Origin of the sequence: Streptomyces rectiviolaceus (genome assembly GCF_039533825.1) — a bacterium.
GTDB classification, from domain to species: domain Bacteria; phylum Actinomycetota; class Actinomycetes; order Streptomycetales; family Streptomycetaceae; genus Streptomyces; species Streptomyces rectiviolaceus.
The window spans coordinates 403,746-451,694 of record NZ_BAAAUG010000022.1 but is presented as its reverse complement, the minus strand read 5'-3'; the positions used below and the strand labels follow the sequence as shown (position 1 = coordinate 451,694).

General features: G+C 69.4%; 55 protein-coding genes (1 of these 55 cut by a window edge). 29 read left to right on the top strand and 26 right to left on the bottom strand.

Annotated elements, in window-relative coordinates; genetic code table 11:
• From ABD378_RS07910 to glgB, 3 genes are all read left to right on the top strand, one after another.
• On the top strand, window positions 1-876 hold an 876-nt coding region (locus ABD378_RS07910), incomplete at its 5' end, for an alpha-glucosidase C-terminal domain-containing protein (RefSeq protein WP_344519741.1).
• 14 nt (window positions 877-890) lie between these two features.
• Window positions 891-2,237, top strand: a complete 1,347-nt coding sequence (locus ABD378_RS07905) for a maltokinase N-terminal cap-like domain-containing protein (RefSeq protein WP_344519740.1) — start codon at window positions 891-893, stop codon at window positions 2,235-2,237.
• 29 nt (window positions 2,238-2,266) lie between these two features.
• Entirely contained in the window at window positions 2,267-4,516 is a 2,250-nt protein-coding gene (gene glgB, locus ABD378_RS07900) for a 1,4-alpha-glucan branching protein GlgB (protein WP_344519739.1), read from the top strand.
• 35 nt (window positions 4,517-4,551) lie between these two features.
• Here the strand turns inward: glgB and ABD378_RS07895 are convergent, their stop codons facing one another.
• The 4 genes from ABD378_RS07895 to ABD378_RS07880 form a co-directional block, all read right to left on the bottom strand.
• On the bottom strand, window positions 4,552-5,154 hold the full coding sequence (locus tag ABD378_RS07895; protein ID WP_344519738.1) for a hypothetical protein: 603 nt from the start codon (window positions 5,152-5,154) through the stop codon (window positions 4,552-4,554).
• Window positions 5,155-5,279: 125 nt separating this feature from the next.
• A complete protein-coding gene (locus tag ABD378_RS07890) occupies window positions 5,280-5,687 on the bottom strand; it encodes a RidA family protein (protein ID WP_344519737.1) in 408 nt (135 codons plus the stop codon).
• A gap of 198 nt (window positions 5,688-5,885) precedes the next feature.
• The gene (locus ABD378_RS07885) at window positions 5,886-6,977 is read right to left on the bottom strand and encodes a winged helix DNA-binding domain-containing protein (RefSeq protein ID WP_344519736.1); all 1,092 of its coding nucleotides are present in this window, start codon (window positions 6,975-6,977) and stop codon (window positions 5,886-5,888) included.
• Window positions 6,978-7,112: 135 nt separating this feature from the next.
• The gene (locus ABD378_RS07880; RefSeq protein ID WP_344519735.1) at window positions 7,113-7,691 is read right to left on the bottom strand and encodes a DinB family protein; all 579 of its coding nucleotides are present in this window, start codon (window positions 7,689-7,691) and stop codon (window positions 7,113-7,115) included.
• A gap of 100 nt (window positions 7,692-7,791) precedes the next feature.
• Here ABD378_RS07880 and ABD378_RS07875 point away from each other — a divergent pair, with 100 nt between their 5' ends.
• A complete protein-coding gene (locus tag ABD378_RS07875; RefSeq protein ID WP_344519734.1) occupies window positions 7,792-8,880 on the top strand; it encodes a helix-turn-helix transcriptional regulator in 1,089 nt (362 codons plus the stop codon).
• Between the two features lie 514 nt (window positions 8,881-9,394).
• Here ABD378_RS07875 and ABD378_RS07870 read toward each other — a convergent pair.
• Window positions 9,395-10,546, bottom strand: coding sequence for a hypothetical protein (locus ABD378_RS07870; protein WP_344519733.1), 1,152 nt, complete (start codon window positions 10,544-10,546; stop codon window positions 9,395-9,397).
• A gap of 283 nt (window positions 10,547-10,829) precedes the next feature.
• Between ABD378_RS07870 and ABD378_RS07865 the strand changes: the two genes are divergently transcribed.
• Entirely contained in the window at window positions 10,830-11,441 is a 612-nt protein-coding gene (locus ABD378_RS07865; protein ID WP_344519732.1) for a dihydrofolate reductase family protein, read from the top strand.
• A 13-nt stretch (window positions 11,442-11,454) separates the two neighbouring features.
• Here ABD378_RS07865 and ABD378_RS07860 read toward each other — a convergent pair whose 3' ends face one another.
• Window positions 11,455-12,648, bottom strand: coding sequence for a hypothetical protein (locus tag ABD378_RS07860; protein WP_344519731.1), 1,194 nt, complete (start codon window positions 12,646-12,648; stop codon window positions 11,455-11,457).
• Between the two features lie 307 nt (window positions 12,649-12,955).
• Here ABD378_RS07860 and ABD378_RS07855 point away from each other — a divergent pair, with 307 nt between their 5' ends.
• From ABD378_RS07855 to ABD378_RS07835, 5 genes are all read left to right on the top strand, one after another.
• Entirely contained in the window at window positions 12,956-13,717 is a 762-nt protein-coding gene (locus ABD378_RS07855) for an NAD(P)-binding domain-containing protein (RefSeq protein ID WP_344519729.1), read from the top strand.
• Between the two features lie 67 nt (window positions 13,718-13,784).
• The gene (locus tag ABD378_RS07850) at window positions 13,785-14,240 is read left to right on the top strand and encodes a VOC family protein (RefSeq protein ID WP_344519727.1); all 456 of its coding nucleotides are present in this window, start codon (window positions 13,785-13,787) and stop codon (window positions 14,238-14,240) included.
• 46 nt (window positions 14,241-14,286) lie between these two features.
• Window positions 14,287-14,679 (top strand): TOBE domain-containing protein, encoded by a 393-nt coding sequence (locus tag ABD378_RS07845; protein WP_344519726.1) that lies wholly within the window; start codon window positions 14,287-14,289, stop codon window positions 14,677-14,679.
• A gap of 144 nt (window positions 14,680-14,823) precedes the next feature.
• Window positions 14,824-14,988, top strand: a complete 165-nt coding sequence (locus ABD378_RS07840) for a DUF5993 family protein (protein ID WP_344519725.1) — start codon at window positions 14,824-14,826, stop codon at window positions 14,986-14,988.
• On the top strand, window positions 14,988-15,626 hold the full coding sequence (locus tag ABD378_RS07835; protein WP_344519724.1) for a disulfide bond formation protein B: 639 nt from the start codon (window positions 14,988-14,990) through the stop codon (window positions 15,624-15,626). The genes ABD378_RS07840 and ABD378_RS07835 overlap by 1 nt, the downstream gene beginning before the upstream one ends.
• Before the next feature lie 11 nt (window positions 15,627-15,637).
• On the opposite strand, the gene ABD378_RS07830 is transcribed toward ABD378_RS07835, so the two are convergent.
• The 4 genes from ABD378_RS07830 to ABD378_RS07815 form a co-directional block, all read right to left on the bottom strand.
• A complete protein-coding gene (locus ABD378_RS07830; RefSeq protein ID WP_344519723.1) occupies window positions 15,638-16,054 on the bottom strand; it encodes a nuclear transport factor 2 family protein in 417 nt (138 codons plus the stop codon).
• A 123-nt stretch (window positions 16,055-16,177) separates the two neighbouring features.
• On the bottom strand, window positions 16,178-17,524 hold the full coding sequence (locus tag ABD378_RS07825; RefSeq protein WP_344519722.1) for a TolB family protein: 1,347 nt from the start codon (window positions 17,522-17,524) through the stop codon (window positions 16,178-16,180).
• Between the two features lie 376 nt (window positions 17,525-17,900).
• Window positions 17,901-18,065, bottom strand: a complete 165-nt coding sequence (locus ABD378_RS07820; protein WP_344519721.1) for a hypothetical protein — start codon at window positions 18,063-18,065, stop codon at window positions 17,901-17,903.
• Between the two features lie 89 nt (window positions 18,066-18,154).
• Window positions 18,155-19,171, bottom strand: coding sequence for a GlxA family transcriptional regulator (locus ABD378_RS07815; RefSeq protein WP_386542858.1), 1,017 nt, complete (start codon window positions 19,169-19,171; stop codon window positions 18,155-18,157).
• Window positions 19,172-19,240: 69 nt separating this feature from the next.
• Between ABD378_RS07815 and ABD378_RS07810 the strand changes: the two genes are divergently transcribed.
• Window positions 19,241-20,233: an NADP-dependent oxidoreductase gene (locus tag ABD378_RS07810; RefSeq protein ID WP_344519720.1), complete on the top strand. Its 993-nt coding sequence runs from the start codon at window positions 19,241-19,243 to the stop codon at window positions 20,231-20,233.
• A gap of 62 nt (window positions 20,234-20,295) precedes the next feature.
• Here ABD378_RS07810 and ABD378_RS07805 read toward each other — a convergent pair whose 3' ends face one another.
• Complete coding sequence (locus ABD378_RS07805; RefSeq protein ID WP_344519719.1) at window positions 20,296-21,315, bottom strand: Gfo/Idh/MocA family protein; 1,020 nt, start codon at window positions 21,313-21,315, stop codon at window positions 20,296-20,298.
• Between the two features lie 131 nt (window positions 21,316-21,446).
• Here ABD378_RS07805 and ABD378_RS07800 point away from each other — a divergent pair, with 131 nt between their 5' ends.
• The 4 genes from ABD378_RS07800 to ABD378_RS07785 all read left to right on the top strand — a co-directional run bounded on the left by ABD378_RS07800 (window position 21,447) and on the right by ABD378_RS07785 (window position 25,190).
• Window positions 21,447-22,793, top strand: coding sequence for a (2,3-dihydroxybenzoyl)adenylate synthase (locus ABD378_RS07800; RefSeq protein WP_344519718.1), 1,347 nt, complete (start codon window positions 21,447-21,449; stop codon window positions 22,791-22,793).
• A gap of 50 nt (window positions 22,794-22,843) precedes the next feature.
• Window positions 22,844-23,572 carry an alpha/beta fold hydrolase gene (locus ABD378_RS07795; RefSeq protein ID WP_344519717.1) on the top strand — a complete coding sequence of 243 codons (729 nt, stop codon included), beginning with the start codon at window positions 22,844-22,846 and terminating at the stop codon, window positions 23,570-23,572.
• Between the two features lie 140 nt (window positions 23,573-23,712).
• On the top strand, window positions 23,713-24,336 hold the full coding sequence (locus ABD378_RS07790; RefSeq protein WP_344519716.1) for a TetR/AcrR family transcriptional regulator: 624 nt from the start codon (window positions 23,713-23,715) through the stop codon (window positions 24,334-24,336).
• Window positions 24,333-25,190, top strand: a complete 858-nt coding sequence (locus ABD378_RS07785) for an alpha/beta fold hydrolase (RefSeq protein ID WP_344519714.1) — start codon at window positions 24,333-24,335, stop codon at window positions 25,188-25,190. Before ABD378_RS07790 ends, ABD378_RS07785 begins: the two co-directional genes overlap by 4 nt.
• A gap of 42 nt (window positions 25,191-25,232) precedes the next feature.
• Here the strand turns inward: ABD378_RS07785 and ABD378_RS07780 are convergent, their stop codons facing one another.
• Both ABD378_RS07780 and ABD378_RS07775 read right to left on the bottom strand, forming a co-directional pair.
• Window positions 25,233-25,679, bottom strand: a complete 447-nt coding sequence (locus ABD378_RS07780) for a MarR family transcriptional regulator (protein WP_344519713.1) — start codon at window positions 25,677-25,679, stop codon at window positions 25,233-25,235.
• Window positions 25,676-26,158 carry a MarR family winged helix-turn-helix transcriptional regulator gene (locus ABD378_RS07775; RefSeq protein ID WP_344519712.1) on the bottom strand — a complete coding sequence of 161 codons (483 nt, stop codon included), beginning with the start codon at window positions 26,156-26,158 and terminating at the stop codon, window positions 25,676-25,678. The genes ABD378_RS07780 and ABD378_RS07775 overlap by 4 nt, the downstream gene beginning before the upstream one ends.
• Before the next feature lie 328 nt (window positions 26,159-26,486).
• On the opposite strand from ABD378_RS07775, the gene ABD378_RS07770 reads away from it, so the two are divergent.
• The 5 genes from ABD378_RS07770 to ABD378_RS07750 all read left to right on the top strand — a co-directional run bounded on the left by ABD378_RS07770 (window position 26,487) and on the right by ABD378_RS07750 (window position 29,812).
• Window positions 26,487-26,867: a VOC family protein gene (locus ABD378_RS07770; RefSeq protein ID WP_344519711.1), complete on the top strand. Its 381-nt coding sequence runs from the start codon at window positions 26,487-26,489 to the stop codon at window positions 26,865-26,867.
• A 121-nt stretch (window positions 26,868-26,988) separates the two neighbouring features.
• Entirely contained in the window at window positions 26,989-27,885 is an 897-nt protein-coding gene (locus ABD378_RS07765; protein WP_344519709.1) for a GAF and ANTAR domain-containing protein, read from the top strand.
• 55 nt (window positions 27,886-27,940) lie between these two features.
• A complete protein-coding gene (locus ABD378_RS07760; RefSeq protein ID WP_344519708.1) occupies window positions 27,941-28,726 on the top strand; it encodes a DeoR/GlpR family DNA-binding transcription regulator in 786 nt (261 codons plus the stop codon).
• Window positions 28,727-28,754: 28 nt separating this feature from the next.
• Window positions 28,755-29,132 (top strand): DUF4406 domain-containing protein, encoded by a 378-nt coding sequence (locus ABD378_RS07755; protein WP_344519707.1) that lies wholly within the window; start codon window positions 28,755-28,757, stop codon window positions 29,130-29,132.
• Window positions 29,129-29,812 (top strand): NUDIX domain-containing protein, encoded by a 684-nt coding sequence (locus ABD378_RS07750; RefSeq protein ID WP_344519705.1) that lies wholly within the window; start codon window positions 29,129-29,131, stop codon window positions 29,810-29,812. Before ABD378_RS07755 ends, ABD378_RS07750 begins: the two co-directional genes overlap by 4 nt.
• A gap of 22 nt (window positions 29,813-29,834) precedes the next feature.
• Here the strand turns inward: ABD378_RS07750 and ABD378_RS07745 are convergent, their stop codons facing one another.
• On the bottom strand, window positions 29,835-30,584 hold the full coding sequence (locus ABD378_RS07745) for a dienelactone hydrolase family protein (RefSeq protein WP_344519704.1): 750 nt from the start codon (window positions 30,582-30,584) through the stop codon (window positions 29,835-29,837).
• Window positions 30,585-30,785: 201 nt separating this feature from the next.
• Window positions 30,786-31,670, bottom strand: a complete 885-nt coding sequence (locus ABD378_RS07740; RefSeq protein ID WP_344519775.1) for an NAD(P)-dependent oxidoreductase — start codon at window positions 31,668-31,670, stop codon at window positions 30,786-30,788.
• A gap of 48 nt (window positions 31,671-31,718) precedes the next feature.
• Here ABD378_RS07740 and ABD378_RS07735 point away from each other — a divergent pair, with 48 nt between their 5' ends.
• On the top strand, window positions 31,719-32,126 hold the full coding sequence (locus ABD378_RS07735) for a MerR family transcriptional regulator (RefSeq protein WP_344519703.1): 408 nt from the start codon (window positions 31,719-31,721) through the stop codon (window positions 32,124-32,126).
• A gap of 84 nt (window positions 32,127-32,210) precedes the next feature.
• Here the strand turns inward: ABD378_RS07735 and ABD378_RS07730 are convergent, their stop codons facing one another.
• Window positions 32,211-33,428, bottom strand: a complete 1,218-nt coding sequence (locus ABD378_RS07730; protein ID WP_344519702.1) for a glycosyltransferase — start codon at window positions 33,426-33,428, stop codon at window positions 32,211-32,213.
• A gap of 205 nt (window positions 33,429-33,633) precedes the next feature.
• Window positions 33,634-34,578 carry an alpha/beta hydrolase family protein gene (locus ABD378_RS07725; protein WP_344519774.1) on the bottom strand — a complete coding sequence of 315 codons (945 nt, stop codon included), beginning with the start codon at window positions 34,576-34,578 and terminating at the stop codon, window positions 33,634-33,636.
• 217 nt (window positions 34,579-34,795) lie between these two features.
• Between ABD378_RS07725 and ABD378_RS07720 the strand changes: the two genes are divergently transcribed.
• Complete coding sequence (locus ABD378_RS07720) at window positions 34,796-35,401, top strand: TetR/AcrR family transcriptional regulator (RefSeq protein ID WP_344519701.1); 606 nt, start codon at window positions 34,796-34,798, stop codon at window positions 35,399-35,401.
• A gap of 74 nt (window positions 35,402-35,475) precedes the next feature.
• Here ABD378_RS07720 and ABD378_RS07715 read toward each other — a convergent pair whose 3' ends face one another.
• A complete protein-coding gene (locus tag ABD378_RS07715; RefSeq protein ID WP_344519700.1) occupies window positions 35,476-35,868 on the bottom strand; it encodes a VOC family protein in 393 nt (130 codons plus the stop codon).
• Window positions 35,869-36,135: 267 nt separating this feature from the next.
• Here ABD378_RS07715 and ABD378_RS07710 point away from each other — a divergent pair, with 267 nt between their 5' ends.
• A complete protein-coding gene (locus ABD378_RS07710) occupies window positions 36,136-37,305 on the top strand; it encodes an acyltransferase family protein (RefSeq protein WP_344519698.1) in 1,170 nt (389 codons plus the stop codon).
• A gap of 24 nt (window positions 37,306-37,329) precedes the next feature.
• A complete protein-coding gene (locus tag ABD378_RS07705; protein WP_344519697.1) occupies window positions 37,330-37,752 on the top strand; it encodes a VOC family protein in 423 nt (140 codons plus the stop codon).
• A 62-nt stretch (window positions 37,753-37,814) separates the two neighbouring features.
• Here the strand turns inward: ABD378_RS07705 and ABD378_RS07700 are convergent, their stop codons facing one another.
• Entirely contained in the window at window positions 37,815-37,982 is a 168-nt protein-coding gene (locus ABD378_RS07700) for a hypothetical protein (RefSeq protein WP_344519696.1), read from the bottom strand.
• 539 nt (window positions 37,983-38,521) lie between these two features.
• Between ABD378_RS07700 and ABD378_RS07695 the strand changes: the two genes are divergently transcribed.
• The gene (locus ABD378_RS07695; protein WP_344519695.1) at window positions 38,522-38,890 is read left to right on the top strand and encodes an STAS domain-containing protein; all 369 of its coding nucleotides are present in this window, start codon (window positions 38,522-38,524) and stop codon (window positions 38,888-38,890) included.
• Between the two features lie 30 nt (window positions 38,891-38,920).
• Here the strand turns inward: ABD378_RS07695 and ABD378_RS07690 are convergent, their stop codons facing one another.
• Complete coding sequence (locus tag ABD378_RS07690) at window positions 38,921-39,808, bottom strand: GNAT family N-acetyltransferase (protein ID WP_344519694.1); 888 nt, start codon at window positions 39,806-39,808, stop codon at window positions 38,921-38,923.
• 134 nt (window positions 39,809-39,942) lie between these two features.
• Here ABD378_RS07690 and ABD378_RS07685 point away from each other — a divergent pair, with 134 nt between their 5' ends.
• Complete coding sequence (locus tag ABD378_RS07685; RefSeq protein ID WP_344519693.1) at window positions 39,943-40,134, top strand: hypothetical protein; 192 nt, start codon at window positions 39,943-39,945, stop codon at window positions 40,132-40,134.
• A gap of 51 nt (window positions 40,135-40,185) precedes the next feature.
• On the opposite strand, the gene ABD378_RS07680 is transcribed toward ABD378_RS07685, so the two are convergent.
• The 4 genes from ABD378_RS07680 to ABD378_RS07665 all read right to left on the bottom strand — a co-directional run bounded on the left by ABD378_RS07680 (window position 40,186) and on the right by ABD378_RS07665 (window position 43,515).
• Window positions 40,186-41,136 carry a phosphotransferase gene (locus ABD378_RS07680; RefSeq protein ID WP_344519692.1) on the bottom strand — a complete coding sequence of 317 codons (951 nt, stop codon included), beginning with the start codon at window positions 41,134-41,136 and terminating at the stop codon, window positions 40,186-40,188.
• Window positions 41,081-41,494 carry a tetratricopeptide repeat protein gene (locus ABD378_RS07675; protein WP_344519691.1) on the bottom strand — a complete coding sequence of 138 codons (414 nt, stop codon included), beginning with the start codon at window positions 41,492-41,494 and terminating at the stop codon, window positions 41,081-41,083. Before ABD378_RS07675 ends, ABD378_RS07680 begins: the two co-directional genes overlap by 56 nt.
• 1 nt (window position 41,495) lies before the next feature.
• Window positions 41,496-42,155, bottom strand: a complete 660-nt coding sequence (locus ABD378_RS07670) for a DNA alkylation repair protein (protein ID WP_344519773.1) — start codon at window positions 42,153-42,155, stop codon at window positions 41,496-41,498.
• 103 nt (window positions 42,156-42,258) lie between these two features.
• Window positions 42,259-43,515 (bottom strand): MFS transporter, encoded by a 1,257-nt coding sequence (locus ABD378_RS07665; RefSeq protein ID WP_344519690.1) that lies wholly within the window; start codon window positions 43,513-43,515, stop codon window positions 42,259-42,261.
• Window positions 43,516-43,624: 109 nt separating this feature from the next.
• Here ABD378_RS07665 and ABD378_RS07660 point away from each other — a divergent pair, with 109 nt between their 5' ends.
• Complete coding sequence (locus tag ABD378_RS07660) at window positions 43,625-44,071, top strand: winged helix-turn-helix transcriptional regulator (protein WP_344519689.1); 447 nt, start codon at window positions 43,625-43,627, stop codon at window positions 44,069-44,071.
• A 106-nt stretch (window positions 44,072-44,177) separates the two neighbouring features.
• Here ABD378_RS07660 and ABD378_RS07655 read toward each other — a convergent pair whose 3' ends face one another.
• Window positions 44,178-44,630 carry a hypothetical protein gene (locus tag ABD378_RS07655; protein ID WP_344519688.1) on the bottom strand — a complete coding sequence of 151 codons (453 nt, stop codon included), beginning with the start codon at window positions 44,628-44,630 and terminating at the stop codon, window positions 44,178-44,180.
• Between the two features lie 336 nt (window positions 44,631-44,966).
• On the opposite strand from ABD378_RS07655, the gene ABD378_RS07650 reads away from it, so the two are divergent.
• Together ABD378_RS07650 and ABD378_RS07645 are read left to right on the top strand one after the other, a co-directional pair.
• Window positions 44,967-45,920 carry an endonuclease/exonuclease/phosphatase family protein gene (locus tag ABD378_RS07650; RefSeq protein ID WP_344519687.1) on the top strand — a complete coding sequence of 318 codons (954 nt, stop codon included), beginning with the start codon at window positions 44,967-44,969 and terminating at the stop codon, window positions 45,918-45,920.
• Window positions 45,917-47,176 carry an NUDIX domain-containing protein gene (locus ABD378_RS07645; protein ID WP_344519686.1) on the top strand — a complete coding sequence of 420 codons (1,260 nt, stop codon included), beginning with the start codon at window positions 45,917-45,919 and terminating at the stop codon, window positions 47,174-47,176. Before ABD378_RS07650 ends, ABD378_RS07645 begins: the two co-directional genes overlap by 4 nt.
• Here the strand turns inward: ABD378_RS07645 and ABD378_RS07640 are convergent.
• A protein-coding gene (locus tag ABD378_RS07640; RefSeq protein WP_425583818.1) for an ABC transporter substrate-binding protein crosses the window boundary here: on the bottom strand, window positions 47,085-47,949 show its 3' portion. 215 nt of this gene lie beyond the right edge of the window; the window shows 865 of its 1,080 coding nt (coding positions 216-1,080); its start codon lies off the right edge, out of view; the stop codon is at window positions 47,085-47,087. The genes ABD378_RS07645 and ABD378_RS07640 overlap by 92 nt on opposite strands.

The following is a 47,949-nucleotide window of genomic DNA, read 5'->3' as shown; positions in this document are numbered from 1 at the left end:
CACATGGCCTTCCACTTCCCCGTCATGCCCCGCATCTTCATGGCCGTACGCCGCGAATCGCACCTCCCCGTCTCCGAGATCCTCGCGAAGACCCCCGCCATCCCCTCCGGCTGCCAATGGGGCATCTTCCTGCGCAACCACGACGAGCTCACCCTCGAAATGGTCACCGACGAAGAACGCGACTACATGTACGCGGAATACGCCAAAGATCCGCGCATGCGCGCCAACATCGGCATCCGACGGCGCCTTGCCACCCTCCTGGACAACGACCGCAACCAGATCGAACTCTTCACCGCCCTGCTCCTCTCGCTGCCCGGATCCCCGATCCTCTACTACGGCGACGAGATCGGCATGGGCGACAACATCTGGCTCGGCGACCGCGACGCGGTGCGCACCCCCATGCAGTGGACACCCGACCGCAACGCCGGCTTCTCCTCCTGCGACCCAGGACGCCTCTACCTCCCCACGATCATGGACCCCGTCTACGGCTACCAGGTCACCAACGTCGAAGCCTCCATGTCATCCCCCTCCTCCCTGCTCCACTGGACCCGCCGGATGATCGAGATCCGCAAACAGAACCCAGCCTTCGGACTCGGCTCATACATCGAGCTCGTCTCCTCCAACTCCGCCGTCCTCGCCTTCTTGCGCGAGTACAAGGACGACCTGGTCCTGTGCGTGCACAACTTCTCCCGCTTCGCACAGCCCACCGAGCTCGACCTCCGGGCCTACAACGGCCGCAACCCCGTCGAACTCATCGGCGGGGTCCGCTTCCCCGCCATCGGCGAACTTCCCTACCTCCTCACCCTCGCCGGACACGGCTCCTACTGGTTCCGACTCTGCGAAAGAGCGCCTCGGACCGTGCGTCTTACAAAGTGATCGGACGTGACGTCATGTCTTCGCCCCTGCTGCTGTCGTACGACACCGAACCTCATCCCATCGCCAGCCCGACGCTGGCGGCCCTGTTGAGCCGCTGGCTGCCACGGCAACGATGGTTCGCTCACCGGGAGCGTGCTGTCACCGGCGTCTCCGTGACGGCCGCGACGGAGCTGGCCCCCGACGTCTTTCACCTGCTGGTGCGGGTCGAACAGACCGGCCTCCCCCAGGACTCCGCCTGTTACCAACTGCTGCTCGGCGCCGTCACCGACCTGCCGCCCCGCCTGCAGGGCTGTCTCCTGGGCCGGATGGAGGGCTCCCACGGACAGGACCTCCTGGTCTACGACGCGCTGTACGACCCTCGGGCCACGATCCTGCTCCTCGACCGGATAAGGCGCGGCGGCGTCATGGGGGCGCTCCGCTTCGAGTCGTTCCCCCGCTCCGCGGTTCCCGCCGGTCTCATGCCGCGCGTCCTGGACGCCGAGCAGTCCAACACGTCCATCGTGTACGGCGATGAGGTCATCCTGAAGCTGTTCCGCCGGGTCCAGCCAGGCATCAACCCCGACCTGGAGATCCCAGGGGTGCTGGCCCGGCACGGATACACCCGTGTGCCTCCGCCCGTCGCCTGGTTCCACACCTCCCAGCCGTTCTGGGGCACGTTGGGCGTCGTGCAGCCCTTCCTCCGCGGAGCGACGGACGGCTGGACCCTGGCCCTGCAATCGGCGCTCGCCCAAGGCGACTTCTCCGGCCACGCCCGTGAACTTGGCCGGGCGACGGGCGAGTTGCACGTGGCGCTCGCCGAATCGTTCCCCGTACGGGAGCCCGCAGCGGAGCATCACACACGCCTGGCCGACCAGATGACACACCGGCTGCTGCACGCGGCGGCCACCGTACCGGCCCTGCGCTCGCACGTGCCTGGCCTGCGGGAAGTGTTCATCAAGCTCGCCACGGCCGACGGCGGTCTGCACCTGCAGCGCATCCACGGCGATCTCCATCTGGGTCAGGTGCTGCGAGCCGACGACCAGTGGCATGTCGTCGACTTCGAGGGAGAGCCCGCCAAGCCCCTGGCGGAACGGCGTGCCGACCGCTCTCCGATCCATGACATCGCCGGCATGTTGCGCTCCTTCGACTACGCCGCCCACATCGAGAAGGCGGCGCGACCGGAGTGGGCCACGCGCTGCCGTAGGGCCTTCTGCGACGGATACGGCGCGACGGGCCTCTTCGATCCGCAGGACATCCCGGTGCTGCTGCACGCACACGAGGCAGACCGGGCCGTCTACGAGGTCCTCTACGAGGCGACGCACCGCCCTGACTGGATCACCGTCCCGCTGCGGGCCGTCGCACGTCTTGCCCGCCACCACTGACCGTCCACCCGGTTCGAGGAGCAGCACACATGGCCGTCATCGACGAATCCCCGCCCGCCACAGCCGTCCGCGGCGCCTGCGCGGTGCCCCCACTGGACGCCACCGACCGGGACCGGCTGTTGCGCGGCGCGCATCACGACCCGCACGCCGTCCTCGGCGCGCATCCCGTGCCCCACGGCGTACGCCTGTGGTGCCTGCGTCCCGGCGCGACGGCGGTGTCCGTCGTGCTGGACGGCCTCGTGTGGGAGTTGCACGACGAAGGAGACGGCCTGTTCTCGGGCGGCATCCCGGTGCGGGGGCCCAAGCCCTACAGGCTGCGGGTGCACTACCCCGAGGCCGTCGTGGAGGTGGACGACCCCTACCGGTTCCTGCCCACCCTGGGCGAGCTGGATCTGCATCTCATCTCCGAAGGCCGCCACGAGGAACTCTGGACGGCGCTCGGCGCGCACGTAGGAGAGCACGAAGGAGTCCAGGGCACACGGTTCACTGTCTGGGCCCCCAACGCGGTAGGCGTGCGGCTCTGCGGCGACTTCTGTCACTGGGACGGAACCGCGTTTCCCATGCGGTCCCTCGGGTCATCGGGCGTGTGGGAGCTCTTCGTGCCCGGCCTGGGCGAAGGGGCGATGTACAAGTTCGAAATCACCCGAGGCGACGGCTCCCGCACCCAGCGCGCGGACCCGATGGCGCGCCGCACGCAGACCCCTCCGGCCACGGCCTCCGTCGTGACGTGCGGCCACCACGACTGGGGCGATGCCCGATGGATGGAGCACCGGGCCGACCGCCCGGCCCACGCGGCTCCCATGTCCGTCTACGAAGTCCACATCGGCTCGTGGAGGCCAGGATCCACCTACCGCGATCTGGCGAAAGAACTGACCGATTACGTAAGTGAGTTGGGGTTCACCCACGTCGAACTGATGCCCGTCGCCGAGCACCCCTTCGGCGGCTCCTGGGGATATCAGGTCACCGGCTTCTACGCGCCCACGGCGCGCTTCGGATCTCCCGACGACTTCAAGTACCTGATCGACACGCTGCACCAGGCCGGAATCGGAGTCCTCCTGGACTGGGTCCCCGGCCATTTCCCCCGCGACGACTGGGCGCTGGCCGCGTTCGACGGCCGACCCCTGTACGAACCGCAGGATCCGCGGCGAGCGGAGCACCCCGACTGGGGCACCCTCGTCTTCGACTACGGCCGCAAGGAAGTCCGCAACTTCCTTGTCGCCAACGCCACTTACTGGTGCGAGGAGTTCCACATCGACGGCCTGCGCGTCGACGCCGTCGCCTCGATGCTCTACCTCGACTACTCCCGTCAGGAGGGAGAGTGGTCTCCCAACGCCGACGGCGGGCGGGAGAACCTGGACGCGGTGGCCTTCCTGCAGGAGATGAACGCCACGGTCTATCGGCGCTGTCCGGGTGTCATCACCATCGCGGAGGAGTCCACCGCGTGGGACGGGGTCACCCGGCCCACGGACAGCCCATCGGCGGCGGGACTCGGCGGCCTCGGGTTCGGGTTCAAGTGGAACATGGGCTGGTCCCACGATTCTTTGGCCTACATCTCCCACGAGCCCGTGCACCGCAAGTACCACCACGACGAGATGACGTTCTCGATGGTGTACGCCTACAGCGAGAACTACATCCTGCCCCTCTCCCACGACGAAGTCGTGCACGGGAAGCGGGCGTTGGTCGACAAGATGCCGGGCGACTGGTGGCAGCAGCGGGCCGACCACCGCGCGTATCTGGCCTACATGTGGGCACACCCGGGCAAGCAACTCCTCTTCATGGGGCAGGAGTTCGCCCAGGGCGCCGAGTGGTCGGAGCTCGAAGGGCCTCAGTGGTGGGTGCTCGAAGAGGAACACCCGGCCCACCTGGAACACCGGGCGATCCGGCATCTCGTGGCGGATCTGAACCACCACTACGTCGCGACGCCGGCTCTGTGGGAGCAGGACACCTCTCCGTCCGGCTTCACCTGGATCACCGCGGACGCCGCCGACGACAATGTCTTCGCCTTCCTCCGCCACGACTCCGACAGCGGTCCTCTGCTGGCCGTCTTCAACTTCTCGCCCGTGGTCCGCCACGGCTACCGGCTCGGCGTGCCGCCTGAGGCCGGCGAAGCCTGGGAAGAGATCCTCAACACCGATGCGGCGCGCTACGGCGGCAGCGGAGTCGGAAACGACGGCCCCCGCCCGCGGGACCCCCAAGCCGGCCACGGCTTCGCCACATCCGTCACCTTGAGCCTTCCGCCCCTGGCGGCTCTCTGGCTGAAGCCGCTGGGGTCCGCGTGACGCGGCTGGATGCGCGGGGTGACTGAGCCCTCAGGTCAGCCCTGCCCCTGCGCCTCCGGATCCTCGCTCAGGAACTCCGTGACCAGCTCGGGAGGGTTGGCGGCTCGGGTCATCGCGAACATTTTGTCGGGGTCGAACATGTTGTAGAGGATCACCGGCACGGGCCGTCCGAGGGTGCCGGAGAGCCCGCCGTCCGCGTGGAGTTGGCGGGCCACGTCGACACAGAGCTCGTCGAACTGATCGGCGAGTTGCTCGTCGCGCTCGTCCTGCTCCTGCTCGGAGAGGCCGTCCTCGTCCTCGTACCAAAGGCCTTGGGCCACCGCTTCCCGCCGGTGCAGATCGGAGCCGACCGGATCGTGTTCGGGAGCGTGGCCGACGATGCGGATGCCTTCCAGCCCGGACGACGGGAAGTAGGCGTAGTTCCAGCGGGCGTTCCACGGCTCCGACGCACACTCCTCCTCAAGCAGCCGGGCCACCTCGGACTCGGTGTTGTAGCCGATCGCCACGTACGGGAACCTGCCGTCCTGGTCGACGCTGTCGACATGGAACGTGACCGCGTAGATCTCGGAGGTCAGTTCTTCAGGAAACTCGGCCAGGGTACGCAGCGCCATCTGCCCCAGGTGGAGTCGGAATGTCATCAACAGCTCTCTTCTCCGGCCGTGTCACGGCGACCGGCCTCGGCGGATGCAACGGCCTCGGTCAAGAGTCTGCCAGGCGCGGGGCGGCCCTTGCCGACGTGTGCCGCATCCGAAGAAGCACCTGCTCAGTCGATGACCGCCGTGGCTTCGACCTCCACCAGATGCTCGGGCACGTCCAGCGCCGCGACTCCCACCAGCGTGCCCGGCGGTACCGGAGTGACCCCCAGCTTCGCGGCCGCACGGGCGACTCCCTCGCCGAAGAGAGCCATCTTGTCCGGGGTCCAGTCGACGACGTACACCGTCAGCTTCGCCACGTCGTCGAAGGAACCCTTGGCCCCTGCCAGGGCGGTGGCGACGTTGAGGTAACACTGCTCGACCTGAGCGGCGAGGTCGCCATCGCCGACCGTGACCCCGTCGGCATCCCAGGCGACCTGCCCGGCGATGAACACCAGCTTCGAGCCGGTCGCGACGGACACCTGCCGGTAAGCGTCGATCTTCGGCAACCCGTCGGGATTCACCAGGGTGATGGCCATGCTGTCCGTCTCCTCGTCCTGAGAGCCCGGGGCTCGCTTCCACCGATCCAAGACACTCGTGGTCTCTGGTGGTTACTCAGGAACCCTAGGAGAGCGGCTGTTGACGTGGAAGAACGCACTTTTCGGTGCCTTGGGAACCATACGGTGACCAAGGAGTTCAGGGCTGTCCTGGCCCTGGCTGGAATCTCGTCCTGGCTGTCACACCCCGGAGATCCGCACGCGGTGGCTGTCGTCGTCGGAGAGGAACCCCGCCAGCGCCCGCCCCTCCTCGGCGACCGCGGTGCGGTCGGCGCGGGACAGGCGGTACAGCGGGGTGACCGTCACGGTGCCTGACTCCTCGGTCCACGTGGCGGCGACCCGGCCGTCGACCAGGACGATGCGGGCGCCCGCGACCGACAGGCCGCGGTGGGCGTCGTCGATGATCCGGGTGCGGTCCTGGAAGCCGAGGATCGCGTTGTCGAACGCGGGCAGGAACCGCACCGGGGCGGGGGTGTCGGGGTCCGGGCGCGGTGCGTCGGGGAGGTCAAGCAGCTCCCGGCCCCGCTCGTCCCGGAACGTGACCAGCTCATCGCGTAGCGCCGCGACGGCGGCCGGCAGTCCGGCAAGTCCGCACCAGGCGCGCAGGTCGGCCGAGGCGGCGGGTCCGTACGCGGTCAGATAGCGCCGCACCAGCGCCTGTCCCACGGGATCGGTGCCGTCCAGGGACAGCGGGGCCATCTCGCGCCCCAGCCAGGACGCGAGCGACGCGTTGCGCACGCCCGCCTTCGTCCGCCAGAGCCCGCGCGGCGGCAACTGCACCATCGGGAGGAGGGCCATCAGCATCTCCCCCAGCGCCCGCGGCCCCGGCGCCGGCCAGCGGTCGGCGACCTCCCGCGCGAGTTCGGTCATCGAGCGCGGCCGGCCGTCGGCCATGACCGCCCGGCCCGCCGCCGCCAGCTCGTCGAGGTCCGTCCCTTCGAGCTCGCCGCGGTAGACCCCGAGTACCCGTTGGCGCAGCATGGCGTCGTGCCGGGCGCGCCAGGCCAGGGCGTCGTCGGCGGTGACGAGGTGGACGGTGCGGCGCATGAGGTGGGTCCGCACCACGCGCCGCTGGGCGAGGTGGTCCGAGAGCTCCGTCGGGTCGAAGCCGCGCAGCCGCGTCCAGAGGCCGACGAACGGCTCCTGCGGTTCCTGCGCCTGCAGACCGCCGAGGTGCGCGACGGCATCGAGGACCGGTACGTCGGCACGATCGAGCAGCAGTTGCCGGGCGAGCGTCGCGCGGTTGAGCGCCCGGCCGTCGAGAACGGTCATCGGGGCCCTCCTGCCTGTCCGAACATCATGGTGACGCCGTTCCCTTCGGTTCTGTGCCGACCCGAGTGGGTCGTGAATCTCGGATCGGGTGTATCTCAGGTGGACTTCTGCCGTCTCAGGTGGACTTCGGCCATCTCACGTGGACTTCTGCCCGTCGAGCGTCTCGCGCAGGATGTCCGCGTGGCCGGCGTGCTGTGCCGTCTCGGCGATCACGTGCATCAGCACCCCGCGCACGCTGCGTACTGCTCCCGGCTCGTGCCAGGGCGCCTCGGGCAGCGGGTGTGTCGCCGAAAGGTCGGGTACGGAGTCGATGATCTGCCGGCTGCGGGCGGCGACCTCCTCGTAGCGCGCGACGATCCCGGCGAGCGTCTCGCCGGGCAGCATCCGGAAGTCGTTCTGGTGGTCGATCGCCCACTGCGGGAACTCGCGGGCGGTACCGGCCGCGAGGTCCTCCCAGGTGACGCCGTCGGGCAGGTCGTAGCGCAGCGCCGACGGGCCGTCGACGACGAAGCGCAGCCATCCTTCCTCGATGGACGCGACATGCTTGATCAACCCGCCCAGGCACAGCGCGCTGACGGTCGGCTGCCGGCCGGCCTGCTCGTCGCTGAGCCCACGCACCGTGTTGGTCAGGGCCGATCGCGCGGTCGCGAGCCCGGCGAGGAGGTCGGCGCGCTCGGCGTCGAACGTCGAGGGGTGCGCGGTCGTGGTGGTCACAGTGATCGGGCCTTCCGGTCGTTCTCTCGTTGTATGGCATGAACGACCCTCGCAGGAGAAGAGGTCAGGTTGTGGCCGCTTCTCGGGGCACCATGGAGTCATGCCGAAGACCTCCGGGCGACTGCTCTCGCTGCTCTCGCTGCTCCAGGCGCGCCGGGACTGGCCGGGGGCCCTGCTGGCCGAGCGGCTGGGCGTCAGCCCGCGCACCGTGCGCCGTGACGTCGATCGGCTGCGCGAACTCGGCTATCCCGTCGTGGCCGTCAAGGGGCCCGACGGGGGCTACCGCCTCGACGCGGGCTCGGAGCTGCCCCCGTTGCTGTTCGACGACGAGCAGGCCATCGCCCTCGCCGTCGCTCTCCAGATCGCCACCACCACCGGCGCCGGCATCGAGGAAGCCGCGGCGCGTGCGCTGACCACCGTCCGGCAGGTCATGCCCGCCCGGCTGCGCCGCCGCATCGACACCCTCCAGGTCACCGCCGTCGAGCGGCCATCCGCACGGCCCAACCCGCAGGTCGACAGCCAGGTGCTCCTGGCGCTCAGCGCCGCCGTGCACGCCCGCGAAGTGCTGCGCTTCGACTACGCTCCCGTGTCCCCGCCAGAGGCCGCCGACAGCTTCATCGCCGATCCCCCGCCGCGCCGGGTGCAGCCCCACCACCTCGTCACCTGGGGCGGACGCTGGTATCTCGTGGCCTGGGACCTCGACCGCGAGGACTGGCGCACCTTCCGCGCGGACCGGATCACCCCGCGCACCCCCACGGGGCCGCGCTTCACCCCGCGCGAGGTGCCCGGAGGCGACGTGGCCGCCTTCGTCGCCGGCAGGTTCCGGGGCTCCGACGGCTCGGGCGACTGGCCCTGCCGCGGCGAGGTGATCCTCGACCTGCCCGCGGCCGACGTGTCCCGCTACACCCGCGAGGGGATCGTCGAGGAACTCGGCCCGAACCGCTGCCGGATCATCATGGGCTCGTGGTCATGGCCCGGTCTGGCCGCCGGCATCGGCATGTTCGACGCCGACATCGAGGTCATCGGCCCGGCCGAACTCAAGGACGCCTTCGCACACTTGGCCCGCCGCTACGCCAACGCCGCGGCCGACGCACCTGCACCGCCGGGCGGCGCAGAACGGCACACTCTCCGTCATGCGCGGAACCTCAGCGCGCCCCCGCCAGGCGGTCCGGAAGCGGGATCCGGGTGATCGCGGCGGCCGCCGCGAGCCCCAGCGTGACNNNGCGGCGCCCGCCGCGAGCCCCAGCGTGACGCCGACAGCGGCGGCAGCGGTCTGCGCCCACGCCGCGTCGAGGGAGCCGGGCAGGACGGCGCCGGTGAGCCGGCTCGCGACCGGCAGGACGACCACCGCGGCCAGCGCGGCCGGCCAGCGATGCCGTACTCCTCCGATGATGTCGTCGACGGCATTCAGGACGAGCATCACCGCCATGAGGTAGGAGCCGCCGAATTCAGCGTCCCAACCGGTCGCGGTGAACCCGGCCCCGATGGCAAGCACCGACAGCCAGATCCCCACCAGCCGCCAGCAGGGCGTGGGTTGCTTCCTTCGGGCGTCACGCGGAAGCCAGAAGAACCGCGCGACGCGCTGGTTGACCGTGTACTTCCCCATGGGCCGCGCCCCGTTCCCCCGTGGCCGGCCCCTGCCGGCGCTCAACAACAAGACGCGCGAGAGCGCGCCGCGGTTGTGGGGACCGGATTCCGGAGCGCTACTTGTTCGGGTCCCGGAAGCGGCCGAACGCCTTTGTGAGGGCGCTCAGCGGCGAGCCGTCCGCCTTGACGTGCCCCGGCGCCGACATCCGGGGCACACCGTCGCCGCCGGTCACATCGGCCAGCGCGGCCTGCGCCGCCTCGGCCGCCTGTTGGTACAGGTCGCGGGAGTTCGTCATGGCCTCGAGCGCCTCGGCGTACTTGGTGACCATGCCCTGGGCGTGGACCAGTTCCTCGTCCGGGGTGAGCAGGTGCCATCCCTGGCGCAGCTGTGTCAGGGCCCGCTCGGCCTCGGCCGGCAGCGGTCGTGGCAGCGCGTCGAACTCCTTGATCCTGTCGAGGAGTTCGGTCGGCTCCGAGCCGTCCAGGAAGACACTGCGCACGGTGTAGCGCTCCGCGTCGTAACCCGGGCTCTGGGGCGCCGTGGGCAGGACGACGGCGCCGCCGCGCGGCATCCGCACGCTCAGCTCCCGCTTCATCGCGAAGTCGGCGATCTGTGCCTGCTCCGGCGTGCCCCGGTGCTCGACCACGCGGTGCCGCAGACTCGGCGGCAAAAACACCGAGACCGGCTGCTGCCCCACCGCGTCCGGCGTCATCGCCTCGTGCACCACGACGTGGATGAACCAGCTCTGCCGGGTACAGTCCCGCAGCCGGTGGCGCAGCTCGTCGTCGTCCTTGGGCAGGTGGTTCGCCGTCCGCAGGCGCACGTCCGCCGCCGTGTCGTGGTCCCAGGGCACCCGGTCGCTGTCGGGCCAGAACATGAGGGCCGGCGAGGGCCAGCGCGCGTCCCACGCCCGCTCCGCCTCGGCGGCGAGCACCCAGGTGACGCCCTCGGCTTCCTTGCGGCGGGCCTCGGGGGCGTACAGGGTCAGCTGTGCGCGCACCGTGACGTCGTCGGCCACCCGCCAGCGGGCCTCGAAGAGGCGGCGGGCCGACGGGCCGGGGTCGGCTGACTCGTCCCGCGGGTGCAGGACGGTGGAGCGGGCCGCCTCGACGGGGTCGAGGTCCAGGAAGTCGTCGAGCACCCCGGCCGCCTTCAAGGCGATCAGGTTGCGCCGGACGTCCTGCTCGGGCTCGGGCCCGAGGTGGCGCCCGCGCCCCAGCCACGCGGTGTCGGGGACGGTGGTCGAGGAGGTGCTCTTTTTGGCCATGGAGTCGTTCTGTGAGTGATCGGGACCTGATCAGTATGGACTGTGGAGCCGACAAGGGAAGCGGTACCCCGCCCACGACTTCACCACGCCGGACGGACGGTACGTAGAGGCACCAAGCGCTCCGATCCAGCCATCGCAGGTCAAAGGGGTGCGATCATGCGGTCTCGCTCGGAGGCGAGGAATACGGATCCGGCAGCTCGCGACCGATGAGTCTTCCTGCTGCACCATGTCTGAAGAGGGGGAGGGACGAACACACGTCCCCTGGCCAGGAGAGTGGTGCGCGATGAAGCTGGTACTGCAGGAGTTCCTGTCGCTTGACGGCGTCTACCAAGGCCCTGGGTCACCGGACGAGGACACCAGTGGCGGGTTCACCCGGGGCGGCTGGTTCGTGCCGCACTTGGACGAAAAGTTCGAACAGGTGGCAGGCGCCTGGCTCGGTCAGGCGGACGCGTTCCTGTTCGGCCGGCGTACGTACCTGAACTTCGCGCGGGACTGGCCCAAGATGACCGAGCACCCGTTCGCCGCCATCCTGAACGGCCTGCCGAAGTACGTTGCCTCGCACAGCCTGACCACGGCCGAGTGGGACCCGACCACGATCCTGTCCGGCGACATCCCCGCCCAGGTCGCCGAGCTGAAACGGCGACCCGGCCGCGAGCTGCAGATCCACGGCAGCGGTCGGCTCGGCCAGTCCCTGCTGGCCGCCGGCCTGATCGACGAACTGCGTCTCGCCATCGCCCCCGTGATCGTGGGCGGGGGCCGGCGCCTGCTCCCGGACGGCGGTGCGCCCGCAGGACTGCGGCTCCTGAGCAACGAGACGACACCGGGCGGACTGGCGATTCACGTCTACGAATCGACGGGACTTCCGGAGTACGGCACGTACGGAGCCGGCGCCTAGCAGAGGCCGAGGGTCAGCCGCCGCGCTTCAGGCGTACGACGACGGGGGCACGGAAGGGGTCGCCGGACTGGTTGACCTGGACGAGTCCGGCGCCCACCCACTCGTCGGTGCCGGGCACCCGGTGGATCTCCCTCAGCCACAGCGACTGGTTGGAACCCTTGCGGGCACCGGTCGACAGGGGCAGCCGGTGGCGCTTGATCTTCACGCACCGGCCGTCGTCGGTCACATACCAGTTCCCGTCGAGGAACAGGCCCTTGTCCTCCTGCCCCACCGGGGTCCGCAGGGCGCATCCGCCGGGAGCGTCCTCCTGCTCGGCCCACTTCGAGCCGTTCCAGCGCAGCCGGATGTACTCGTCCGCGGGTTCGTTCTCGACCTCGCCGTGGTTGAAGGAGTTGGTGCCGTACGCGCGCACCTCGCCGCTGTCGAGCGCGAAGACCTGGGCGAGGCCGGCGCTCGGCTCCGGCGGGAGCGGCTCCTCGAAGCGTGCCTGCGGCGTCTCCACCGCCTTCCAGGAGGTGCCGTCCCAGTGCATCGAGGCCGGCTGGCTGTACCCCTCGCTGTAGCCCTCCAGTTCGGTGCCAGGCCCGGTCGAGCGCCTGCCGACCGCCCAGACGTCGTCCGGTCCCACCACGGCGAGGTCGGAGGCGCCGTACGGCAGCTGGGTCGTGGTCCAACGGGTGCCGTCCCAGTGCCGGGCGGTCTGCTCGCCGTCGAGGGCCCAGATGTCGTCAGGACCCGCGGCCTCGAAGTCCCCGGTGTCGGCCGGCGGAGGGCTCGGCACCGCGGACCAGCGGGAGCCGTCCCACTTTGCCCAGCGGTTCACGGTGGCGTCTTCAGGGGTCTGCGGCCGCAGCCACAGTTCTTCCTCACCGACCTCTTCGAGGAAGGGCGGGTGGACGCCGGCACCGAGGGCCTCGGGCAGGGGTTCGCGCTTCCACCGCGTGCCGTCGTAGTGCAGGAGGTGGGCGTTGGCCTCACCGTTGTTCTCGTTCCCGACCGCCCAGATGTCGTCCTCGGCCAGGACGGCGACGTCGGCGAGCTCTCCGTCGAAGTCCGCGATGTGCTCGAACTCCCAAGTGAGGGAGCCCGCGGGGGCCTTCGCCCCGCCGCCTTTGCCCCCGGAGCCCGCCTGCTCCGATTCCGTGCCGCACCCCGCAGCCGTGAGCCCGGTGGCCAGCACCACGACGGCCACCACTCCCCCGCGCACGATTCCCGCAACTCCGCGAATGATCGCTCCCCCTTGTCGCTCCTCAGCGAGCGGGCAGCCTACCCCGTCGCCTGAATCGCGGACCCGCTCGGAGTGCCGGAGTGAGTGCTCGACCGGCACGCCGCCAACAGGGCCCCCCTGGGCCGACGTTGACCCAGGCGGCGCTAAGCCGAGCCGGGGCCGTCGGCGAAGTGCGGGAGAATCATCTCGACCAGAGACTCAACGGCAACTCGGCGTCAGCTCAACGCCGCAGACCCGGACCGACCGACACCGGTCACGACCACAACGCACCCTGGAGGAAGACAGAGTGAAGCGCATCGGCATCATCGGAGTGGGCGAGATCGGCAGGGCCATGGTGACGGGCCTGTGCGACGGGGACGAGGCGTCGCCAGAGGTGTTCCTCTCCCCCCGCGGAGCCCGCACGGCCGCGGAACTGTCCGAGCGGTACGAAAGCGTACGGGTCTGCGCCGGCAACCAAGAGGTGGTGGACCGCTCGGAGGTGGTGATCATCGCCGTGCGCGGACAGGACCGGCATGAGGCGCTGGCAGGCCTGAAGGTGGACGCCGACAAGACGGTGGTGAATGTGATGTCAGGCGTCGCGAACGACGACCTGCGCCACGTACTTGCCACCGACGCCACGTTGGTACGGGCCATCCCGCTGCCCTCCATCCGCGAGCGCCGCTCCGTCACGGTGACGTTTCCGTCCCACCCCGTGGTGGACGCGCTCTTCGAGCGGCTGGGTGGGGCGCAGCCAGTCGCGGACGAAGCGGCCTTCAACGTCTTTTCCACGCTGACGGGGACGCTGACCACCCACTACTCGTATCTCGCCGCGCTCACGTCGTGGGCCGTCGGCCGTGGCATCGCCTCCGACGACGCCGACCGCTACGTCCGCGGACTCTTCCAGGGCGTCGGCCGCGCCCTGAGCGACGAGACCCGCTCTCTGCACCAACTGGCCGCCGACCATGAGACGCCGAACGGAAACAACGAACGCATCCGCACCACATGGTTCGACGCGGCCAACTCGGAAGCCCTCGGCAGGGCGCTCGATGGCCTCCTGACGGATCTGTAGCAGCCCCGCTCCATATACGTACTCCGAAACTCCGCACCCCTGAGCCGATGTGTTCGATCATGGGCGGATGACTGCCTTCTACCATGTGTGCTTTGCGGTTCCGGACATAGAGCAAGCGATGCAGGACCTTCAGCACTCGGCTGGGGTCGCGTGGAGTGATCCTCTGTCCGACCGGCTCGGCGAGTGGGACTACCGCATCGTCTTCACCACGGGCGGGCCGCCGTTCATCGAACTCATCGAGGGCCCCGCCGGCAGTCCCTGGGACGCGTCGGCGGGAGCCCGGTTCGATCACATCGGCTTCTGGACCAGCGATATCGGACAGGGATCCCGGCGCCTGGAGAGCGAAGGTCTGCCCGTGGACTTCTCCGGCTGCCCCTATGGCCGGCCTTTCGCCTACCACCGCGTGGACAGCATCGGCGCGCGCATCGAACTCGTCGATGTCGCCCGGCAGGACAGCTTCCTGAACAGGTGGCATCCAGGCGGGGAGAGCATGCCCGCCATTGACGAGATCTCCAAGGGCTGAGTTCGTGCTTGATCAGGGCGACGACGGACGGTCGTATCCTTGCGGCATGCAGCGTTACACCATCGGGCAGGCGGCCCGCCTGCTGGGCGTCAGTCCGGATACCGCGCGTCGGTGGGCCGATGCCGGGCGCGTGGCCACCCAGCGCGACGAGGGCGGACGCCGACTCGTCGACGGGAAGGACCTGGCCGCCTTCTCGGTCGAACTCGCCCAGAACGGTGGTGAGGACGACGCCCCCTACACCTCTGTCCGTAACGCCTTCCCAGGCATCGTGACCGCCGTGAAGCTGGGCGATGTCGCGGCCCAGGTGGAGATCCAGGCCGGGCCGCATCGGCTGGTGTCACTCCTGACCCGGGAAGCCGTGGAGGAGTTGGGCCTCGAGGTCGGCATGGAGGCCACCGCCCGCGTGAAGTCGACCAACGTACATATCGACCGGACCTGAGCACCCCGCCGACGTACCTGGCGCGGGGCGGACGCGGGGCGGACGCGGGGCGGGCGGGCGCGTTGGTCCCTTCCCGTGGACCCGGTGGCGCGTCCCGACCGCCCTGCCGCTATGAGGCCATCGCCCCGGATACCTTCCGCAGCCATGGACACCCTCATCTTCGGCGGCCTCCTGGCCACGCTGTACGCGCTCCACCGCCAGCGGTCACGGGCCGTTCTGCTCGGCGGCTGGTGGATCATGCTCGTGCTCACGATCGTCCTCCTCGCCCACCACATCACCAGCAGTCTCAAGCTGGGGCTGAGCTACTGATGAGCATCCTGACGACCCCGCTGCCCGGCACCGAGCGCTCCACCGTCCTCGGCAAGGTCCAGTACTGGTTCGCCTGCTTCTTCGCCGTCGGCTGGACCGGTGTGGTGTGCGGCGGGCTCGCCGTGCAGTTCATCGACTGGGACTATCCCTGCCCGCTGTGCATGGTGCAGCGCATGTTCATGCTGCTCGCGGCGCTGGGGGCGGCGTACATCGTGCGCCGGGGCATGACCGGCACGGTCACGGGCCGCGACTACATGATGGGCTGGGGTCTGGCCCTGGTCGCGGTGATGTGCGGCGGCTTCGCGTCCTGGCGGCAGACGATGCTGCACATCCTGCCGGGCGACAAGGGCTACGGCGCGCCGGTGCTCGGTCTGCACATGTACGTCTGGGCCTGGATCCTCTTCATGGCCTCGGTGGTGGCGATCGGCATCGTGATGGCGTTCGCCCACTCCACCGCCGACACCACGGTGCCCACGTCAGGGGTGTACGGGGCGGCGGGCCGTACGGTGCTCGGCTTCATCGCCCTGGTGCTCGCGGTGAACCTGGTCGCGGTCTTCCTCCTGGAGGGCTTCCACTGGTTCCTGCCGGACGACCCGGACCGCTACCGCTTCTTCTACGACGTCGGGATCCTGGACTGAGCGGACCCGCATCACTCGCCGCGGACCATGCGGTGCCCGCGGGCTGTGTCCATGTACTCGCGGACCCGGTGGATCAGCCCGTCCCGGAGCTCGAAGACGAAGCAGTAGTCATTGGCGTAGTGATGGCCGTTGGCCAGGGTCGCCGTCATGGTCTCCTCGACGACCACCCGGTCGCCGTCGGCATAGAACCCGTGGAAGGTGACGTTGACGTCGCGCACGAAGAAGCGGGGGAAGTCCTCTGCGAGGAAGCGCACGATCGCCTTCCTGCCGACCAGGTGGCTGGGCCCCTCCAACGCCACGGCAGTAGCGTTCCCCGGAGGCGCCAGCCACTCGGCGTCCTCGGTGAAGACCCCGGAGATCCGGTCGGCGTCCTGACTGGCGAACGCCTTCCAGGCGTTCTCGACGATGGCACGACTCTGCTGCGACATTCCCGAGACCCTAGGCTGCCCAAGGTGAGAGGGCTGGCGGTTCTCCGACCTCACCCCCTGGGGTCTCGGGACTGACACTCCCGGTCGCGTCGGCGCTCCGCCGCCTCGCGGTGGGCTCCGGCGTCAGCTCAGCCGGCGCAGGAAGACATCGGGCACGCCGTTGGTGTCGTCAGGGACGAGGTTTCCGGCCGGGGAGTCGAACACCACCGCGCCGCCTTCGTCGCTGACCCCGGTCCGCGACCCCGGTTCGGTGTCCTCGGACACCGGCTCGCTCTCGCCGCTGATCAGGCGTACCTCCCCGGTCACCATGTCCCGCAGGAAGACGTCCGCGCTGCTGTCGCCGTCGTCCTCGGGGGCGAGGTTGGAGGCGGCAGAGGTGAACGCCGCGTAGCGCCCGTCCCGGCTCAGTGAGACGTCGCCGCTGGCCCCGTCGGCCGGTGTGCCGTCCGCGGTGGCGCTGACCAGCCGCATGCGCTGCGTCTCGCGGTCGTAGACGAAGACGTTGTTCACGGTGTGCGGGGACGGTCCCTCGGGGCTGAGCACTCTGGAGGCCGAGGTGAACGCCACATGACGGGCGTCGCCGCTGAGGGCGGCGCCCCAGGACGGGGTCTTGCGGTTGTAGCCGTGCGGAACGCTGATGAGTTCCGTGGTGCCCTTCTCACGGTCGCGCAGGAAGATGTCCGTCGCGGAGGAGTGGTCCTCCACCCCGGCCAGGTCGGAGGCGTTGGAGGTGAAGGCGAGGTACCGGCCGCCGGAGTCGCCCGCGAACGCGGGGGCGAACGCGTCGCCTTGGCCCTGCTGGCCCGCGTTGTCGAGCTGCGCCGGCTCCGTGGTCTTCTTCTCGCGGTCGTAGAGAAAGACGTCGTCCCGCTGGTTGGCATCCCCCTCCACGAGATCCTCGGCGCCCGACGCGTACGCGACGTAGCGGCCGTCGCCACTGACCGCGGGGTCGTACGTCAGGCGGCTGCGCAGACCGTCGTAGGACGCGCCCGTGGGACTGATCCGTTGGGTCTTGCCGGTGTTCCGGTCGTGCAGGAAGACGTCGTCGAGGTCGTTGGGGTCGCCGCGTACGAGATCGTCGGCGGTGGAGGTGAAGACCACGTACCGCCCGTCGGGGCTGAGTGAGACCTCCCGTACGACACCGTGGCTCGCCTTTCCGTTGCTCTTGACGCTGACGCGCTCCGTTTTCCCGGTGCGTAAGTCACGTACGAAGGCATCGGGTGTGCCGTTGGTGTCGTTCGCGACCAGGTTCCGTGACGCCGAGACGAACGCGACGTAGTGACCGTCGGCGCTGATGGCGGGGCTCGTGGAATCGGCGTTGCCCTGGGCGCCTCCCGGGCCGATGCTCACCCGCTCGGTGTGCGGCGCCGCGGTAGGGGCGGCGGACGCGCCCGCGGGTGACAGCACGGTCACGGTGCAGAGGGCGGCGAGCGCGGCGCTTGCGGCCGTCACGCGCTGATGAACGGTCATCGGTTCCTCCTGTGTCGACAGCGGTCTCCGTGTGCCGTCCGGGCACGCTCGGGAGGAGGAAGGCGTGGCAGAGCGTGTTGTTCCCCGTGCGCTGTCGCCCGTGCGTTGTCGCCCGTCCCCCGCGCGATCCCCCGTGCGCTGTCTCTCCGGCGAGCGAACACCGTGAGACCCCGGGGGTCAATGCGTCGCGTGCCCTCCACGGTGCGGATGCGTCGGCTGCATCAGTGAGGCAAGGCGCTTCGGCCGACTTTTGTGCCGTACTCGCGCGGAATGGGCAACCATCTGTGACGAGGAGTGTGTGTTCCCGTGCATGGCTGCGGCGCCCCACCGCCCCGTCAGGGGTCAGGTGAGGCGCCGCGGTCAGGGCCCGCCAGCCCTAGAAGTCCATGTCGCCGCCCGGCTTACCGCCAGGCTGAGAGCGCTGGTTCTTCTCGACCCTCTCGACGTCGGCCTGCTCGTCCTGACGTCGGGGCTGCTGCTTGTTGCGCTCCTGGTCGCGAGCGGCGCGCTTCTTGTCCTGGGGGGACTGACGGTTACCCATTGTTCGATCCTCACTTTCGGTGCACGCACCCTTGCGTGCAGTAACACATCCAGTGCACCTCCACCTTCGAAAGCTGGCTGATACATGTATTACGGGGCGTTGATTTCAGGCGACAGAACGGCCCTGCCGCCGGGCGCCGCCCCCGCCTGGAACGTCTTCCGGTACATCTGCGGCGACACCCCGATAGCCGCTTGCAGGTGCTGACGCAGTGACGTCCCGGTGGCGAATCCGACCTCCGCCGCGACCCGGTCGACCGGCAGATCGCTGGACTCCAGCAGATGGCGGGCACGGTGCACCCGCTGCTGGATCAGCCACCGGCCGGGACTTGTGCCCGTCTCCTCCTGGAAGCGGCGGGCGAAGGTGCGCGGGCTCATTCGGGCGTACGCCGCCAACTCCCGCAGGGCGAGCGGACGGTCGAGGTGCTCCAGGGCCCAGGCGCGGGTGTCAGCGGTGCTGGTGGCACCCTCGTCCGGGACCGGCTGCTCGATGTACTGGGCCTGGCCGCCCTCACGCCACGGCGGTACGACGCAGTACCGGGCGACCCGGTTGGCGATCGCGCTGCCGTGGTCGGAGCGCACCACGTGCAGGCACACGTCGACCCCGGACGCGGCCCCCGCCGAGGTGAGTATGTCGCCGTCGTCGACGAACAACACGTCGGGATCCAGGGCGACTTGGGGAAACATCTGCCGGAAGTGGTCCGCGAGGGCCCAGTGCGTCGTCGCGGGTCGCCCCTCGAGCAGACCGGCCGCCGCGAGGGTGAACGCCCCCGTGCAGATGGACACGAACCGCGCGCCGGGCCTGATCCGGGCGAGCGCGTCGCGCACCGGCTCCGGCAGCTCGGCGGTGATGCGTCGCATGTCGTAGGGCGGTATGACCACCGTGTCCGCGCTCTCCAGCGCCTCGGGGCCGTGCCCGACGGTGATGCTGAAGTCGGCGTTGGTGGCGACCGTGCGGTCGTCCGTCACCGCGCAGGTCACTACCTCGTACGCCCCGGGGACGAGCGGGAAGACCCTGTTCGGGATGCCCAGCTCGAAGGGGTAGACGCCGTCGAGCGCGAGGACGACCACGCGGTGCGGGCGGTCGGCGAGGAATTCCATCGGGGCCATGGCACGATCCTATCGCTGAATGGCCATCTTGCCATTGCCCAGGTCAGGGCTTTGCCGCAGGCTGGACTCATGACCAAGGACACCGCTTCTCAGCCCGCAGAGCCGACCCAGGCGACCCAACCGACCATGAAGGCCATCACCCAGGACGTCCTGGGCGACCCCGACGTCCTGAAGGAGGTCGAGGTCGCGCGCCCGAAGCCCGGCGTCGGCCAGATCCTCGTCGCCGTGCACGCGGCGGGCGTGAACCCGACCGACTGGAAGCACCGCAGGTTCGGCGCCTTCCTGGGCGAGCCGCCCTTCACGCTCGGCTGGGACGTGTCGGGCGTCGTCGAGGCGGTCGGCATCGGCGTCTCGCTGTTCCAGCCGGGCGACGAGGTGTTCGGCATGCTCCCCTACCCGTACGGAGCCGGTTCGCACGCCGAGTACGTGACCGGGCCCACCCGCGCCTTCGTGCCGAGGCCCGCCAGACTGAGCCACGTCGAGGCGGGCGCGCTGCCGCTGGTCTCGCTGACCGCCTGGCAGGCCCTGGTCGACAACGCCCAAGTGCAGGCAGGGCAGCGGGTGTTGGTGCACGCGGCGGCCGGTGGCGTGGGCCATGTCGCGGTGCAGATCGCCAAGGCGCGCGGTGCGTACGTCATCGGCACGGCATCCGCCGCCAAGCACGACTTCGTGCGCGGCCTGGGCGCGGACGAGGTCATCGACTACCGCAGCGCCGACTTCGTCAAGGAGGCCCGCGACATCGACGTGGTCCTCGACCCGCTGGGCGGCGAGGACCGGCTGCGCTCCCTGGACGTGCTGCGCCCGGGCGGCATCCTGGTGTCGATCCTGCCGGGCAACTTCGGTGAAGTGGCCGAGCGCGCCGCCGAGTTGGGCGTGCGGGCCACGGACATGCTGGTGGAGCACGACCAGGCGGGCATGGCGGCGGTCGCGGCGCTCGCCGAGTCCGGACAACTGCGGGTCCACGTCTCGGACACGTACCCGCTCGCCGAGGCCGCCAAGGCGCACGCGGAGGGTGAGACGGGGCGCGTCACGGGGAAGCTGGTGCTCACGATCCGCCCGTAGACGCGGCGACGACAGAGCGGGCGGCACCGGACCGGTGCCGCCCGCTGGCCTTGGCGCACGGTCTACGCGTAGAACGCGGGGCGCTCGATCAGTTCGACCTCGATCCGCCCGCCCTCCCGCTGGGACACCACGCCCGCCTCGCACACGGCCGCGGCCGCATAGCCGTCCCACGCACCCGGGCCGGTGGTCTCGCCCCTGCGGGTGGCGTCCACCCAGGCCTGCACCTCACGGTCGTAGGCGTCCTCGAAACGCTCGACGTAGTCCGGGGGTACGCGGCTTCCCCAGCGGCCGTCGGCGCTGACTCGGGGCCCTGGTTCGTCCCCGATGCGTGCGGTGCCCCGCTCGCAGACCGCCTCGGCCTGCACCTGGTAGCCGTAACCGCAGTGGCCGAAGATCTCGACGTCGGCCAGCGCGCCCGCCGAGGTCTCGATGACGACGAACTGAGGGTCGTTCATGCCCGCCGGGGCGTGCGACGTCGGCGCAGGCTTGTGCACCGTGATCGCTGTGATCTCCTGGTCGAGCAGCCAGCGGGTCGCGTCCACCTCGTGTGCGACCGAGCTGGTGATGAGCATCGCGTCGGTGAACCCCGGCGGCATGGTCAGGTTGCGGTGTCGTTGGTGCAGCATCAGCGCCCTGCCCAATTCGCCGCTGTCGAGGAGCCTCTTGAGCTTGACGTACTCGGCGTCGTAGCGCCGCATGAAGCCCACCTGAATGCGCCGACGCCCGTGCCGCTGCTCCGCCTCCAGGATCCGCAGGGCGGATGCCGCGTCAGGAGTCATCGGCTTCTCGCACAGAACCGGCAGATCGCGGCCGAGGGCTTCGATCAGGGCCGCCTCGTGGGCGGGTCCGGGAGAGGCGATGAGTACGGCGTCCACATCTTCCGCCGCCATGGCGGCCGCCGGTTCGGTGTAGGCCGTGCACCCGTCGATCGCGTCGGCGACGGACTTCGCACGGTCCGCCTCGATGTCGACGACGGCCGTCACCCGCGCCCCACTGATGACGCCATGGAGCCGGCGTACGTGGTCCGCGCCCATCTTCCCGGTGCCGACGACCGCCACACCAAGTCCTCGCTGAAATGGCATGACTGTGATGTCTCCCGTCCCGGTGAAGGGCTCTCCCCCACCAATATGTTGCTTGTCGCTTCCGCACCCCGCATGGAAGTCTGAGCCGCCGTGATCGAAAGGCTCACACGGCCCTGGAAGGAGTCTGAACCATGCTGGTCGGCTGCACCCCGCACCTGCCCGAGACCATCGGCCGCTACTACGACCATGGCTACTACCGGGGCACCGCCCTGCCCCAACTCCTCGCCGAGCACGCCCTCACGTACGGCGCCCGCACCGCCCTCGTCCACGGCGAACGTCGTCTCACCTACCGTGAGCTGAACCGCCGCGTCGCCCGAGTGGCTGCCGGGCTCACGCTCCGGGGCATCCGGGCCGGTGACCGGGTCATCGTCCAGCTCCCGAATGTGCCCGAGTTCGTCATCGCCGTCTACGCCCTCATGCGGGCCGGCGCCTTCCCGGTGCTCACGCCCACCTCGTACCGCGCCGATGAGATCGGGCATCTCGCCCATGTCACCGAAGCCGCCGCCTACATCGGCCCCGGCCTCCACCGCGGCTTCGACCACGCCAAAATGGTCGAGGTGATCAGCGACGACCATCCGCGTCTGCGCCACGCCTTCACGCTCGACGGCCCCGAAGACTCCGAAGGCATCCAAGGCACCCAAGGAGGCTTCGCCACCGCCGCCAGCGGATGTCTGTTCTTCCCCCTCAGCGCCGTGGACGCTCCCATGGCCCCGGAGCGGACGTACGACCCCAACGACGTCGCGTTCTTCTTGCCGTCCGCCGGGACCACTGACCTGCCCCACCTGATACCGCGCACCCACAACGACTACGCGTACCAGACCCGGGCCACAGCCGAACTGATCGGCCTCGGCCCCGAAGACGTCTGCCTCGCGGCCCTCCCGGCCGCGTCCAACTTCGCCTTCGGCTGTCCCGGCATCGTCGGCACCCTGGCCACCGGCGGCACCGTCGTGCTGATCGACGACCCTGGCCCCGCCGAGGCTTTCCGCGTGATGGAGACGGAGCAGGTCACCGTCACCTCCCTCACCCCCGATGTCGCACAACTGTGGCTGGACGACCTCCCCGACGGCGAGTACGACCTCTCCAGCCTGCGCCTCATCCAGATCAGCGGCACAGGTCACCATCCCGGACTCGCGGCCCGCGTCCAACCGGCCTTCGGCTGCCGCCTCCAGCAGGTCTTCGGGATGGCGGAGGGACCGCTCTCCCTCACCCGCCTCACCGACACCGACCACGTCATCCATCACACGCAGGGTCAGCCGCTCTCGCCCGGGGACGAGATCCGCGTCACCGCCTCAGACGGCACCGACGTACCGGCGGGGGATCCCGGACAACTCTGGACACGCGGCCCCTGCACCCTGCGCGGCTACTACAAGTCCCCCGACGAGAACACCCGTTCCTTCACCTCCGACGGCTTCTACAAGACCGGCGAAATCGCCCGCCTCACCGAAGACGGCAACCTTGTCATCGAAGGCCGCGTCTAGCGCGGTCTCGCCTCGCTTGACCTGGCCTGGCCAGGCCTGGAGGAACGGACTTGAGGATCACGCCCCGGACTGTGCGTTACGCCACCGGCAGCGACAGCAAGCTGCTCGACATCTATGCCTCCGGGCAGCAGGACAGCCGGTGTGTGCTGCTGTGGCACGGAATGGGGCTCGACGAGCGAGACGTGATGGCCTCGCTGGCGCGTGAGATCGCCGGGTCGGGTCCCACCGTGCTTGTCCCCGACTGGCGTTCGGACCAGCCCGACGCCGGCCGGGAACACCTCACCGACACCTTGCGGTTCGGCCGCAACTACGTACGCGAATTCATCGACGGCCCTGGGCAGTTGATCCTCGCGGGGTGGTCCGCGGGGGCGGGTGCCGCGGTGGGCGTGGCCCTGCAGCCGGAACTCTTCGACGGCTGGCGGCCCGCTGCGGTCGTCGGCATCGCGGGCGGCTACCGGCGCCCGGCACGCACCACGGGCACCGTGCCCCTTCAGGCAGTTGGCCGGAGAGTGGCGCCGGTGCCCATACGGCTCGTGCACGGCACCACAGACACCGATGTGCCCGCCGACTCCTCTCGTGAACTGCACGAAGCCCTCCTCGCACACGGCTGGAACTCCGAACTGTCCGAGCCAGCCACCGACCACGCCGGGGTGCTGGGCTGCGTGTACGAGCCCACGGAGCAACGGTGTCTACCGGCGACCGAGCCTTCCGTGACGGACATCGGGCGAGAGACGGCCCGCGTGATAGCGGGCGTGGTACCGCCGCTCGCGCCGGCGTGAGGCGATTTCACCGACGGCAGTACCCGGCTCCCCGTCCACGCCGGGCACACCGATTGTGCCGTCCCCTCAGCACTTGACACATCCAGAGGCACCTCTAAATTTAGAGAGCCCTCTAAGTTTTGGCGAAGGGATGTGCTCGGATGCAGACGGTTGAAGGTGGACTGCGTGAGCGGCACAAGACCCAGCGACGGATCCGGATCCTCGAAGCGACGCGCGAACTCCTGCGGGAGGGGCCGGAATCGGTGATCAGTATCGAGCGGATCGCCGAGCGTGCGGAGGTCGCCCCGGCCACCGTCTACAACCTGATCGGACCGCGCGACAAGATCTGGGAGGCGCTCGCCGCCGGATTCATGGACGAACTGGAGCGCCACCTCGCCACGTTGGGAGCCGGTGACCCGCGGGAGGTCGTCAGGTCGACCGTCCGGCTGTTCGTGGGCGACCCGGTCGTGTCGCGTCGCATGGTGCGCGAGTGGGAGGACAGCGGCGTCGTGCTCGACCGCAGTCCGCTCACCCAACTCCGCCGGGCGATGGCGGATGTACGGACCCAGGGCCTCCTGCGCGCCGACATCGACACCGACGCGTTGGCCGCCACTGTCGGCACCTCGTGCGTGGGTGCGCTGCATCAATGGGTCGCCACCCTGATAGACGACGACCGGTTCCTCGCGCGCGCTCTGTTCGCGCTGGACGTCGCACTGGCCGCGGCGGCCGCGGATCCCTACCGCGACCAGCTGCTGGCGCCGCTGCGCACCCGAGGCTCGGCATGACGGCCGGCGCACTGCCACGGCCCCAGAGCTTCGTCGGCCGCGGCGGGATCCTGCTCACGGCGGATGTGTGGGGCGAGGCGTCCTCGCCCCCTCTTGTCCTGCTGCACGGCGGCGGCCAGACGCGGCACGCCTGGGACCGGACCGGCCCTCGGCTGGCCGCGTTGGGGTGGCGGGTCGTCGCCCCGGACCTGCGCGGGCATGGCACCAGCGAATGGTCGGCCGACGGTGACTACGACCTTGACGTGTTCGCCGAGGACGTCCGGGCGCTCGTCGCCGAACTCGACGCCCGGCCGGTGCTCGTCGGCGCATCGCTCGGAGGTCTGAGTTCGCTGCTCGCCTCCGGAGAGGCGCCCAGGGCGGCGATCCGCGCCCTGGTCCTTGTCGACGTCGCCCATCGGCCGGATCCCCGCGGGGTTCGCCGGATCGTCGAGTTCATGCGTGGCCGACCGGACGGATTCGGCGGCGTCGGGGAAGCGGCCGCGGCGGTCTCCGCCCACCTGCCGCATCGCCCACCTCCGGACGATCCCGAGGGGATACGGAACAACCTGCGACGCCACGGCAATCGCTGGGTCTGGCACTGGGATCCCCGGATGCTGGACAGCTTTGAGGGCCGGATGGACCCGCCAGGCATGGCGGAGCGCCTCCTCGACGCCGCACGTCACTCCGATGTGCCGATCCTGCTCGTCCGCGGCGGACTCAGCGACGTGGTGCGCGACGACGTCGCCGGGCAGTTCTGCGACAGGGTCCCCAACGCGCATCGCGTCGACGTGGCCGGCGCGGGGCACATGGTGGTCGGGGACCGGAACGAGCGCTTCATCGATGCGATCGTTCCGTTCCTGGAAGGGATCGAGTGACTTCGATGGTGATGAGCGGCGGGCGGCGGGTGAGACGGAACCTCAGGCGTCGGCCAGCTCGGCGTTGGCGCGCTCAGTGACCAGTGCCAACACGCGGCCCGCGACCGCAAGGTCCTCGGCAGGGATACCGGCGTACAGGCGGGCGGAGATCTCGGCGGTCTCAACGCCGGAGCGCTCGTGCAGCTCCCGTCCGGCGTCCGTCAGCCGCAGCCGGGAGGGATCCCCCGGGTCCTCTTCCACCAGCTTCATGGCCGTCAGTTCCTCGATGACGCCGCGCACGACCGACTCGTCGGCCTTCAGCGAGCCCGTGACGTCGCCGATGAGCTCGTCGCGGCCGAGGGACTCGCCCGCGACCACCAGGGCCCGGAGCGTCACACCATGCTGGAACGTGGCCCCGTGGCGTGCCAGCACACCCTCCAGGAGTGCGCGCCCGGCATAGTGCGCAAGGGCTATGACCCGGCCATTGGCGATGGGTGCGGTGGTGGTCATGACTGCTCCTCGTCGTTCTCTGTGTGTGGATTGAGAGGTGCGTCGAGCAAGGTCGTGAGCTCGCGGGTGAACTGCCGTGTGCGCGGGCTGACTTGTCCCCCCAGAGGCTCCAGCAACTGGTCCAGCAGGCCCTGGACCACCTTGATCGCGCGGCGTGTGACGTCACGCCCTTGCTCGGTGAGCGAAAGCTGCATGGCGCGCGGGTCGGCGGGGTCCCGGGTTCGGGCGACCAGTCCGGCTCCCTCCAGGGCGCGGGCGAGCTTGGACACGTACAGCGGTTCGAGCCCCGTGTGGTCGGCGAGCCGACGCTGGCTGGGCTGCAGCCCGGTGCGCGACATGCCGTACAGCGACGCCATCAACGCGTACTGAGCATGGGTCAGGCCCAGCGGCGCGACCGCCCGGTCGACGGCCACCCGCCACTTCATGGACAGACGCCAGACCAGAAATCCCGCCGTGGCGCCCTCAGTTGCTGAACTCACACCGGATACAGTACATAGCTACTATGTACATGGCTACTATTTTCGCCCGCCTGGCTCGGGCCGCGCGGGTGCGGAGGCGGCCGGAGGCGCGAGGAACCGAGACTCCCCCTCGATCGGTTCTCGCGCGAGGCGCCCTCCCAGCGGCGCGAGGCTGCGGGAGTTACCTCGTCGGCGCGCCTGGAGGGCGGAGGCTGGAGCCGCATTGTCGGTGATGCGGCTCCGGTCGGCCTCGGCGGGATGAGCACACCTGAAGCACCCGAAGCACTGGGCCGCGGCTTGTTCGCCCGAACAAGCTGCCGAGATATGTGCGGTACGTATAGTGACGGGCATGGCATGCCGAATCAGTGAACTGGTCCTTGACGCCGCGGACCCCGACCGGCTGGCAGCGTTCTGGTGCGATGTTCTTGACTACGTCGAGCTCGAACGAACCGACGACGGCAGCATCGAGATCGGCCCCGCGGCGGGCTTCGGCAGCCCGCTGCCCACCCTCGTCCTCAACCCGAACAGTGCCCCCCGGAACGGTCAGCTCAGGCTGCACATCGATGTCAATGCCACCGACCGAGACCAAGACGCTGAACTGGAACGGCTTCTCGCGCTCGGCGCCGTGCACGCCGATGTCGGGCAGACGGGCTCCGAGGACTGGCACGTCCTCGCAGACCCCGAGGGCAACGAGTTCTGCCTCTTGCGTACTCGGCTCGCACCCGTGTGACCTCCGCGCACTCCCCGATTCTCAAGGGCATCGTCATCCCCCAGGACGCCCGACACAGCGGTGACAGACCAGGTTAGGGTCGCCATGTTGTCCGACGAGGAGGCAGGAGCCGGGTTTCGCCATGGGAGAGAACGTGACGAACATGCCGTCCGCGCCCCCGCCCGACGATCAGTCCTCGTCTCAGCGGTTCCCCTCCCCCGGGGGCGAGACGGAACAGCTGAGAGCCACCGCCGAGCAGCTGCGTGAGCAGGTGTACGAGCTGGAGGTCCAGGCGCGTGCGCGCCCCAAGATCGCGCTGGCCGAGGGGATCCTGGTCGAACGCTACCGCCTGGCGAACGCGGAGGCGGCGTTCACGCTGCTGCGCCAGGCGTCCCAGCGGGCCAACGTCAAACTGCACCAGCTGGCCGCCGCGGTGGCGCGGACACCAGGGCCTGCCCCGGGTGCCCGGACGTGGTTCACCGGCCGGGAACAGCATCCGATGCCCGACCTGACCGCGCTCGAGGCCGGCACGCTCAACGCGACCAATCAGGGCGAGGTCCTCGGCGCCGCCCTGCATCGCGTCCTGACCGTCACCGGTACGGACATGGGCAACGTGCAGTTGCTCGAGGACGGCGTCCTGCGCATGGCCAAACACGCGGGCCTGCCACGGCAGTTCACCGACTACTTCGCGTTCGTCGACGGGAACACCTCCTGCGCTCGCGCCGCTGCCGCCAGCCACCAGGTGACCGTCAAGGAGGTGGCCACATCGGCAGGCTTCGACGACGACACACGGCGGGTGATCCTCACGGCCGGTAGCCGCGCCTGCCACAGCGTCCCGCTCGTCGACGACGAGGACACCGTCCACGGTGTCATCTCCTCCCACCACGCCCGCCCCCTGATCGGCTTCACCCAGGCCCAGCTCCAGGCCCTGCACACCACCAGCCGCACTCTCGGCACGTGGATCAGGTGGCACCAGCACACCGTCCTCCTCGACGCGCTGCAGGACCTCCACCAACTGGCCCTCGCCTCCCGCCAGTAGAGGCATCTCGCACACAGCAATGTTCAAACGAACATTGCTGTGTTAGAAATACGTCATGGGTGTCGCCAATCGTCTGGACCTGACCCTGCGACTGGTGCAGGGCTCCGACCGGGTTTCCGTGTCGGAGCTCTCCCATCGCCTGGGGGTCTCCGAAATGACCGTTCGCAGGGACCTGGACGCGCTGGAGCGTCAGGGACTGGTGCGCAGGGTGCACGGTGGCGCCGTCGCCACCCGGTCGCGTCAGGAGGAGGCGGGATTCTCCGCACGGGAGCCGTGGCAGGCGGCGACCAAGGACCGGCTCGGTGAGGCCGTGGCGGCGATGGTGGAGCCGGGGTCGCGCGTGCTGCTGGACGCGGGCACCACGACCGTGCACGTCGCCGAGCGCCTTGCCGAACGGGCTCCTTTGACGGTGGCGGTTCTCAGCCTGCAGGCCGCGGTGTGTCTGGCGGACCGGCCCGGAATCGACCTGCTGGTCGTCGGCGGGCAGTCTCGTCCCGGCGAGCGGTCCCTGGTCGGCCCGCTGGCCCTGCGCACGCTTGAGGCCCTGGCCTTCGACTGCTTCGTACTGTCCATCGGCGGGGTGCACGCCGAGTACGGGTGGTCCGAGTTCTCGCTGGACGACGCGGCCGTCAAGCAAGCCGCCCTGGCGGGAGCCGACCGGACGATCGCCGTGGCGGACGCGACCAAGCTCGGGGTGCGCGCGTTCAGCCAGGTCGCCGCCGTGGGCGCGGTGGACGCCTTCGTCACCGACACCGCCGCCGAGGACCCCGCCACCCATCCCAACGGCCCCTTGACCCTGGCGGCCCTGCGCGACGCGGGCGTCCACACCGTCCTGGCCTGAACCACGTACACCGCAAGGAGCACCCGTCATGACCGCTGCCCCGGACCCCTTGATGATCCTGGTCGCCGGGCCCTACTGTTCGGGCACCGGGGACGACCCCGCCAAGCTCGAGGCCAACGTACGGGCGATGGACCGCGCCGCACTCGCGCTCTTCCGCGCCGGCCATCTGGCGGTCACCGGTGAGGCCCTGGCCCTGCCCCTGCTGGAGGCCGCGGGGAGCACCGGTCCCGGCGACGCCGTCTTCGACGAGATCTTCCACCCCCTGGCCGAACGGCTGTTGGCACGCTGCGACGCGGTCCTGCGCATCGGCGGCCCCTCGGAGGGCGCGGACCGGATGACAGCGGCCGCCCGGGCCCTGGGCCTGGACGTCTACACCGGCATCGACGCCGTCCCGGCCGTCCGGTGACCGCCGGCCTGGACACCCCCGACCGGCGCGGACGCACCGGCCTCGACCGGCACGGCCGGGACCTGACCGGCAACCCGCGGGTGCGCGTGAAGGACGTGGAAGTGCTCTCCTGCGACTGGTACGTCCTGCGCAGGACGACCTTCGACTACCAACACCACGACGGCCACTGGAGCCAGGAGCAGCGCGAGACCTACGACCGGGGCGACGGCGCCACGATCCTGCTCCACGACACCGATCGCCGTACGGTGCTGCTGACCCGTCAGTTCCGCCTGCCCGCCTACGTCAACGGGCACCCGGACGGGATGCTGATCGAAACCGCCGCGGGGCTCCTCGACGGCGACGCGCCCGACGAGGCCATCCGCAGGGAGGCGGCCGAGGAGACCGGACACACCATCGGCACCCCCGAGCCCGTCTTCGACGTCTACATGAGCCCGGGGTCCGTCACCGAACGTCTCCACTTCTTCGCCGCCCCCTACCGGCCCACGGCCCCCGCCGCCGACGGCTATGGGATCGCCGCCGAGGGCGAGGACATCACCACCGTGGAACTGCCCTTCGACAAGGCACTCGCGATGGTCCGCAGCGGAGACATAGCCGACGCCAAGACCATCATGCTGCTCCAATGGGGCGCCCTGGACGGGCCGTTCCGACACCCCGGCCCGCGCGAGGGTGCGGACCTGTAGAGCTGGTTTCCGGGCCGGAGACTCAGCTGCTCGACAAGGCGCGGTCGAGGAGAGGGAGCAGGCGGTCCCAGTGGCGCTGCAGTGCGGAGGGGCTGAAGGCGTCGGTGTCGGACATGGTGAAGCCGTGGGCGGTGCCGGGGTAGATCTCGGTGGTGTATCCGACACCTGCGGCATCCAGCGCCTGGTTGAGCTCGCTGATGGCCTCGGGCGACAAGTCGCCTTCGGCGAGGCCGATGTGGACCTCGGCGGTGAGCTCGGGGACGAGACGGTGCGGGCTGTCCGGCGCGTCGGTGACCAGGAAGCCGGGGTGGAATCCGGCTACGGCGGCCACCTGGCCGGGGTGGGCCGTCGCGGTGCGCATCGCCAGCATCGCGCCTATGCAGTAGCCGATCGCGGCGACCGGTCCGGCGCTGACCTCGGGTTGAGTGGTGAGGAACCTGAGGTAGGCGTCGGCGTCACGCAGGACACGTTCGGTGGTGTGCGCCTGCACCAGGGGCATCAGCTGGGCGAAGACCGCGGGCCGGACCTCTTCACTGATGTGCTCGGGAAGGTCGATCACCGGTGCCGGACGGTGCCGGTAGAAGAAGTTGGGGACGAGTACGTAGTACCCGTGCTCGGCCAGTTCACGGGCCTTCTCCTCCAGCTCGGGCCGCAGGCCGAAGGCGTCCGGGTACAGCAGAACTCCCGGGTGCCGCTCGCCACGGTCGGGGAAGGCGGCGAAGGCGTCGGCCTTGCCGTCCGGGGTGGGAATCTGCAGTGACTTGGTGGGCACGTTCTTCCTTCCTTGGGCTGATGCCAGTGCACAGCCTCTATCAGAGTCGAGGTCGACCAGAGGCCAACCCGGTGTCACGCCAACTGTCGAGGGGCGAGACACGAGGAGTTGGGTACCAGCGCCATGATCGGACCGTACCCCGCTCGCGCCGCGGTCCGAGATCCGCCCCCGGATGGCGACGGGCCCCGGTCCCGGGATCAGTCAGTCGCCGCGGGGCTTGCCGAACTCTTCGATCAGCACGGGATATTGCTCCCCACCGTGTCCGGCGGCGATCGAGCGGTCTGCCATCGCCTTGATCAGCTTCGGCAGTTCGGCGTTGACACCCACCGCCTCGCTCTCCTCGATCAGGTGCGCCATGGCCCGTGCGTCGGTCTCCAGGGCCGACACCTCGGCCGGGTAGGAGCCGCTGTCGATCTGCTCGGCGTACCCGGGCAGCCATTCGGCCACCCCGGCGGCGATCTGCCGCGCGAACGGCGCGTACGTCGCGGCGTCGACACCGGCCGTCCTGAGCAGGGCGGTGCCCTGGAGCCAGGCGTTCAGGATGCTCCACATCATGGCCAGGCCTGCCACGTCGTACAGGGACGCCAACCCATGATCCGCACCAAGGTAGGTGACGGTGCCGAGCGCGTCGAGTGTTGGCTTGTGCGCCTCGAAGTCCGCCTGCGGCCCGCTGTGCAGGATCACCGCATCGGTGGTCCCGATCGCCGAAGGGATGGCCATGATGGCGCCGTCCAGGTAATGCGCGCCGCGCTGCTCGGCCCAACGTGCGGTGTCCCGGGCCTGGGTCGAGTCACCCGAGGTCAGGTTGATCAATGTCGTGCCGTCCAGGGCGACATCGCTCGCGCCGAGCAGCTCACGCATGGCCGGGTAGTCGGTGACGCAGATGATCGTCAGGGAACCTGCCTTGAGCGCGTCGCCGACTGTCGGCGCCAGCTGCGCGCCCGCGGCCACCAGTTGGTCGGCCTTGGCGGTCGTACGGTTCCACACGGTGGTGGGATGCCCGGCTTCCAGGAACGCGCCGGCGAGGGCCTGGCCCATCCGTCCGAGGCCGATGACGGTAATGGGTGTATCGGTTTTGTTGTTCATGGCAGCATCGTCAACGTTGATACCGGTGTGAAGGTCAAGTGAGGTTCGATGCGGATCGGGGAACTGAGTCTTCGGACGGGCGTCAACGCCCATCAGTTGCGCTACTACGAGGCCCAGGGCCTGCTGGAGGCAGACCGCAGGGCGAACGGCTACCGCGAGTACGACGAGAACGCCGTGCTGCGGGTGAAGCAGATCCGGCATCTGCTCGGAGCCGGGTTGTCGTCCGAGGACATCGCGTACGTGCTGCCCTGTGCGGTCGGCGAGGCCCCGGAGCTGCCCGGGTGTTCCGAGCTGCTGGCCGCGATGCGGTCACGGCTCCAGCGGCTGGACGATCAGATGGAGAGGCTCGCTCGATCCCGCGGCGCTCTTGTCGACTACATCGATGCGGCCGAGCGGATGGGCGGTGGGGGCTATCCCCCCTTTGACGATGCCGACCAGGAGCCCGTCCCCGCCTGAACAGCCGCGGTGTCCCGCGACGTTCAGTGGGGTCGGGCGGCACGGGCCGCATCCCGCGATGCGTGCCCCTGTGGGCAGACGCTGTCAGTCGGCCGCGTCGAGCAGCAGTTTCGCGGCCACCGTCGTCCCGTCGGTGCGGATCGTGCCGGCCACGGAACTCGCGCGTACGCGGGTCTCGGGGGCCAGGGCCTTCGCGAGTGCGGCGGACAGGGACTCGAAGGTCGGGGTCGGGCCGTCGTGTGCCGCTCCGATGCCCGACTCGGCCACGCGTCCGGCCCAGTACGGCTGGTCCGCCCCCTGGGGGACCACCACTTGAGGCGCGCCGGACCGGGTGGCGGTCGTCGTGGTGCCCGCGCCGCCGTGGTGTACGACGGCGGCCGCCCGGCGGAACAGTGCCTGATGGTTGACCTCACCGACGATGAAGCAGTCGTCCTGGTCGTCGATCGGGGCCAGGTCGGCCCAGCCGCGGGAGACGAGAACGCGGCGGCCCTGCGCGCGGACCGCTTCGATGGTCACTCGGGCGACATCCTCCGGGGCGTGCAGGGGCGTACTGCCGAAGCCCACGTACACCGGTGGTGTGCCGGCGTCCAGGAACGTCACCAACTCGGTGGGGAGCGGGCGTTCGTCGGTCAGGATCCACGTGCCGGTCTGCACGACGTCGAGGTCCGCCGACTCCTGCCACGGGGACAGGACCGGGTCCGTGGCCAGCCACGGACGGTCGGTGAAGGCGTAGTCGCGGACGTCGGTCACCGGTGGCAGGCCGACCGACGCCCGCTGGGTGTTGAGCATGTCGCCGAACATCGCGTTCGCGATCTGGGCGTCCAGGTCCCACAGCGCCCGGTTGTCGGTCACGTCCGGCGGCAACGACTGCCCCCTCCGCGCGGGCGGGCGGCGGTGCGGCGACGGCAGGCTGACCGGTTGATGGCTCGCGTGCACGTAACGGATGCCCAGATTCTCGGCCACCGACCGCGCGCCGGCCGTGACCGGCAAGGGGCCGGTCGCCACCAGCGCGTCGCATCCCTCGGCCGCCGCGGCGACCGTGTCGAACTGCGCGGCCATCAACTCGGCCGCACGCTGCGCCAGGCCCACCGCCGACCCCGGCGTCACCGTGGTCACCAGCGGGCGCACCGGCCGGCCGGTCGGCACCATCTCCACGCCGAGTTCGGCCAGGCGCTTCGCGAACTCCTCGTCCGGAGGCGCGCACACCCGCCCCTCCGCTCCGAGTTCCCGCAACCGCACCGCGAGTCCCGCTATGGGTTCAACGCTCCCGCGCGACCCGTACGTCGACAACACCACACGCATTTCGTGATTCTCATTTCCGCAGGTCCCGGCTTTGATGGGTGATTCTGCGGTACGAGCGGGGTCTTGCCGCAAGCCCCCCGGTGCGCTATATGTTGATCATGGAAGGGGGGCGAGCACTCCGCCCCTTCCATGGATCTCCGTACGCGCGGTGAGCGAACACCCGCTCCACAACCCTGTGTTGCTGCCATGTCGCGCCCGATCGGGCCTACTTGGACTCGACTCGCCCGAACGCGTCAGGGCCGGTGGTCAGGGCGTCCCGCGCCTCTTGCCACGCGGTGTCGCCGGGGTGGAACTGGGTGCGGAGGTAGGCCGCGGTGAGCCGTCCGAGCGCGGCGACCCGTTCGGGGTTCTCGTCCGTGGTCTCGGCGGCGTCGTACCCACTGATCCCGCCGAGTCCGTGCTCCGCGTCGACCAGGCTGAGCAGCGTCTTGGGACCGGGAGCGAGGTGGTACGGGTCCGCGTGCCAGTCCGGACCCATCTCCGTGAAGTGCCGGGAGTCGTCCTTGTCCCCGGCGACGACCAGCGCCGGCGTGGTCATCTGGGAGAAGTCGGTGGTCCGGAAGACCGGGAACTGCTCGGCCATGGCCCCGGTCAGGATGTCACCTCCCCTGCCGGGGGCGGCCAGCAGGACACCCTGCTTGATCCGGGCCTCGAAAAGGTTCGCCTCCTGCCCGTCGTCGGGGTCGGTGAACCGGGCGCCCAGCAGGAGGGCGGCGGTGAAGCCGCCGAGCGAGTGTCCGGCCACGGCGATGCTGTCGTGGTCCATGCGCCCGCCGAGCTGGGGCACGGCGTTCTCGATCTCATCGAGCCTGTCGAGGATGTGGGTCATGTCCTCGGCGCGTGAGCGCAAGAACATGGGTGCTCCGGGGGTGTCCGCATGCAGGTGGCTGAGCGTCTTCGAGCTGAGGTGGGTGGGCTGGATGACGATGAAGCCGTGTTCGGCCCAGCGGTTGGCGAGCGGGGCGTAGCCGTTGAGCGAGGAGAGGTTGTTCGAGTTGCCGTGTCCGTGGGACAGGAGGATGACCGGCAGGTCGGTTCCGGTCGCCGGTGCGGTGACGCGTACCTGGAGGTCAACAGGACGCCCGGGCACGGGCAGCACCACCGGGCCGAACGAGAGCACGGGGGCGGGCGAGCCGCTGATACCGGTCATGGAAGTCGATGCGCTCACGATGCGTCTTTCCCTTCGGTTGTCCCTTGAGGGCCTCTGCCGCCGACCACCTGGAGGTGGGGCGCGTGAGGCAGGGAGGAAGGTCCGGCTTCAGCTAGACTGAAGCGGAACGTTGCTCCACTTACGATACGGAACGCTGCTCCGCTTTACAAGCGGAACAGCGCTCCGGCTTGTCGACGGCTACAGGAAGGAGAGAGCGATGCCCACTGCAGGCCACTCCGGAGAGGTGCCGGCCCCCAGCAAGCGGGCCGACGCGGTACGCAATCAGCAGAAGCTGCTTGCCGCCGCAGCCGAGGTGTTCGTCACCTCCGGCGTCGATGCGCCGATCCGCGAGATCGCGACCAGGGCCGGCGTCGGGATGGGGACGATCTACCGCCACTTCCCGACGCGGGCGGATCTTGTCGTCGCCGTCTTCCGCCACCAGGTCGAGGCGTGCGCCGAAGCCGGTCCGAGCCTGCTGGCCAGTGCCGGATCACCGCTCGCGGCGCTGCGCCAGTGGATCGACCTCTTCGTTGATTTCCTGGTCACCAAGCACGGCCTCGCCAACACGGTGCAACCGGACAGCAGCGGCTTCACCGCGCTCCACACGTACTTCCTCGACCGCTTGCTGCCCGTCGCCGAGCAGTTGCTCGACGCCGCTGTCGACGCAGGCGAGATCAGGCCCGGCACGCAGCCCTATGAACTGATGCGCGGCATCGGCAACCTCTGCATCGGATCCGACGGCGACCCCCGCTACGACCCTCGCCGACTGGTCGCGCTGCTTCTTCAGGGCCTCCAGCAACCGCAGACATCCCGCCCGGAGTGAGGACTGGGCATCGCGGACCCGCCGCCGCCCACCTCCGGCTGATTCGGACTGACACAGCCATCAGGCATCAAGCATCAGGCGCTCGAGCTGGACCGCACCCAGAGGCAGAACGGGTGGCCCACCGGGTCGTAGAGGACGCGTACATCCTCCTGAGGCTGGTAGTTCGCCAGGGTCGCTCCCAGCCCCAGGGCAAACTCAGCGGCTGATGACAGATCGTTCACCTCGATGTCCAGATGCATCATGATCTGTTGCTCGGCCGGGGTGGCAGGCCACGTCGGGGGTGTGAAGAGCGGCTCTGTCTGGAACGCCAGGCCGACACCGCCGTCGGGTGGTGCGATCTCCACCCAGCCCGGCTCTTCCTTCGTCACCGACCAGCCGAGCAGGGCCTGGTAGAAGCGCGCGAGCGCCTGGGCGTCCGGTGCGTCGACAGCGGTCGCGGACAACGTGAAACGCGGTTGGGGTCTCATGTCGTGTTGCTGCCCAGTTTTACCCGGCGGGCATCTGACGGCACGTCAAGAATCCCTTGCGTGTCGACAGCACGGTGCCGAGATCGGGACTTCGACCGACGGCATTTGCAGATTGGCACCCCTCGGATGAGTGAAATCTTCCGACAAAATCAGCGGCGCCTCGCGCATATGTGCTGTCTCGACTGCCTCGCATGGTGCGGTCATCCCTGATCAGTTCTCCGTCGCGATGCCGTCGCGACGTCGGTGATGAGAGGCCGGGGTCAACTCATGCGCAGCCGCAATCGGCAGTACCTCGTGTCCGTTGATCACTTGCGTGCCTACGCTGCCGTGCTGGTCCTCCTCTGTCACGGTACGCACATGATCTCTCCGCACCTCGGAGAGAGCCCGAACAAGGCCCCGCACGGCTGGCTGTATTCGGATAATCCCCTGGCCACCCTGGTGTTGGAAGGCCATACCGGGGTGGCCCTCTTCATGGTGCTCTCCGGATTCATCTTCACCATCGGCACCCTGGGCAAGGACATTCGCTATGGCCGGTTCCTGGGCAATCGGATGCTGCGGATCTTCCCGCTCTACCTGGCGTTGATCATTCTGGGTGTCGGCGCGCACAAGCAGGGTGCGGACCTGCTGGCCGTGCTCCAATCCCTGGCCGGTCTCGGAAACCTGCCCGGGTCCCTCGACCTGGGGGCCGTGTCGAGCATGTGGTGGGCCATCGCGGTCGAGTTGCAGTTCTATCTGCTGTTCCCGCTGCTCAGCAGGCTCCTCTCCAAGCACGGGCCGGTGGCTCTGTTCAAGCTCCTGGGGGCCATCGCCGTCATCCGAACCCTGGTGTGGGCCTCGGCCGCGGGCGGCATCAACGTGAACTCGATGCTCTACTACAGCCTCGCCGGCCGGATCGACCAATTCCTGATGGGCATGGTGGCCGCCTGGTTCTTCGTGCACCACCGAAAGTGGTTCCAGGGGGCGCTGAAGGTCGGAATCGCAACGGCCCTGGTCACCAGTGCGATCTGGGCCTTCAACCAGACCCACTCCTTCCAGGAAGGCCACGCCACACGTCTGCTCTGGGTCGACGTCGAAGGAGCCCTTTGGTCCCTGGTGGTGCTCACCTATGTGGCCACCGTCTCCTCGACCGGGATGGTGTCGAGAGGTATCGCCAAAGTCGGCGAAATGAGCTTCTCCGTCTATCTGCTCCACTACATGGTCGTCACCGTGTTCGTCTCCCGCCGCTGGGGGATCGAGCTGACAGGGCGCCCGGTGACGGATGCCTTCATCACTGCCTCGGCGGCGGTTCTGCCCATCACATTGACCGCAGCCGTGGTCACGTTCCATGGCATCGAACGCCCCTTCCTCCGATGGCGCCGCGCCTACCTCCTCCCGGACCAGCCCAAGGCCACCGCACACCCCCCTGCCCCCAAGGTCGCACTCGTGTCGCCCAGGTAGCGGCTGCACTACGGTTGGCCCACCATGCCTGATCTCCTCGGAATCAACCATCTGACCCTGTCCACGACGGACCTCGACCGGCTCTTGACGTACTACACCGAGTCGCTCGGAGCGACGCTCGCATTCGAACGCGCCGCGACCCCTTCTGATCCGCGGATCGCGGTCATCGATGTCGGTGGGGACGACCACCTGATGATCGTCGAGACCGCCACCGCCCCCACCACTGATCTCGACCCCCTGAACCAGGCGGGATGGGGGCTGCGCGTGGGAACACACGTGCAGCTGTGTGAGGTTCGCGAGCAGATCCTGGGTGCCGGGTGGCCGGTCGGACAGATCGAGACGCTGCCCACCCAGTGGACGATGACAGCTCGCGATCCCGATGGGCGCCCTGTGGATGTTCGGGCGCATCGCCCCCGCACCGCGTCGCCGCACCCAACCACTGGCTGAGGCTCGATCAACGCCGTACCTGCCTCGGCGGACACCGCAGGACACCGCACGGCGGCGCGGCTTCAGTCGGCCTGCATGCGGACCCGTTGCTCGGGCTTCGCGCCTTCCTGCATCAACTGCGAGCACCACACACATTCGTCGCCCGCATGCGGCGGGGCGTCCAACCAGTAAGCACCGGTGAGCAGTTGACCTTGGGGCGGGTCGGCGAGCGGACGTTCCGTGTCATCCATGACACGCCCAACGAGGGCTGACAGACGGGGTTTTGGGGGCGGCAACCTCTCCGCCCCGCAAGCCGTCCGTGCGCCTGAAGTTCCCTCTGCGCCGTCTTCAGCCGGGAGAGAACGGGTAGAAGGGGCGGCTTCGCCGCCGTCACCGCTTCACTGCAGCCCACCCCATCGGGCGTACACGACGGCGTTCGCCCCGCGGCGGAGCGGCTTTCGCTTGACGGGATCTGATCCGCCTACCTGCCCGCAGCCAGGGCAGACGTGCCAGCGGGGCGGCCTCCCAAGTGCCATGCCGATCAGGAGATCTCTGATACTCCTGAGCACTTGGTCGAGGAGCGGGCCTCGCCTCGTGAGGAGGGAGCACTCCGGGCGGGGCCCGCGCAGACACATCCATTGGATCTGGCAGTCTGCCCACCCCCATGCGGCACCGACTCCGCCCGGGGTGTTCCTGTAGGCAGCGTTCCACTTATGCCGTGCGTGCGGCGCAGTATTTCGGGGCATATTCATACGCGTGCCGAGCCACGTACCTGAGGAGGGCGTGAAGGATGGTTTCCGCCTCACCCCAACCGCTGCATGTGGATACGGTCGCAGGCCTCGGTCCTGTACTGATGCGCGTGTGCGGGGACCTGGACATGGATACCGCACCGTCGCTGCAAACCATGCTGGAGCCCTTCCTGGCCCAGAGGGTCGAGATGGATCTCGCGAACGTCACTTTCATCGACTCCTCCGGCGTCAACGTACTGCTGTCGCATCTCGAACAGTGCCGAGCAGCGGGCGGCGTCCTCGTCGTGCTTCAACCATCCCGGCCCGTTCAGCAAGTGCTCCAACTGCTGGGCGTGCACCGGCTGTTGATGGATCGACCCAGAACTGAAGGGGGGCAGGATCCGGGGGGCGATTTCCCTGGCCCTTATTGATCTCCGGCACCTACGACGTGGACTTGGCGCTCACATCGACAGCACCGGAGCCTGGGCGGCCCGGTACAGGTCCCGGACCTCGGGGAGTTGCTGGAAGCCGGCCGACTTGTACGTGGCGACGGCGCCGACATTGGAGCTCGGAGTGCAGACGACCGCACTCGACGAGCCCAGCTCGTGGAGTGCGGCCGCCGCGGCGACGCTGATCGCCTTGCCGTAGCCGTGACCGCGATGTTCCGGGTGCACGCCCATCGGCTCGAGCAACCCGGGCCTTCCCGGACCGGCCGACCACACCGTCACCACCGCCACCGCGTTGCCCCGGTCGTCGTACGCGACCAGGCACCGGGCGTCGGCGTACGGCAATCCGGCCGCCATCGCGCGCCAGCTCTCCTCCGTGAACGTCGGCCTTCCGAACGACGCCCGCTGCAGGGCGGCCCGCACGTGCGCCTGCTCCGGACCGGTCACCTCGATCCGCACACCTGGGTCCCGCACCGGCTCAGTGAGGTCGCGGCGCAGCGGCGTCCACGGCTCATCGGTGTCCCAGCCTTCCTCGGACAGCAGGTCTTGGACCAGTGCGCCCATCGGCGCCTCGACGGCCACTCTCCCCGCGATCAGTACGCCGCGCTCCGGCCCGGTCACGTCCTCAACAAGCCGCCGCGCCAACTCCTCGTCCCGCTGGGCGTCCGGCGCGATCGTCAGCCGCAACAGCTCGGGCTCGTCCAGCAGCCCGACGGCGAGTATCCGTCCCTCCCGGCTCCACGTCCGGACCGCCGCGGCCGTCGCCCGCGCACCGAAGCGCCAGAACCAGCCCAAGTCCCCCGGATGCAGTTGCATCGGCGCCCCGTCGTACTGCCACTCCCGCAGCATGCCCACAGCCTCGCTCAGCCCGTCGACTCCCGGCTCACTCAACACAATTGGCATACGCCCGATCACACACCACCGCACCGACGGTCCGCACCCTGTTTACGACCGCCTCCTCCGACCAGCAGCCGGCGGGCCGTGCATGATCGGACACGTGACACACGGACGTCAGGCTCACGGATAGGGTCGAGGCCATGACATCCGAACTGCCCCAGACGCTGGCCATGGCGTTCCTGGAATCCCAGGAGATCACCACGACCGACTGTCGCCGGTGCGGCACCGAGGTGTCGGGCGTCAACGGCCGCTACGCATGCGGGGTGTGCGGGTGGGTCAACAACTGGACTGAAGGCCACAACGAACTGCCCAGCGGCGACAGCGACATCTAACGCTCGCGCACACCTACACCTACACCTACACGTACACGTACGCGCACACTTTCAGTCGGCCAGGCCGCCGGCGAACGGCATCGTCCGCCATTGGTCGACGGCAGGGTTCAAGTACTCCAGGAGCACGGGGAGTTGTGGCGCGAGCGCGAGGGCGGTGAGAGCCCTGAGCATCCCCACGGCGTTCACGAAGCCCAGGACGTCCTCCCTCAGCGGCCTCATGCCGTGGCGCTGTGCGCCGCGGTTGTAGGCGGATTCGAGGTCGGGCCCGAGGGCGGCCAGGTCCCACTCCACGGGGCCCAGCGTGACCAGTTCGAAGTCGGCGTAGAGGTCTCCGTCCACCCCGGAGAAGATGTTCGCGGGCGGGGAGTCGCCGTGGACGGGCTGGAGGTCGACTCCTGGGAACGCCTTCTCGAAGGCCGTGCGTGAGCGCACGAGAGGTTCCAGGACCTGCCACTCGCGGCGTGCGCGGTCCAGGTCGGCCGGGCCGAGGAGGTCGGGGCGCTTCTCGAACAGAGTGAGGCTTTCCGCGATGACCTGCGGTTCGGCCGCGGACAGAAACGACAGTCGGCCCGGGTAGGCACGCATCGCCGCGTGCAGGTCCGCGACGATTTCGGAGTTCGCCGCGTAGTCGGGCTCTTTGCCCCGGTCCTCCTCGACGAACTGCCAGAACGTCATCGAGAGTCCGTCACGCCGGACGGGCTCCCGTGGCACGAGAGGACTCGGAGGAATCACCGGGGTTCCCTGATCCGCGAGCCACCGCGTCACGTCCAGCTCCGCCCGCTGGCGCCGCGCCAGGGAATCGAGGTCCGCGTTGTGGGGCAGGACGGTGGGAATCCGAGCCACGACCGGTGACGGCGCGAGGTGGACCACGACGGAGAACAGATCATGAAGCACCCTGGCATCAGTCACGGTGACCCCGAGGTCACGTCCCGTTCCGACAGCCGCGTCAACCGCGGCGGAGGTGCGGCGGGCGATCTGCTGCTCGGTCACGAAATCGGTCACGGCTCGATCGTTCCATGCTCGCAGGGTCAATGGAACAACGCAGGTCACCGTGGGCGCACGCCTCTTCAAGCCGCCCCTCATGGCTGAAGAGGTTGCCCAGGTTCAGCCAGAGGTCCGTCCGCCCGGCGTTGATCGCCTCGCCATAGACACGCTCGGCTTCCGCCGGGCATGCCAGATCCTCCAGGAGCAAGCCCAGATTGCCGCAGGCGTCCAGGTCCCCGGAGGCCATGACGCTGCGGTAGGTGTCCACCGCCTCCTCGAGATGCCCGGCCTCCGCCACGTACACGGCAAGGTTGTAGACCGCGCCCGGCACTCCCCGGTCGACTGCCCGCCGAGCGGCTTCCACGGCAGCGTCCATGTCACCGCTCTCCGCCTTGAGCCTCGTGCTGTCGGCGCACGATCTCGGTGATCCAGGTGGGCGCGAACGGTGAGGTGCAGCCGGGGGACGTCGGGTAGTCCTTGAGCACCTCAAGGCGCTCGCCGATGTCGATGGCACGGGCGCGGTGCTCCGCGTGCTCGATGCCGATCTGAGCCAGGCAGTGGTTCATCGCCCACTGCAGGCGGTCCGGGGCGTCTTTCATCTCCGCCTCGATGACGTCGAGCAGACCGGGGAGGTCGAGGTCATCGGGCTTCTTCGCCACGCGTTCGGTGGTCAGCGCCCAGCCGGCGCTCGCGACCACGGGATCGGGGTCGGCGGACCAGGCCAGGCGCAGTGCTTCGGAGTGCGGGTTCTTCTTCACCACGTAGTTCACGAGCCAGTCGTGCACCTTCGGCGCGCGCGCCTCGCGCACCATGGCGTCCAGCTCGTCGCGCTCGAACGCCTTCGGGCGGCAGATCAGGAGCGCCAGCAGTCTCGCCGCGGTGTCATCCGTCTCCCAGAGCCGACGGGCGAGTTCCTGCTGGGTCTTCAGCCGCTTCGCGAGGGCGCGCAGTTTGCCGAGGTTCACACCGTGATCGTCACCGTGCCTCTCGTTCACCGCGCGTGCCTTCGGGTCCTCGAGCTCGGCCAGCTCGGCCATCACCTCGGCCACCGTCGTCTCGGCCACCTCAGCCTCCTGTCCATGACGTACGAGATCAGCCTACGAGGGATGCCCGTGTCCCAGAGGGCCAGGAGTTCGTTGGCTATGGCCACGGCTGGCAGCGCGTCCTGGGGGTGGCGTGTCGAGTGCACGCCCACAGTACGAGCCCGAGGCAGCTGAACGCGGCGCCCAGTGCGCATACGGCGCCCCAACCGGCCACCGTGTAGAGGGAGGTCGCGGCAATGGCGCCGGTGGCGCTGCCGATCGAGTAGAAGACCATGTATCCGCCGATCAGCCGGCTGCCGGCGTCCGGGTGCAGGGCGTAGATCAAGGTCTGATTGGTGACATGGACGGCCTGCACGGCGAGGTCGAGAAGGATCACGCCGACGAACAGGGCCCAGAGCGAGCTGCGGGTGAAAGCCAAGGGCAACCAGGAGGCGGCGAGCAGCGCCAGGGCTATGCCGGTGGTCCGCCGGGAAAGTCCGCGGTCGTTCAGGCGGCCCGCCACGGTCGCGGCGAGCGCGCCGGCGACACCGATCAGACCCAGCGCCCCGATCGCGCTGTGGGACATGAAGTACGGGGCTTCGCTGAGCGGCAGCGCGACGCTGCTCCACAGGGTGCTGAAGGCGGCGAAGACCAGCAGGCCGAACAGGGCTCTGAGCCGCAGCAGTCGTTCCCGTGCGAACAGGGTGATCGTGGAGCGCAGGAGCTGTCCGTAGGACAGGGTTGTCGGCGGAGCCTCACCGTGGCGCGGCAGGACCCGGTACAGGACCAGGGCGAGCAGAGCGGTGAGAGATGCCGAGGCGAGGTAGACGGAGCGCCAGCCCGCGAGATCGGCCATGAGGCCGGATGCGGTGCGGGCGAGCAGGATTCCGATGACCACGCCGCTGGTGACCAGACCGACCACCCGTCCGCGCTGGGCGGCAGGTGCCAGTGATGCCGCGAAGGCCACCAGCGTCTGCGTGACGACGGCGAGCAGCCCCGTCACGGCCATGCCCGCGAGCAGAATCGCCGCGGTGCGGGCGGCGGCCACCACGGCCAGGGCCAGTACCAGGAGCAGCAGTTGGGCCACGATGAGCCGTCTGCGGTCGGCCATGTCGCCCAGCGGCACGAGGAAGAAGAGTCCAAGCCCGTATCCGACATGCGTGAGGGTGACCACGCTGCCGACAAGTGCCGGGCTCATGGCGAGGTCGTGGCCCATGGTCACCAGGAGCGGCTGGGAGAAGTAGACGTTGGCCACGGCGGCCCCGCAGGCGACGGCGAACAGTGTGACGACGCCACGTGACAGGACGAACGCGGCGCCTTCCCCGCGTTCTTGGCCCTCGGTCCGTCGCGTCGCAGCCTCGCAGTTGCCGGGCATCAGCACTCCTCCGCACATCTGGTTGCATGTTGCTACTACAACTGACGACGGCGACGGTAGCCTCTTTTGGTAGCATGTTGCAACCGCAGTGAGAGTAGTGAGGGACGCAATGGTCACCAGGACGCGCTTCGACGACAGCGAATGCCCCGTCGCCCGGTCGGTGGACGCGATCGGCGACTGGTGGTCCCTGCTGATCGTGCGGGACGCCTTCGACGGAAGCCGGCGCTTCGGGGAGTTCCAGCGCAGCCTCGGCGTGGCGAAGAACATCCTCACCGCGCGGCTGCGCACCCTCGTCGCCGGTGGCGTCCTCGAATCCGTCCCTGCCTCGGACGGCAGCGCCTACCGCGAGTACGTACTGACTCCGAAGGGCAAGGCACTCTTCCCCGTCATCGTGGCACTGCGGCAGTGGGGCGAACAGAACTTCTTCGCCCCCGGCGAACCACACTCACAGTTGGTCGACCGCCGAAAGGGGCAGAGCCTCCGTGGACTGGAGGTGCTGTCCGCGGACGGGCGACGACTGGACCCCGACGACACCACGGTCCACAAGATCTCCTGACCGCGCGGCGCGGCGATTCCCTTCGGCAGGGCAGCATCGCGAAGCCCCCGGCCGCGCGCGGCCGGGTGGCCGGGGCGGGCGGGGGCAGGCGAGCAGGCGCGGTCAGTCAGGCAAGGCCGGAACCCGCGAGGTTGTACCACTTGCCGCCCCGGCCGTCGGAGTCCAGGTCGATGTAGATGCGGCTGTCGCCGGTCAGGCCCTTGCGCCCGATGACGGCCTTGCTGTTGCAGTCGATGTTGGCGACGTCCTGGGCGTTGACGCGCTTGGTGAAGTTGCAGCGGGACCGTTGCACGGTGACGCTGCCCCGGTCCACGCGCATCTCCACGATGAAGGCGTCGACCTTCCGGGCACCGCCGCCGTCCAGGACGCGGCCGCTGCCTTCAGCCCGAAACCTCGTCTGGGTCCAGCCGATGCAGTTCGCGTACTCGATGTCGATGTTCTCGCCGGACGTGTCGAGTTCCTTCATCCACGTCTTTCCGCACCGCAGGCCATGCACCCCGCCGGCCTGCGCCTGAGGCGCGGTGACCAGCACTCCTCCGGCAGCCAGTGACAGGGACATCAGTGTGGTGGTGAGAAGCTTGCGCTGATGTGACATCAGATAAACCCCCGTTGTCGTTGCGTTCCGTTCCGTCCCGCTCCGTTCCCCCGAGTTACGCGTTTCGCGCGAGTCACGGCGGAGCCAGGCCCGATGTATTGATCCCAACAGGGGCCGCCAACAGATCGCTATCATGCAGCCGACGACAAGGCCGCCTTCGCCCCCTGCCGGCGAATTGCTCTGGTGAGAGCAGGGATGATGGACACAGCTGTGTGCACGCGCCGCGCAGCCGAAGGGGACCGGGGCGCCTATCGCCGCGGGCGCAGATGGGGACTCCTCAGCTGTGGTGCCCTGCTTGCCATGCTGTTCGTCCTGCTCGTCGTACGGCTGACAGGACTCGACGCGGGAAGCCCGCTCGCCGTGCCGGTGGTGTTGTTCCCCTATGCCGCTGTGACCAGCGTGCTCGCCCTGAGCGCCATGATCGCCGTCCCCGCTCTTCGCTCGCGCCGATCGGTCACCGTCGCCGCGCTGCTCGCAGCTGCGTACGTTGCGCTGCTTGCACCACGGTTCATACCGCACCACCAGCAGCAAGTACCGCCGCAGGCGCCGGAGTTGCGAGTGGCCACCCTCAACACCCACGTCGGCAGGGAGGACGCGCGTGCGCTGGTACAGCTGGTGAAGTCCGAACGGATAGACGTCCTGGCCGTGCAGGAGCTGCCGTCCGCTGGGATTGCCGCGCTCGCCGAGGCCGACGTGGACAAAGTTCTGCCGTACCAGGAGCTCCATCCCGAGCACGACTCCTCGCTCTACTCTCGGATTCCGTTGGAGCACGGCGGCCCGCTGAAGGCGGACACCGCCTGGCCCCAGACCACCGCACACGTGACGGTCGCGGGACGAGCCGTACGGCTGGTGGCCGTTCACACGTACTACCCGCTCGGTGACGCGAAGCGCTGGGACCGGGACCTCACCGCCCTCACCTCCGTCGCCCGCGACAGCGGCCCCGACACGGTGTTCTTGGGCGATTTCAACGCCTCTCTCGACCACGCTCCGATGCGCGACCTGCTCGCATCGGGCGGGCTCACGGACACACATGCCGAACTCGGCAAGGGCTGGGCCCGCACCTGGCCTGCCGACAAGGGCCTGTTGCCACCCCTGGTGCAACTCGACCACGTCTTGCACGGCTCCGGTCTGGCGGGCATCTCGGTCGGTGAACGGACCGTACCGGGCACTGACCATCGCGCGGTCATCGCCACGCTGGCACTGCTGCCCGCCGAAGAACGTTGGCGGGAGAGGTCAAAAGGGAGCCCTTCATGACACCGCACTCGGCGAACGAACACAGCTGGACTCTGTACGGGCAACGACAGTTGGACCACGGATACTCGCCGGCCGTGCCGGACCGCATCGACTGGGGGTTCTGGTCCGGTGTCGGGCCCGGAGCCGAGGCTCTCGGCGACATCCGCGGCAAACGCGTGCTCGACATCGGATCCGGCCCCGGTCACCACGCCGTCCACCTGGCCCGCGCCCATGAAGCGCTCGTGGACGGCATCGACCTGTCCCCCACCCAGCACCAGCGCGCGCTGCGTGCTCACGGCTCGGAGCCGGGCGTCCACTTCGTGTGCGCCGATGTCGTCGAGCATCTGCGTCACGCGACGCCGTACGACGCCGCCTACGGCATCCGCACCTTCGGCTGCATCGACCCACACCACCTGCTGCCTGCGCTGCGACACGGACTGGCCGACGGCGCTCCCCTCGTCTTCTCCGCCCTCCACACCGGCGGAGACGGCCAAGGGCCGTCCAACGAGGTGGCGCCGCGCCAGGAGTTCATCCGCCTGCGCGACGAGGAGCCCATCCCCACACTGATGAGGGTCCTCGCCCCGCACCTCTGGCGAGATCTCCTGACCGACCACGGGTTCCGGGTGGAAACGACCGAACTCCTCACCGCCCCCGACGACGACAACCCTGTGATCGTCCAGCTCATCCAGGCCCGACGCCACCGCGTCGCCGCCCCGCCACGCGTGACCAGCCGCCCACGGACCGACCGGCCCCCCACGCCCCACGCCGCGCTCGGCGTCGGCGCCATCGTGTTCGGTGAGCGCGGCCTGCTGCTGGGACGGCACCGGCTCGGCACCTGGGAGCTTCCCGGGGGCACCGTCGAGCCGGGCGAGTCGCTGCACGACGCCGTGGTGCGCGAACTCTCCGAGGAGTCAGGGCTTGTCGCACAGACCGAAAGCGTGGCTCTGCTGGGAACACTCGTCGATCATGTTGCCGAGGTCGTCCGGATCACCGTGGGCGCCGTCGTCACGGCATGGCACGGCGAACCCTCCGACCAGCCCGACGAGCCCGTGGGCGACTGGCGGTGGTGGCCCCTGGACGCGCTGCCACAGGGCCTTTTCGAGTGCAGCGCCCAAATCCTCACCGCCTGGCGGCCCGACCTGCCCATCGACCACCCACCGGCACGGTTCACCCCCTACGCCAGGCTCAGTCGGCGTGCAGGATCCGAAAGCGATCAAGGTCCGCCGGGTCTCGGTCAACGACTTGGATCGGCGTCCGGGCCCATTGCCACACGCTGATACCGGGCGTGCGGGAGAACTGGATCTGCCCGCGGGTGCCTTCGACTTCGACGCGCGGCCAGGCTTCGGCAACGCGCGCCCGGTCCGTGCCGTGAGAGCGCAGCACATCGGCGAGGACGGCCACCGTGTCGTAGCCCTCGAAGGCGACGAAGGAAGGCGCTTCGGCCAGCCGCTCGCGCAGGGCCGTCTCGACTCGTGCACCCAGCGGGCCGAAGCGCTCGGGCAAGTAACGCAAGAACGGGATCGCGGCGCCGTCGCCGCCCAGCAACGTCGCCCATTCGGCGAACTCCGGTTGCCCGGCCGGAGCACCGATCATGATCTCGGCGAGACGCTGGTCCCGGCGGACCGACTTGACGATCGGCACCGCCGGCTCCGGGTGGCCGACCAGGAGGAGCAGGGCTGTGGCGCGATGGTCGACGAGTTCGTCGCACATGGCCGTGGGAGTGAGCGCGCGCATATCGAGTTCGATGACGGTGCCACCGCGTGGAGCGAGGTGGTCCCGCAGAATGCGGGCCCCTGATGCCCAGTAGACACTCGGCTCGGCTGCTACGGCGATGCGGCTGTGGCCCGCGCCCAGGAGGAAGTCCGCGTAGGTCTGCCAGCCGCGGGACTGCGGCGGAGCGAGGCGCGCGACCCATTCCGTCGGCTGTTCGGTGAGGGCGTCGAGCACCGCTGACGAGCACAGGAACGGCAGGCCGATGGCGTCCGCCCTGGCGGCAGCGGTGCGAGCGACGACGCTGTGATACTCCCCCGCCAAGGCAGCCACGCCCAGG

Excerpts from the sequence above, each read along its gene's own strand:
- ABD378_RS07905 (WP_344519740.1), top strand. The coding sequence starts at position 891 with ATGTCTTCGCCCCTGCTGCTGTCGTACGACACCGAACCTCATCCCATC.
- glgB (WP_344519739.1), top strand. The coding sequence starts at position 2,267 with ATGGCCGTCATCGACGAATCCCCGCCCGCCACAGCCGTCCGCGGCGCC.
- ABD378_RS07895 (WP_344519738.1), bottom strand. The coding sequence starts at position 5,154 with ATGACATTCCGACTCCACCTGGGGCAGATGGCGCTGCGTACCCTGGCC.
- ABD378_RS07890 (WP_344519737.1), bottom strand. The coding sequence starts at position 5,687 with ATGGCCATCACCCTGGTGAATCCCGACGGGTTGCCGAAGATCGACGCT.
- ABD378_RS07885 (WP_344519736.1), bottom strand. The coding sequence starts at position 6,977 with ATGACCGTTCTCGACGGCCGGGCGCTCAACCGCGCGACGCTCGCCCGG.
- ABD378_RS07875 (WP_344519734.1), top strand. The coding sequence starts at position 7,792 with ATGCCGAAGACCTCCGGGCGACTGCTCTCGCTGCTCTCGCTGCTCCAG.
- ABD378_RS07870 (WP_344519733.1), bottom strand. The coding sequence starts at position 10,546 with ATGGCCAAAAAGAGCACCTCCTCGACCACCGTCCCCGACACCGCGTGG.
- ABD378_RS07865 (WP_344519732.1), top strand. The coding sequence starts at position 10,830 with ATGAAGCTGGTACTGCAGGAGTTCCTGTCGCTTGACGGCGTCTACCAA.
- ABD378_RS07850 (WP_344519727.1), top strand. The coding sequence starts at position 13,785 with ATGACTGCCTTCTACCATGTGTGCTTTGCGGTTCCGGACATAGAGCAA.
- ABD378_RS07845 (WP_344519726.1), top strand. The coding sequence starts at position 14,287 with ATGCAGCGTTACACCATCGGGCAGGCGGCCCGCCTGCTGGGCGTCAGT.
- ABD378_RS07840 (WP_344519725.1), top strand. The coding sequence starts at position 14,824 with ATGGACACCCTCATCTTCGGCGGCCTCCTGGCCACGCTGTACGCGCTC.
- ABD378_RS07835 (WP_344519724.1), top strand. The coding sequence starts at position 14,988 with ATGAGCATCCTGACGACCCCGCTGCCCGGCACCGAGCGCTCCACCGTC.
- ABD378_RS07830 (WP_344519723.1), bottom strand. The coding sequence starts at position 16,054 with ATGTCGCAGCAGAGTCGTGCCATCGTCGAGAACGCCTGGAAGGCGTTC.
- ABD378_RS07825 (WP_344519722.1), bottom strand. The coding sequence starts at position 17,524 with ATGACCGTTCATCAGCGCGTGACGGCCGCAAGCGCCGCGCTCGCCGCC.
- ABD378_RS07820 (WP_344519721.1), bottom strand. The coding sequence starts at position 18,065 with ATGGGTAACCGTCAGTCCCCCCAGGACAAGAAGCGCGCCGCTCGCGAC.
- ABD378_RS07815 (WP_386542858.1), bottom strand. The coding sequence starts at position 19,171 with ATGGCCCCGATGGAATTCCTCGCCGACCGCCCGCACCGCGTGGTCGTC.
- ABD378_RS07810 (WP_344519720.1), top strand. The coding sequence starts at position 19,241 with ATGACCAAGGACACCGCTTCTCAGCCCGCAGAGCCGACCCAGGCGACC.
- ABD378_RS07805 (WP_344519719.1), bottom strand. The coding sequence starts at position 21,315 with ATGCCATTTCAGCGAGGACTTGGTGTGGCGGTCGTCGGCACCGGGAAG.
- ABD378_RS07800 (WP_344519718.1), top strand. The coding sequence starts at position 21,447 with ATGCTGGTCGGCTGCACCCCGCACCTGCCCGAGACCATCGGCCGCTAC.
- ABD378_RS07790 (WP_344519716.1), top strand. The coding sequence starts at position 23,713 with ATGCAGACGGTTGAAGGTGGACTGCGTGAGCGGCACAAGACCCAGCGA.
- ABD378_RS07785 (WP_344519714.1), top strand. The coding sequence starts at position 24,333 with ATGACGGCCGGCGCACTGCCACGGCCCCAGAGCTTCGTCGGCCGCGGC.
- ABD378_RS07780 (WP_344519713.1), bottom strand. The coding sequence starts at position 25,679 with ATGACCACCACCGCACCCATCGCCAATGGCCGGGTCATAGCCCTTGCG.
- ABD378_RS07770 (WP_344519711.1), top strand. The coding sequence starts at position 26,487 with ATGGCATGCCGAATCAGTGAACTGGTCCTTGACGCCGCGGACCCCGAC.
- ABD378_RS07765 (WP_344519709.1), top strand. The coding sequence starts at position 26,989 with ATGGGAGAGAACGTGACGAACATGCCGTCCGCGCCCCCGCCCGACGAT.
- ABD378_RS07760 (WP_344519708.1), top strand. The coding sequence starts at position 27,941 with ATGGGTGTCGCCAATCGTCTGGACCTGACCCTGCGACTGGTGCAGGGC.
- ABD378_RS07755 (WP_344519707.1), top strand. The coding sequence starts at position 28,755 with ATGACCGCTGCCCCGGACCCCTTGATGATCCTGGTCGCCGGGCCCTAC.
- ABD378_RS07740 (WP_344519775.1), bottom strand. The coding sequence starts at position 31,670 with ATGAACAACAAAACCGATACACCCATTACCGTCATCGGCCTCGGACGG.
- ABD378_RS07735 (WP_344519703.1), top strand. The coding sequence starts at position 31,719 with ATGCGGATCGGGGAACTGAGTCTTCGGACGGGCGTCAACGCCCATCAG.
- ABD378_RS07730 (WP_344519702.1), bottom strand. The coding sequence starts at position 33,428 with ATGCGTGTGGTGTTGTCGACGTACGGGTCGCGCGGGAGCGTTGAACCC.
- ABD378_RS07725 (WP_344519774.1), bottom strand. The coding sequence starts at position 34,578 with ATGACCGGTATCAGCGGCTCGCCCGCCCCCGTGCTCTCGTTCGGCCCG.
- ABD378_RS07720 (WP_344519701.1), top strand. The coding sequence starts at position 34,796 with ATGCCCACTGCAGGCCACTCCGGAGAGGTGCCGGCCCCCAGCAAGCGG.
- ABD378_RS07715 (WP_344519700.1), bottom strand. The coding sequence starts at position 35,868 with ATGAGACCCCAACCGCGTTTCACGTTGTCCGCGACCGCTGTCGACGCA.
- ABD378_RS07710 (WP_344519698.1), top strand. The coding sequence starts at position 36,136 with ATGCGCAGCCGCAATCGGCAGTACCTCGTGTCCGTTGATCACTTGCGT.
- ABD378_RS07705 (WP_344519697.1), top strand. The coding sequence starts at position 37,330 with ATGCCTGATCTCCTCGGAATCAACCATCTGACCCTGTCCACGACGGAC.
- ABD378_RS07700 (WP_344519696.1), bottom strand. The coding sequence starts at position 37,982 with ATGGATGACACGGAACGTCCGCTCGCCGACCCGCCCCAAGGTCAACTG.
- ABD378_RS07695 (WP_344519695.1), top strand. The coding sequence starts at position 38,522 with ATGGTTTCCGCCTCACCCCAACCGCTGCATGTGGATACGGTCGCAGGC.
- ABD378_RS07690 (WP_344519694.1), bottom strand. The coding sequence starts at position 39,808 with ATGCCAATTGTGTTGAGTGAGCCGGGAGTCGACGGGCTGAGCGAGGCT.
- ABD378_RS07685 (WP_344519693.1), top strand. The coding sequence starts at position 39,943 with ATGACATCCGAACTGCCCCAGACGCTGGCCATGGCGTTCCTGGAATCC.
- ABD378_RS07675 (WP_344519691.1), bottom strand. The coding sequence starts at position 41,494 with ATGGACGCTGCCGTGGAAGCCGCTCGGCGGGCAGTCGACCGGGGAGTG.
- ABD378_RS07670 (WP_344519773.1), bottom strand. The coding sequence starts at position 42,155 with ATGGCCGAGCTGGCCGAGCTCGAGGACCCGAAGGCACGCGCGGTGAAC.
- ABD378_RS07665 (WP_344519690.1), bottom strand. The coding sequence starts at position 43,515 with ATGCCCGGCAACTGCGAGGCTGCGACGCGACGGACCGAGGGCCAAGAA.
- ABD378_RS07660 (WP_344519689.1), top strand. The coding sequence starts at position 43,625 with ATGGTCACCAGGACGCGCTTCGACGACAGCGAATGCCCCGTCGCCCGG.
- ABD378_RS07655 (WP_344519688.1), bottom strand. The coding sequence starts at position 44,630 with ATGTCCCTGTCACTGGCTGCCGGAGGAGTGCTGGTCACCGCGCCTCAG.
- ABD378_RS07650 (WP_344519687.1), top strand. The coding sequence starts at position 44,967 with ATGCTGTTCGTCCTGCTCGTCGTACGGCTGACAGGACTCGACGCGGGA.
- ABD378_RS07645 (WP_344519686.1), top strand. The coding sequence starts at position 45,917 with ATGACACCGCACTCGGCGAACGAACACAGCTGGACTCTGTACGGGCAA.